We start from the raw sequence: 52,740 nt of genomic DNA on the forward strand, positions 1-52,740 counted from the left end.
GATCTCCATGGCGCCGTTGGAAATCGACAGCGCCCGGCGCAGGTTCTGCTCCATCAGGCCACCGAGGATGAAGCCCAGCAGCACTGGCGACAGCGGGAAGTCCAGCTTGCGCAGGATGTAGCCGAAGATGCCGATGCCCACCATCAGGAACAGGTCGAAGGTGGTGGCGTGTACCGCATAGACGCCGATCCCGGTAATGATGGCGATCACCGGCACCAGGGCCCAGTTCGGCACCGCAAGGATGCGGGTGAAGATACGGATCATCGGAATGTTGAGGATCACCAGCATGATGTTGGCGATGAACAGCGAGGCGATCAGGCCCCAGACGATATCCGGCTGTTGCTGGAACAGCAGCGGGCCGGGGGTGATGTTGTACAGCGACAGGGCGCCGATCATCACCGCGGTGGTGCCGGAACCGGGCACGCCGAGGGTCAGCATTGGTACCAGGGCGCCACAGGCCGAGGCGCCGATGGCGGTTTCCGGGGCTGCCAGGCCGCGCTTGTCGCCCTGGCCAAAGGTGCCGCTGGCACCGGCGATGCGTTTCTCGGTCATGTAGGCCACGGCGCTGGCCAGGGTCGCGCCGGCTCCGGGCAGCACGCCCATGATGAAGCCCAGCAGGCCGCAGCGGATGTTCACCACGAACACCGAGGCCGCTTCCTTGAAGTTGAACATCATGCGCCCGGTGGCCTTCACCGCTTCCTGGCCGCGATGGGTCTTTTCCAGCAGCAGGAGAATCTCGCTGATGGAGAACAGGCCCAGCACCAGCACCACGAACTGGATGCCGTCGGTGAGGTGGATGTTGTCCCCGGTGAAGCGGTACACGCCGCTGTTGGCGTCGATGCCCACGGCCGACAGGAACAGCCCGATCAGCGCGGCGATGAAGGTCTTCAACGGTCGGTCGCCGGCCATGCCGCCCAGGCAGACGATGGCGAACACCATCAATACGAAGTACTCCGCCGGGCCGAAGGCGATCGCCCACTTGGCCAGCAGCGGGGCGAACAGCACCATGCCGCAGGTGGCGATGAAGGCACCGATGAACGAGCTCCAGGCCGACAACGACAGGGCTACGCCCGCCAGGCCCTTGCGTGCCATGGGGTAACCGTCGAGGGTGGTCATCACGGTGGAGGCTTCGCCGGGAATGTTCAGCAGGATCGAGCTGATCCGGCCGCCGTATTCGCAGCCCAGGTACACCGCTGCCAAGAGGATCAGCGCCGATTCCGGCGGCAGGCCCAGGGCGAAGGCGATGGGGATCAGCAGCGCCACGCCGTTGATCGGGCCCAGGCCCGGCAGCAGCCCGACCACGGTGCCGATCAGGGTGCCGGACAAAGCGGTGACCAGGTTGTAGGGGGTCAGTGCAACGCCGAAGCCCTGGCCCAGATAGCTGAGGGTATCCATATCAATTCTCCAGAACGTCGAGCAGGCCGAGGGGCAGGGGGACGTCCATGACCCGGTCGAACAGCCAGTAGAGGCCGACACTGAGCAGGCAGATGATCACCAGGCTGGGCAGCCAGCGGCCGCCGTACAGGCGGGCCATGGGCACGCCGATGAGAATGCTGGCGACGATGAAGCCCAAGGGCTCGAAGGCCCCGGCGAAGACCAGCAGCAAGGCCACGCAGAGGGCGATCTTGGTCAGGGTCTGCCGGTCCAGGGGCGGTTCTTCTTCGCTGTGCTTGATCGGTGCCGGGCGAAACAGCATGTACAGCAGGGCCAGGCCCATCAGCCCGAGCATCAGCAGGGGGAAGGCCCGCGGGCCCACCGGTTCGTAGGAAAAGGCCGCCTGGTAGGGCCAGGCCATCAGTGCCAGGCCGGCACAGGCCAGCAGCAACACCGCGGCGAAGAGACGTTGAACGAGCATGGCTAACTCCCGGGCCCGGCCCCCGATGCGCGAGGGCCGGGCCGTCAGAAAGGGACGGTCACTGGATCAGGCCGAACTCTTTGGCCAGGGTCTTGTAGTCGGCTACCTGCTTCTTCACGTAGGTATCCAGTTCCGGGCCGGTCATGGCGAAGGGGAACAGCTCGCGCTGGTCGCGCAGCTTGGCGAACTCTTCGGAGGCCAGCAGCTTGTCGAAGGCCTCTTTCCACCAGGCGTACTCCGCATCGCTGACCTTAGGCCCGAGGTAGAAGCCGCGTACCACCGGCCAGACGATGTCGTAGCCCTGCTCCTTGGCGGTGGGGATGTCTTTCATTTCCGGCTCGTCCAGGCGCTGCTCGGAGAACACCGCCAGCAGGCGCATGTCGCCGGCCAGGATATGCGGCATGGAGTCGGAGATGTCGGTACTGCCAACCTGGATATGCCCGCCCAGCAGGGCAGTGGCGATCTCGCCGCCGCCTTCCAGGGCGACATAGCGCAGGTCCCGCGGGTTGATCCCGGCGGCCTTGGCGATCAGCGCGGTCTGCATCCAGTCCTGGCTGCCGACGGTGCCACCGGAGCCGATCACCACTTTGCTCGGGTCTTTCTTCAGGGCCTGGACCAGATCGTCGAGGTTCTTGTAGGGCGAATCGCTTTTCACCGCGATGGCGCCGTAGCTGGTGCCCACCGCCGCCAGCCAGCGCACCGCGCTTTCATCGAAGCGGCCGAACTTGCCTTGGGCCAGGTTCAGCAGCGAACCACTGGACCAGGCCACCAGGGTCCCGGCATCGGCCGGACGCTGGGCCACCACCGCGTTATAGGCCACGGCCCCGACACCGCCGGGCATGTAGGTCACGCGCATCGGCTTGGAGAGGAGTTTCTCGTTGACCAGGGCGCTTTGCGCCAGCTTGCAGGTCAGGTCGAAACCGCCGCCAGGGGAGGCCGGGGCGATGCATTCCGGGCGCTTGGGCTCGGCGGAGGCTGCCAGCAACTGGCCGGCGAACAACATGCAGCCGGCGGCGAGGGCGAGTTTGCGCAGTGAAAGGTCCATGAGCGTCTCCACAGGAGTTGTTGTAGGTATGTCCGGGTCATCCCCGACCCGTTTTTCGTAGGAGCGTGATAGGGGGGCTTACCACAGCGCTACGCTGTAGCTCACCAGCAGGCGCACTTCATCCGCATCGCGTGCCGAATAGTTGGAACGGTAGGTGGCGTTGCGCAGGCGCACGGCGACGTCCTTGAAGGTGCCGCTTTGCACTACGTATTTGACCTCGGTGTTACGTTCCCACTCTTTGCCGGTGTCGCCGTTCTTCAGGGCAATGTTGTCGCCGCTGAGGTAGCGGGTCATGAAGCTCAGGCCGGGCACTCCCAGCTTGGCGAAGTCGAAGTCGTAACGGGCTTGCCAGGAGCGCTCCTCGGCCCCGGCGAAGTCGTTGATCTGCACGAAGTTCACCAGGTATGGGTCGCTGCCATCGACGTAGGGGAAAGCGCTGTCGCCGGACATGTGCTGGTAGCCGGCGCTGAGTTTATGCCCGTTGAGGGCGTAGCTCACCAGGCCGTTGAGGGATTTGTTGTCGATCTTGCCGCCGCGGGCCTGGCCCTGGTCGTCGCTGATGGCCAGGCGCAGGTCGGTGCCGAAGGTGCCCGGGCCCATGGGCTGGGAGGCTACCAGGCCGAGAAAGTGCTGGTTGTAGACATCGTCCAGTTGGGCGAAGTGGTAGCTGCCGGTGATCTTGTCGGTGAACTTGTAGTCCAGGCCGCCGAAATTGAAGTGCTTGCCGGCCACGGTGCCGGCGAAGCGGCTGTTCTTGTTGTTGAGGCGGATATCCTCGTAGTTGCTGTCATCGCGGTCCTTGGCCTTGTCCAGGCGACCACCAGTGAAGGTCAGGTTCTTGATCTCCCTGGAGGTCAGCAAGCCGCCCTCGAAGGTCTGCGGCAGGATGCGCCCGTCGTTGGGCTTGAGGATCGGCAGTTCCGGAATCAGGCTGCCGATTTTCAGTTCGGTGGCGGAAATCTTCACCTTGCCGGTCAGGCCGAGCTTGGAGTACTCGTTGGCCGCGCGCCCGTCATCGTGGGTCGGCAGCAGGCCGGTACCGGTGCGGTCGGGGCTGGAGTCGAGCTTGACCCCGAGCATGCCCAGGGCGTCCAGGCCGAAGCCCACGGTACCTTCGGTGTAGCCCGACTGCAGGTTGAGCATGAACCCCTGGGCCCATTCGTCGCGCTTGGACTGCTGGGCGCTGGTGCCGTCGCGAAAGTCGCGGTTGAAGTACATGTTGCGGGTTTCGAAGGTGGCGCTGCTGTCTTCGATAAAGGCGGCCTGGCTCAAGGGCGCGAAACCGGCAAGGGTGGCGGCGCTGGCAAGAGCAGTCGGGGTCAGACGGGAAAAACGCGCGGGCTGGACAGCCTGAGGGTGCGTGGATGGCATCCTGGAGTACTCCGTTATTGTTCTTATTTTGACGAAAACGCTTCGAGGCGTTTTGCGGGTCAGCGGCCTTCACGGCCAGGGCAGTCGAGACTGTCCGTGGCGGGACTCTAAAGGGCCAACCTTTCGCTAACCTTTCAGTGCACTTTCGTGGCTTTCGGGCTTCACAGCGGCGGTTGCGGCGGTACACTCCGCGCCAAAGAGCGGCGTCGATCCCCCCTGAAACGAGGTAAACAGCCATGCGAGTCCTGCTCGTGGAAGACCACCTGCAACTGGCCGAAAGTATCGCCCAGGCGCTCAAGAGCACCGGCCTGACCGTGGATGTGCTGCACGATGGGGTGGCGGCCGACCTGGCCCTGGGCAGCGAGGAATACGCCGTGGCGATCCTTGATGTCGGCCTGCCGCGCATGGATGGTTTCGAAGTGCTGGCGCGCCTGCGGGCCCGCGGCAAGAACCTGCCGGTGCTGATGCTGACCGCCCGCAGTGACGTCAAGGACCGGGTCCACGGCCTGAACCTGGGGGCCGACGATTACCTGGCCAAGCCCTTCGAGCTGACCGAGCTGGAGGCCCGGGTCAAGGCCCTGTTGCGCCGCAGCGTGCTGGGGGGCGAGCGCCAGCAGCGTTGCGGAGTGCTGGCCTATGACCTGGACACCCGGCGTTTCACCCTGGGCGAGGAGTTGCTGACCCTGACTTCCCGCGAACAGGCGGTGCTCGAAGCCTTGATCGCCCGCCCCGGCCGGGTCATGAGCAAGGAGCAACTGGCCTCCCAGGTGTTCGGCCTGGACGAAGAGGCCAGCCCCGACGCCATCGAGATCTACGTGCACCGCCTGCGCAAGAAGCTCGACGGCCATGCGGTCGCCATCGTCACCTTCCGCGGCCTGGGCTACCTGCTGGAAAGCCGCGATGCATAAGCCCAGCAGCCTGCGCTGGCGCTTGCTGTGGAACCTCGCACTGCTGCTGGTGGTGCTGATGCTGGCCAGCGGCCTGAGCGCCTACTGGAACGGCCGTGAGGCCGCCGATACCGCCTATGACCGGACCTTGCTGGCTTCGGCGCGAACCATCGCCGCCGGCTTGTCCCAGCGCGATGGCAGCCTGAGTGCCAACGTGCCCTATGTGGCCCTGGACACCTTTGCCTACGACAGCGCCGGGCGCATCTACTACCAGGTCAACGACATCCATCAGACACTGATTTCCGGTTATGAGAACCTGCCCGGGCCGCCGCCCGGCACCCCGCGAACCGATGATTACCCGGCCCTGGCGCGCTTCTACGACGCCCGCTACCAGGGCCAGAACGTACGGGTGGTGAGCCTGCTCAAGGCGGTCAGCGAGCCGAACATGAACGGCATGGCGGAAATCCGCGTGGCGGAGACCGACGAGGCGCGGGTGGCCATGGCCCGCAGCCTGATGGCCGATACCCTGCTGCGCCTGGGCATGCTGGCCATCGGCGCCCTGGTGCTGGTGTGGTTTGCGGTGAGTGCGGCCTTGCGCCCCCTGGAACGCCTGCGCGGGGCGGTGGAAGAGCGCCAGCCGGACGACCTGCGGCCGCTGCCCCTGGTCTCGGTGCAGCGCGAACTGTGGCCGCTGGTACGCGCCTTGAACCATTTCACCGAGCGCCTGCGCGGGCAGTTCGAGCGCCAGGCGCAGTTCATCGCCGAGGCTGCCCATGAGTTGCGCACCCCGCTGGCTGCGCTCAAGGCCCGCCTGGAACTGGGCTTGCGCGCAAGTGAGCCGGATACCTGGCGCGCCACTCTGGAAAGTGCGGCCCAGGGCACCGACCGCCTGACCCACCTGGCCAATCAGTTGCTGTCCCTGGCCCGGGTGGAAAACGGCGCCCGGGCGATCGCCGAGGGCGGGGCGCAGTTGCTCGACCTCAGCCAGCTGGCCCGTGAACTGGGCATGGCCATGGCGCCTCTGGCCCATGCCCGGGGCGTGGCCCTGGCCCTGGAGGCCGACGAACCGGTGTGGCTCAGGGGCGAACCGACCCTGCTCAATGAACTGCTCAGCAACCTGGTGGACAACGCCCTGGCTCATACTCCGCCGGGTGGCAATGTGGTGCTGCGGGTGTCACCGCCCGGGGTGCTGGAGGTGGAGGACGATGGGCCGGGCATTCCCCTGGAAGACCGTGACCGGGTCTTCGAGCGCTTCTACCGGCGCAATCAGCAGGGTGCGGGTTCGGGCCTGGGGCTGGCGATCGTCGGTGAGATCTGTCGCGCGCACCTGGCACAGATCAGCCTGCACGATGGCGAGCCGTCGGGGTTGAAGGTGCGGGTGAGCTTTACAGCCGGCTAGGGGATGCTCAATAGAGCATGGAGCGGGATTCTTCCAGGTCCAGGCACATGGCCTTGTTGTCCGGGTCTATCCCCAGCTTCTTGAAGGCCGGCACGCTGAAGGCGTCGATCCGCGACAGCGGGTGCTCGGTGTCCTTGTGGCAGTACAGGGTCGCCACCTGGGCCAGGTCGACGTAGTCGATCCGGCTCGACTGGCGGCTGAAGTCCAGGTATTGCCCGGGGATCTCCACCAGTTGCTCGGGGAACTCCCAGACCCGCAGCAGCTTGTCTCCCAGCAACGGGTGGATGCGCTCGATCACGTGATTGAGGCTGACCGGGTCGGAGAGCAGTTCGTAGTGGTCTTCGGCGTAGGTAAGAATCGGCAGCACGCCAATCTGGTGCACCAGGCCGCCCAGGGCCGCCTGGTCCGGCTTGAGCTGGCTGTAGCTGCGGCACAGCGCATAACTGACCCCGGCCACCTCCAGGCTGCGGCGCCAGACATCGCGCATTTTCTGTTCCACCACTTCGGAGCGGGCGTTGAAGATCTGCTCCATCACCAGGCCGATGGCCAGGTTGCTGCTGTAGTTGACCCCCAGGCGGGTGATTGCCGTGTGCAGGTCGGTGACTTCCTGGGCCGCCCTTAGCAAGGGGCTGTTGACCACCTTGATCAGCCGCGCCGACAGCGCGGTATCGCGGCCTATCACCTTGCTCAGGGTACTGACGCTGATTTCCGGGTCTTCGGCGGCCTGGCGAATCTGCAGGGCCACCTCCGGCAGGGTTGGCAGAACCAGGTCATCGTTGCCGATGGCCTCCAGCAAATCCTGTTGGACCTTTTGCGCCAGCTCAGTCATGTAAGTTCTCTAGGGTGTTGCAAGAAAAGGCAGGCAATCAGCGCTGGATCTCGCGGTCGCGATCCAGCTGGTACGGCAGGTCCAGCAGTTGCAGGGTTGGCCCTTCGAGTGTTTCCAGGTGCAGTTCGCCCCCTTCCACCGCTTCGGCCTGCAACACGGCCAGCAGTTCCACGCCCTGCTGCGCCCGGGCGGCCAGGACCACTTCGCCAATGGCGCTGTTGTGGCTGGGAGCGAACAGCGCAGTGCCTGGAACGGGGAGGGCGTCGCCAGGCAGGGCCAGGCGGTACAGGCGACGCTTGAGCTTGCCCAGGTACTGCATGCGGGCGACGATTTCCTGGCCGGTGTAGCAGCCTTTCTTGAAGCTGACGCCGCCAACGGCCTGCAGGTTGAGCATCTGTGGAATGAACAGTTCACGGGTCTCTGGCATGACTTGGCCGAGGCCCGCGCGGACTTGCCCCAGCAGCCACTGGTTCAGCTCGCCCTCGGGCAGTTGCGCGGCCAGTTGCTGGCGCAGGCTGGCGGCGCGCTCGGCCGGCACCCAGAGTTCGGCGCGCTGGCTGGATACGCGCAAGGCGATCAGGCCATCGGCGCGGGCCACGGAGCCGTCTTCCTCGGGCAGCTCAAGGCCCAGACCGCTCAGGGCGACCTGGGCATCGGCCAGGCCGAAACGCGCCCAACTGGCGCTTTCGTCGGCAAGCTTGGCCTTGGAGAACACCGCGTACTTCTTAAGGTCCGCCAGTTGCGGCTCGATCAGCTCGCGGGCCATGGCCAGTAGGCAGCCGTCGCCTTCCAGAAGGATGCGGAAGCTCGATTGCATGCGGCCTTTCTGATTGCAGCGGGCGCCGAGGCTGGACTGGCTGTCACTGAGGTAATTGAGGTTGCAGGTCAACTGACCCTGAAGGAATTTGCTGGCGTCAGGCCCGCGGACAGCGAGCACGCCTTCGTGGGAGAGGGGGCAGAAAAAAGCGGAGTCAGCCATGGTTCATCGCAGGGTAAAAAGTCTGGAGCACATCATAAGGGGGCGCCCCTGAAATGGATAGTTCACAAAGGATGGGTGGCCACCGACCAAAGCCGACTGTTCTCGTCTCCCCCGGGCTGTATACTTGCGCTCTATTTGAGGAGCGCTCCATGGTTGAAGATGTTGAACTGAATCGCCTCTACTGGCACAGCCGCCGCGGCATGCTTGAGCTGGACGTATTGCTGGTGCCGTTCGTCAGGGAGGTGTACCCGCATCTCAATGAGACCGACCGCGAGTGCTATCGCAAGCTGTTGGAGTGCGAGGATCAGGACATGTTTGGCTGGTTCATGGAGCGCAGCGAGTCCGAGGACCCCGAGCTGCAGCGCATGGTCCGCATGATTCTGGACCGTGTCCAACCCAAGTAGGTTGTTCGAATGCCGCTGGCGTGCCTCACGGCAACTGCTGGCGGCCTACCTGCTGGCCCAGGCGTTCGCCCTGGGCGCGTTTTTCCTGCTGGATCTTCCGTCTGTCGCCAGGCTCGTGGGGCTAGGGTTGTGCCTGCTGCACGCCGGCTGGGTGTTGCCGCGGCAGATTCTCTTGAGCCATCCACGGGCCTTCACCGGGTTGCGCCATTCGCCCGACGGCTGGCAGCTGTGGAGTCGATCCGAGGGGTGGCAGGCCGTGCAGTTGCGCCCCGACAGCCTAGCGCTGCCATTGATCGTGGTGCTGCGTTTTCGGCTGCGGGGGGAGCGCTGGGTGCGCTCTGTCTGTGTGCCGCGGGACGCGCAGGCCGCCGACCAGCATCGGCGCCTGCGGCTGCGGCTCAAGTTCAGCCGGCGTAGGTGGGCGGCACCAGAATAGTGTCCCGGGCCTCGGGCAGCATCTGCGGGTAGTCCAGGGTGTAGTGCAGGCCGCGGCTCTCCTTGCGCTCCATGGCCGAGAGAATCATCAGCTCGGCCACCTGGGCCAGGTTGCGCAGCTCGATCAGGTCACGGCTGACCTTGTAGTTGCTGTAGAACTCGTCGATCTCGTCCAGCAGCAGGCGCACCCGGTGCTGGGCCCGCTGCAGGCGCTTGTTGGTACGCACTATGCCTACGTAGTCCCACATGAACCGCCGCAACTCGTCCCAGTTGTGCGCAATGATCACGTCTTCATCGGAATCGGTGACCTGGCTGGCATCCCAGGCGGGCAGGGCGATGGGGATCGACACCTGGGGCAGTTGCCGAAGGATGTCGGCCGCCGCCGAACGGGCGTAGACGAAGCACTCCAGCAACGAGTTGCTGGCCATCCGGTTGGCGCCGTGCAGGCCGGTGAAGCTGGTTTCGCCAATGGCGTACAGGCCCGGCACGTCGGTGCGGCCCTGTTGGTCCACCATCACCCCGCCGCAGGTGTAGTGCGCGGCCGGCACCACCGGGATCGGCTGCCGGGTGATATCGATGGAAAACTCCAGGCAACGCTCGTAAACGGTGGGGAAGTGGCTCTTGATGAAGGCTTCCGGCTTGTGGCTGATGTCCAGGTACACGCAGTCGATGCCCAGGCGCTTCATTTCATGGTCGATGGCCCGGGCCACGATGTCCCGTGGTGCCAGCTCGGCCCGAGGGTCGAAGCGCGGCATGAAGCGTTCGCCGTTGGGCAGCTTGAGGTGGGCGCCTTCGCCACGCAGGGCTTCGGTAATCAGGAAGCTCTTGGCCAATGGGTGATACAGGCAGGTGGGGTGGAACTGGTTGAATTCCAGGTTGGCCACCCGGCAGCCCGAGCGCCAGGCCATGGCGATACCGTCGCCGCAGGCACTGTCGGGGTTGCTGGTATAGAGGTAGACCTTGGCTGCGCCGCCGGAGGCGAGGATCACGAAGCGTGCGCCGAAGGTGTCGACCTGGCCGGTGCTGCGGTTGAGCACGTAGGCTCCCAGGCAGCGGTCGCCTTCCAGCCCCAGGCGTTTTTCGGTGATCAGGTCGACGGCGACCCGTTGTTCCAGCAATTCGATATTGGGGTGTTGCCGAGCCTGGGCCAGCAGGGTCTTGAAGATGGCCGCACCGGTGGCGTCTGCCGCGTGGATGATCCGCCGGTGGCTGTGGCCGCCCTCGCGGGTCAGGTGGAATTCGAAGCCGCTGTCGTCGCTGCTGGAGTCTTCGTCGCGGGTAAAGGGTACGCCCTGGTCGATCAGCCACTGGATGGCCTCGCGGCTGTGTTCCACGGTAAAGCGCACCGCATCCTCGTGGCACAGGCCGCCGCCGGCATTGAGGGTGTCATCGACGTGGGATTCTACGGTGTCGGTATCATCCAGCACGGCCGCGACGCCGCCCTGGGCCCTGAATGTCGAGCCGTTGGCGAGGTCGCCTTTGCTCAAGACGGCAATACGCAGGTGGCTGGGCAGGGTCAGGGCCAGGCTCAAGCCGGCGGCACCGCTGCCAATCACCAGAACATCGTGTTGAAACTGTTGGCTCATTTGAAGGATTCCGCTCAAAGCGACCCGGGAAGGGGTTGGCGCAAGACGCCTGAATCGGCAAGTCAAAGCAGCCACACAGCCCACTAGTATATAGAGAGGGGGATCGGCACAATAGTCGCGCCTTCATGGCATTGTGCGACTTCACCGAGCAAAAGCGTTGCTCTCGGCCAGTCCGATATTCGGAGCATTCCAGCCTCTGGAGCGGCTGATCGAAGACATAGGGCGGTTTTTCTTGCCACCGTTACACAATCTTCGTCTGGCGCAGCTATAAAGATTGGGAACTTTTGCCAAGGCCCCAAACTCAATAGAAGGTTGCCTGAAAGAAGGGACAGCGTCGGTTATATCCAAGGTTTACAGTGTGTCCCTTGTGACAGAATTCGACGACAGGATTATTCGCGCAGCCGGCCTCGCCCGTGCTGCGTTTTTCGTGCGTGCCGGATCAGAGCCCGCAGGAAACTTGCTTGGAGGGGGAGAACTTTTGCGAAAAGCCCGAGTCTATGTTTGCAAGCCTGATCGTTTAGTGATGCAAGCCTCCTCCGAGCTTATCGAGGAGTGTTCATGCTAACCCAGGAAGAGGATCAGCAGCTGGTCGAACGCGTTCAGCGTGGCGACAAGCGAGCGTTCGATCTGCTCGTGCTGAAGTACCAGCACAAAATTCTCGGGTTGATCGTGCGTTTCGTGCACGACACCCATGAAGCCCAGGATGTTGCACAAGAAGCTTTTATCAAGGCTTACCGTGCGCTAGGTAATTTTCGGGGTGACAGCGCGTTTTACACGTGGCTGTACCGTATCGCCATCAACACGGCGAAAAACTATCTGGTTTCACGCGGCCGCAGGCCGCCGGATAGCGATGTAAGTTCTGAGGATGCGGAGTTCTATGACGGCGATCATGGCCTGAAGGATCTCGAATCGCCGGAGCGTGCGTTGCTGCGGGATGAGATCGAGGGCACCGTCCATCGAACCATCCAGCAACTGCCTGAAGATTTGCGTACGGCCTTAACTTTACGTGAATTCGATGGTCTGAGTTACGAGGACATTGCCAGCGTCATGCAGTGTCCGGTGGGTACCGTGCGCTCCCGGATTTTCCGCGCTCGGGAAGCCATCGATAAAGCCCTGCAGCCGTTGTTGCAGGAAACCTGAGACAGCGGCGACAGCCAAGAGAGGAACCGCCATGAGTCGTGAAGCCCTGCAGGAATCGCTGTCCGCGGTGATGGATAACGAAGCGGACGAACTGGAATTGCGTCGGGTATTGAATGCCGTCGACGAAGTGGAAACCCGTGAGACCTGGGCCCGTTATCAAATCGCCCGGGCAGCCATGCACAAGGAGTTGCTGCTTCCGCGTCTGGACATCGCCGCTGCCGTTTCTGCAGCTCTGGCTGATGAGGCCGTGCCGGCCAAAGCCTCCCGCGGACCTTGGCGCAGCCTGGGCCGTCTGGCAGTAGCTGCCTCGGTGACTGTGGCCGTGCTGGCCGGTGTTCGCCTGTACAACCAGGACGAGATCGCAGGTGTCGAACTGGCACAGCAAACCGGCCAGCCCACCCTGGCGACTCCACAAGTCAAAGGGCCGGCAGTACTGGCCGGCTACAATGAAAGCTCGGAAGCTACTGGCCCCATGGCCAATGGCGTACTGCAAGGGCAGCCAGGCTGGCACGATCAGCGTCTGCCAAGCTACTTGCGCCAGCATGCCCAGCAAGCTGCACTCAAAGGCACTGAAAGCGCTCTGCCTTACGCACGTGCGGCAAGTCTGGAAAACCGCTAAGGAGGATCATGCGCGCCATACCTCTACTAACGCTTCTGCTCAGTGGCTGGTTTGTGGTTCCAGCCCATGCCGACGAAGCCCAGGACTGGTTGCAGCGTCTTGGGCAAGCGGAACAGCAGCAAAGCTTTCAGGGCACTTTCGTTTACGAGCGCAACGGTAGTTTTTCTACCCATAACATCTGGCATCGCGTCCAGGATGGAAAGGTCCGTGAGCGGTTGATCCAGCTCGATGGGTCCGCTCAAGAGGTGGTGCGTGTCGATGGTCGTACCCAGTGCGTCAGTGGCGAGTTGGTGGCAGGGCTCGGGGATTCCCCGGACGGTGCCGCCCGAGCCCTGGACCCGCAAAAACTCAAGAATTGGTACAACCTTGCTGTCATCGGCAAGTCGCGCGTGGCCGGTCGCCAGGCGGTGATCGTTTCGGTCACGCCCAAGGACCAGCATCGCTATGGTTTCGAGCTGCACCTGGATCGTGAGACCGGGCTGCCGCTCAAGTCCCTGTTGCTCAACGACAAGGGGCAGTTGCTGGAGCGCTTCCAGTTCACTCGCCTGGATACTGCGGATGTGCCTGACGACGTCGAGTTGCGTCCCAGCGCTAGCTGCAAGCCGGTGTCTCTGGACAGCGACAAGGCCTCGGCGGTCAAGACTGTGCAAACCTGGCATTCCGACTGGCTGCCTCCGGGCTTCGAATTGACCAGCAGCAGTGCCCGCAAGGATCCGGAAACCAAATCCATGGTCAACAGCCTGCTGTATGACGATGGTCTTGCGCGCTTTTCGGTGTTTCTCGAGCCGCTCAACGGCGCGACGGTCACCGATACCCGCACTCAGCTCGGACCTACGGTGGCTGTATCACGCCGCCTGACTACCCCCGATGGCGAGATGATGGTCACGGTGGTCGGGGAGATCCCCATTGGTACTGCTGAACGTATTGCGCTGTCGATGCGTTCCGATACCACTGCCAAGCAATGAGCCTTTGTTGGTTGTGTAAGAGGTCAGTGATGCCCGCTCCACAATTGAGAAGATGAAATGTTTGGTCAGCAATTTCATTTGCAAAATTCCCAGAGTTTTTCTATAGGTCAGAACCCCCTCGGTTCTGACCTTATTTGTCGTTCCTGGAACAAAGATGCCGCCCCTGCAGTTTCGGTATTTGCTGTTCCATATCGCTTAACCACGCTCGTCGTAACGGGAGCCGTATGTCGATACCACGCTTGAAGTCCTACTTCACCATTCTTGCCACCGTGCTGGTGCTTGGGCAGGCCGTTTCTGCCCAGGCGGCCGAGCTGCCTGATTTCACCCAACTGGTCGAGCAGGCCTCGCCTGCGGTGGTGAACATCAGTACCACGCAGAAACTGCCGGACCGCCGGGTTTCCAATTCGGCTCAGATGCCCGATCTCGAAGGCCTGCCGCCAATGCTGCGCGAGTTCTTCGAACGCGGCATGCCCCAGCCACGCTCTCCGCGCGGGGATCGTCAGCGCGAAGCGCAGTCGCTGGGTTCCGGGTTCATCATCTCCGCGGACGGTTACATCCTCACCAACAACCACGTGATCGCCGATGCGGACGAAATTCTTGTGCGTCTGGCCGATCGCAGTGAGCTGAAAGCCAAGCTGATCGGTACCGACCCACGCTCCGACGTAGCACTGCTGAAAATCGATGGCAAAGACCTGCCGGTGCTGAAACTGGGTAAATCCCAGGACCTCAAGGCAGGCCAGTGGGTGGTGGCCATCGGCTCGCCGTTCGGCTTCGACCATACCGTGACCCAGGGCATCGTCAGTGCCATCGGTCGCAGCCTGCCGAACGAAAACTACGTGCCGTTCATCCAGACCGACGTGCCGATCAACCCGGGCAACTCCGGTGGCCCGCTGTTCAACCTGGCCGGTGAAGTGGTGGGGATCAACTCGCAGATCTACACCCGCTCCGGTGGTTTCATGGGCGTGTCTTTCGCCATCCCGATCGATGTGGCGATGGACGTTTCCAACCAGCTGAAAACCGGTGGCAAAGTCAGCCGTGGCTGGCTTGGCGTGGTAATCCAGGAGGTCAATAAGGACCTGGCTGAATCCTTCGGCCTGGAGAAACCGGCCGGCGCGCTGGTTGCACAGATCCAGGATGATGGCCCGGCGGCCAAGGGCGGCCTGCAAGTGGGGGACGTGATCCTCAGCCTCAATGGCCAGCCCATCGTCATGTCAGCCGACCTGCCGCACCTGGTAGGCGCGCTGAAGGCCGGGGCCAAGGCCAACCTGGAAGTGATCCGCGACGGCAAGCGCAAGAATATCGAGCTGACCGTCGGCGCTATTCCTGAAGAAGACAAAGACCTGAGCATGCTGCCCAAGTCGGGTGTCGAGCGCAGCAGCAATCGTCTGGGTGTAGCGGTGGTCGAGCTCAACGATGAGCAGAAGAAAGCCTTCGACCTCAAGGGCGGGGTAGTCATCAAGGAAGTCCAGGACGGTCCTGCGGCGCTGATCGGCTTGCAGCCGGGCGACGTGATCACTCACCTGAACAATCAGGCGATCACTTCGGCGAAGGAGTTCACTGAAATCGCCAAGGCATTGCCGAAGAACCGCTCGGTGTCCATGCGGGTACTGCGTCAGGGGCGAGCCAGCTTCATCACCTTCAAGCTGGCCGAGTAATTCGCCAGCCCCTGAGGTTGCCCAATAAAAAGCCCGCCTCGTAAGAGGCGGGCTTTTTTGTGGCTTGCGTCAATGTCAGCGCATCATGTCCTTGACCATCTGTTCCTGGTCCATCATCTCGCGCTGGCGAGCGTCGATCCTCGACGACAGGGGGAAGTTGCTGCCGGCCCGGCGCTTGGCGAAGTCCAACTGCTGGATGGCCTGGCGATAGTCGCCCACCAGGGCGAAGTACTCGGCCCGGGCCTGGTGCAGGCCGATGATATTGCCCGACAGGCCGCGGGTTTCCGCCACCAGGTACCAGACATCCGGGTCGTCCGGGCGGCTTTTCAGCAGGCCTTCCAGGGCCTTTTCGGCATCGGCCGGGCGGTTCTGCTTGAGCAGCAGGTCCACGCGGATCTGGTTCAAGGGGTAATTGCCCGGGTACAGGTTGAGCATCCTTTCGACCCGAGTCTGCGCGTCCGGCAGGCGGCTGTTGGCCATGTCCAGTTCGATCTGAGCCAGGTTGTAGGTCACGTCGTTGGGCGACTTGGCCAGCAGCGGCTTGAGGTTTTCCCGTGCTTCGTTCCACTGGCTGCCCTTGATCTGGGCGATGGCCAGGCCGTAGCGAGCGATGTCGTTCTTCGGGTTCTCATCGAGCTGCGCGCGAAAGCGCTTGGCGGCCAGCCCTGGCGATTCCTCATAGGTCAGTTGCACCCGGGCGCGGATCAACTGGTAGCGCAGGCTGTCTTCGGTGCCGCCTTGCCGGGCCTGTTCCGCGCGGTTGCGGGTGTCGGCGATCCGCGATTCGGTCACCGGGTGAGTCAGGAGAAATTCCGGCGGCTTGGCATCGAAGCGGTACTGGCGCATCAGGCGTTCGAACATGGTGGGCATCGAGCGCGGGTCGTAGCCGGCCTTTTCCAGGTTGAGGATGCCGATGCGGTCGGCTTCCTGCTCGTTCTGCCGGGAGAAGCGCCGCTGTTCCTGGATGGCCGCGGCCTGGGTGCCGGCGATGGTGGCGATCCCCGCGTCCCCGGCGCCAGCGGCGGCAATCACGATCCCGGCCAGCAGGGCGGCCATCATCGGCACCTGCATGCGCTGCTGGGCTTCGACCCCTCGGGCGAAGTGGCGCTGGGAAAGGTGCGCCAGTTCGTGTGCCAGCACCGAGGCGTACTCGCCTTCGGTCTGGGCATTGAGGAACAGCCCGCCATTGACCCCGATGATTCCCCCGGGAGCGGCGAAGGCGTTGAGCTGCGGGCTGTTGATCAGGATGAACTCCAGGCGCCGGTCGTTGACCTGGCTGGTCTCCACCAGTTTGTAGACGCTGGTTTCGACATAGTCCTTGAGTTGCGGGTCGTTGAGCTGCGAAACCTGGCTGCGCAGCAACGCCAGCCAGGCACGGCCCAGTTGGTATTCCTGTTGCGGAGAGACAATGGCTGAACTGGCATCACCAAGTGACGGCAGGTCGTCGGCGAAGCCCGGTGAGGCGAGCAGGCAAGCGAGCGTCAGCAGGGTAGGGCGCAATACATTCATGCACAAAGCCTTAATCGACAAAGGCTCTACTGTAGCTGGACACCTGGCCGGGGACCAGACAAAGCCAGTGAAAACTCTGAGGATAAAAAGTGCTTTTGGGTAAATTCCGGCGTCTACCTGATCGTGGCTTCGGCAGCGCGCGGCAGTGCTCTGGTGTCGGGCTTCTTTATTGCCGGCGGGCCTGGCTTGCAGGGTATTCTAGACGCCTTGAATTGATGATCGGAGTAACCCAATGACCGATGTTGTCGCCCATGATGCCGAGCTGGACGCCAGCGGCCTGAACTGCCCGCTGCCGCTGCTCAAGGCCAAGATGGAACTCAATCGCCTGGCCAGTGGCGCGGTACTCAAGGTCATTGCCACCGATGCCGGCTCCCAGCGTGACTTCCGCACTTTCGCCCGTCTGGCCGGTCATACCCTGCTGCGTGAAGAGGATGAAGCCGGGGTGTATCGCTACTGGTTGAAAAAGGCCTGAGCGCAGTCTGCCCTTGAGGGCCTTCATCTAAGGAACATCGATGTTCAAAGTGCTACGTGACTGGATTCAGCGCTACTTCTCGGATGAAGAGGCGGTGGTGCTGGCCGTTCTGCTGTTTCTGGCCTTCACTGCCGTCCTGACCCTGGGCGGCATGCTCGCGCCGGTGCTGGCGGGGATGGTCCTGGCCTACCTGATGCAGGGGCTGGTGGTGAGCCTGGAGCGGCTGCGCCTGCCTGGCGGGGCGGCCGTGGGGCTGGTGTTCGCGCTGTTCATGGGGCTGCTGCTGGTGTTCATCCTGGTGGTGGTGCCGTTGCTCTGGCATCAGTTGATCACCCTGTTCAACGAGCTGCCGGGCATGCTCGCCAAGTGGCAGTCGCTGTTGCTGCTGTTGCCCGAGCGCTACCCGCATCTTGTGTCCGACGAGCAGGTGCTGCAGGCCATCGAGGTGGCCAGGGGCGAGATCGGCAAGTTCGGCCAGTGGGCGCTGACCTTCTCCCTGTCCAGCCTGCCCTTGCTGGTGAACATCATGATCTACCTGGTACTGGTGCCGATCCTTGTGTTCTTCTTCCTCAAGGATCGGGCGATGATCAGCCGCTGGGTGATCAGCTATCTGCCCCGCGAACGTACGCTGATTACTCGCGTGGCCCATGAAATGAACCGGCAGATCGCCAACTACATTCGCGGCAAGGTCATCGAGATCGTCATCTGTGGCGGGGTGACCTACATCGCCTTCGTCGCCCTGGGCCTGAACTATGCGGCCCTGTTGGCTCTGCTGGTGGGGGTCTCGGTGGTGGTGCCCTATGTCGGCGCCGTGGTGGTAACGGTACCGGTGGCGCTGATTGCGCTGTTCCAGTGGGGCTGGAGCGATCAGTTCATCTACCTGATGGCGGTCTACGGGATCATCCAGACCCTGGATGGCAACGTGCTGGTGCCACTGCTGTTCTCCGGCGCGGTGAACCTGCACCCGGTGGCGATCATCTGTGCGGTGCTGCTGTTTGGCGGGCTGTGGGGGTTCTGGGGGATATTCTTTGCGATTCCCCTCGCGACCCTGTTCAAGGCAGTGCTGGATGCCTGGCCCAGGAAGGACCCGGTGGTGGCACCTCTACTCTAGATAAACGGGGCGGCTGATACAGCCGCCCCGGTCATTTCAGGCCTTGTTCAGGGCCTGGGCCGCGGCCAGTACGGCGTCGACGTGCCCGGGTACCTTCACCCCGCGCCATTCCTGGCGCAACACACCGTCCTTGTCGATCAGGAAGGTGCTGCGGTCCACGCCCAGGTATTCCTTGCCGTAGAGCTTCTTCAGCTTGATCACGTCAAACAGCTGGCAGACGGCTTCGTCCTTGTCGCTGATCAGCTCGAAGGGGAATTCCTGCTTGCACTTGAAGTTCTCGTGGGACTTCAGGCTGTCGCGGGAAACGCCGAAGACTTCGGTGTTGGCAGCCTGAAAGGCGGCGTATTGATCGCGAAAGCCCTGGCCTTCGGTGGTGCAGCCCGGGGTGCTGTCCTTGGGATAGAAGTAGATCACCACTTGCTTGCCCTTGAGGTCGGACAGGCTGACGGTCTGCCCGCTGGTGGCGGGGGCCTGGAAATCGGCAATAGGTTGATCGATAGCAACGGCCATGGGGCTTCCTTACATAGGGTTCTGTGGGCGCCAGGGTTCGATCAGCGCGTCGAGGTTCATGGCATCGGCAAAGTCCAGGAACTGGTCGCGCAGCCAACTGATCTGGGTGCCGGCGGGCAGGGTCACGGTAAAGGTGGCATTGAGCATGGTGCCGCCGGTCTGTGGAGCCTGGTAGGTATCGCAGGTGAGGTTTTCCAGCTCGACCTGATGGTCGATGAAGAACTGGCACAGCTCATTGACGATGTCCGAGCGGTACGCGGCGCTGACGTAGGCCACATAAGGCAGGGCCTGGGGGCGGCTTTCCAGGGCGGCGCTGCGCACCACGTTGACCGTGAAGGCATGCTTCTTGGCCAGGAACGGCAGGCTGCTTTCCAGGCGCGCCAGGGCGTCCCAGCTGCCGGAAATCTCCAGAACCAGCGCGCTGCACTCGCCATGCCGGGTCAGGCGCGACGTCACCACGGCGCAGCGGTTTTCATGGCTGGCGCGGCACAGGACGTTGGTCAGCTCCATGGGGTTGGCGCCGAGGGCACTGATGACAAGGAATTGTTCGCGAACTGTGGGGGTGGACATGCAGCATTCCTAAAGCGATGAGCGGTCGGTACTTTTTGACAAGCCAGTACCCGGCAAGCGTCGCCGGCGGAACTTCAAGGCCTCGGACCACAAGCCGGCGACTGGCCCCGAAACGCTCGGAACACAGGCTGGCAACGCGGGAATGGGGCTTTGCAGATCCAACAGGCAGGCGATAACCCGGTCTACACGCTTATCAGTAGCGATCAAAGCCTGAAGGGTAGCGAAAACCATCGCTCAGGGGAATGCTCATGGCGCGGGACTTCGCTTGTGCAAGGAACTTGGCGCCAGTACCATTACCGCTCTCTTTTTCCGGCAGGAGCGGTTGCATGATTGCGGGCAGTATGGTGGCACTGGTCACACCCATGGATGCACAGGGAAATCTCGACTGGGACAGCCTGAGCAAACTGGTGGACTTCCACCTGCAAGAGGGCACCAACGCCATCGTGGCGGTCGGCACCACAGGTGAGTCGGCCACCCTGGATGTGAACGAGCACATCGAAGTGATTCGTCGGGTGGTCACCCAGGTTGCAGGGCGCATTCCGGTGATCGCCGGTACCGGCGCCAACTCGACGCGCGAAGCGATCGAGCTGACCACCAATGCGAAGATCGCCGGCGCCGATGCGTGCCTGCTGGTGACCCCGTACTACAACAAGCCGACCCAGGAAGGCCTGTACCAGCATTTCCGCGCCATTGCCGAGGCCGTGGACATCCCGCAGATCCTCTACAACGTTCCGGGCCGCACCGCATGCGACATGCAGGCCGAGACCGTGATCCGCCTGTCCAGCGTGAAGAACATCATCGGGATCAAGGAAGCCACCGGCGACCTGCAGCGCGCCAAGGCCATCCTGGCCGGCGTGCCCGGCGATTTCCTGGTGTACTCCGGCGATGACGCCACCGCAGTCGAGCTGATCCTGCTGGGCGGCAAGGGCAATATCTCGGTGACCGCCAACGTCGCGCCACGGGCCATGAGCCAGATGTGCGCCGCGGCCATGGCCGGCGATGCCGCCAAGGCCCGGGAGATCCACGAGACCCTGATGCCGCTGAACAAGACTCTGTTCATCGAATCCAACCCTATTCCCGTGAAATGGGCCCTGCACGAAATGGGCTTGATGCCGGACGGTATCCGTCTGCCGCTCACCTGGCTCAGTGCCGCCTGTCACGAACCGCTGCGGCAGGCCATGCGCCAGTCCGGCGTCTTGGTTTAATTGAGGAAGTACAACGCATGAAGCGAATGGCCGGACTTTCCGCACTTGCCTTGATTATCTCCAGCACCAGTGGCTGCGGTTGGATCTGGGGCCCGGAAGGCTACTTCCGTGACCGGGGTAGCGATTACCTGCAAGCGCAACAAACAGCACCGATGCAATTGCCGCCGGATGTACAGACCGCCAAGCGTCTGGACCCTCTGCTGCCGATTCCGCGCAACGTGGCCGACGACAACGTCAAGGGCGAGTACGAAGTGCCTCGTCCCCAGCCGCTGTCGGCCATTGCCGATGCCAGCGACTACACCCTGCAAAAGAGCGGCGATTCGCGTTGGGTCATGGCCCAGCATCCACCGGCCGAAGTCTGGCCAGTGGCGGTGCAGTTCTTCCAGGACAACGGTTTCCGCCTGGATCAGCAGCGCCCGCAAACCGGTGAGTTCACCACCGGCTGGCAGCGTTCCGACGAACTTTCCGCTGCCGTGGCCAAGCGCCTGAGCAGTGCCGGCGTCGCCGCCGACAGCGAAACCCGCGTACGGGTCCGTATCGAGCCGGGCGTGCAGCGCAACACCAGTGAAGTCTATGTGGTCAGTGCCGAGCGTCCCGCCGGCAGCACTGCCGACGTGGAATTCACCAACCGTTCGGTCAACACCGGCCTGGACGCAGCGCTGGTGGACGACATGCTGGCAAGCATGAGCCGCACCTCCGAGAAGGGCGGTTCGGTGTCTCTGCTGGCGGCCCGCGATTTCGATACCCCGAGCCGAGTCAGCCTCAGCGAGGATGGCAGCGGCAACCCGGTGCTGAACCTGGGCGCCGACCTCGATCGCGCCTGGTCCAGCGTTGGCCGTGCCCTGGAACAGGGCGAATGGCGGGTTGAGGACATCAACCGCAGCCTGGGCCTGTACTACATCAACCTGGCGGAAAAAGCCGAGAAGAAAGACGACGAGCCGGGCTTCTTCGGCAAGTTGTTCGGCAGCAAGCCGGCCAAGGAAGAGATCGAAGCCCGTGCCGAGCGCTATCAGGTTCGCCTGAGCAAGGTAGGCGAGAACGTCCAGGTCACCGTCGAGAAGAACATCAACACCGTGGCGCCGGCCGATGTGGCACGCAAAGTGTTGGGCGTGATTCAGGACAACCTGGGCTGATCCGATGCGTTTTGCCGTTCTCGGCAGTGGTAGCCAAGGGAATGGCACGCTGATCGTCAGTGCCGACACCTGCGTTCTGGTGGATTGTGGTTTCTCCCTGCGGGAAACCGAGCGGCGCCTGCTGCGTCTGGGAGTCGATCCCGCGCAGTTGAGCGCCATCCTGGTAACCCACGAACATGCCGACCACGTGCATGGCGTGGGTTTGCTGTCTCGGCGCTACAATCTACCGGTCTACCTCAGCCAGGGCACCTTGCGCGGGATGCGCAAACCGGTGGAGGTCGCGGGTTTTGTCCGCGGTGGCGAGTCGCTGCAGATCGGCGCCTTGCGCATCGACGTGATTGCCGTGGCCCACGACGCCCAGGAACCTACGCAATTTGTCTTCAGTGATGGCCAGCGGCGCTTCGGCCTGCTGACCGACCTCGGCTCCTACTGCGCCGGGGTGCTGGACGGCTACCGTGGCCTGGATGCCTTGATGATCGAGGCCAACCATTGCCGGGATCGGCTGGCACGGGGTTATTACCCGTACTTTCTCAAGCAGCGGGTTGGCGGCGACCTGGGACATTTGAACAACCATCAGGCCGCAAGCCTGGTGGCCGAATTGGGATGGCAGGACCTGCAGCACCTGGTCCTGGCTCATCTGAGCAGCAAGAACAACCTGCCGCAGCTGGCCCGGCAATGTTTTGTCGACACCCTCGGGTGCGACCCGGACTGGCTGCAACTGGCCGATCAAGATTCAGGGCTCGACTGGCGCCACATCGCCTAGCCCACCTACTTAGCAAGCGGAGCCCATCATGGAAAAACGTGAAGAACTCTACCGCGGCAAAGCCAAATCGGTTTACAAGACCGACGACGCCGACCGCTTGATCCTGCTGTTTCGCAACGACACCTCGGCGTTCGACGGCAAGCGCATCGAGCAGCTGGACCGCAAGGGGATGGTGAACAACAAGTTCAACGCCTTCATCATGCAGAAACTCGAAGCCGCCGGCGTGCCGACCCAGTTCGACAAGCTGCTGGGCGACAACGAATGCCTGGTGAAGAAGCTCGACATGATTCCGGTGGAGTGCGTGGTGCGCAACTACGCCGCCGGCAGCCTGGTCAAGCGCCTGGGCGTGGAAGAGGGCATGAAGCTCAACCCCTACACCTTCGAGCTGTTCCTCAAGGACGACGCCAAGGGCGACCCGTTCATCAACGAATCCCACGTGGTGGCATTCGGCTGGGGCACCGTCGAGCAACTGGCACGCATGAAAGAGCTGTCGCTCAAGGTCAACGAAGTCCTGAGCAAGCTGTTCGATGACGCTGGTCTGCTGCTGGTGGACTTCAAGCTGGAGTTCGGTGTGTTCAGCGACGGCTCCATCGTCCTGGGCGACGAGTTCAGCCCGGACGGTTGCCGTCTGTGGGACAAGGACACCAAGAAGAAGATGGACAAGGACCGCTTCCGCCAGGGCCTGGGCGATGTGATCGAAGCCTACGAAGAAGTGGCCCAGCGCCTCGGCGTACCGCTGTAATCGACGCAAGCATCTGATAGCACGGAAAAAATTTGCTCGGGGGGCTTCGCTTCGAGCAAAGGTGCTGTTATGATGCGCGCCGTTGGAGAGATGCCAGAGTGGCCGAATGGGACGGATTCGAAATCCGTTGTACCTTCACCGGTACCTAGGGTTCGAATCCCTATCTCTCCGCCATTATTGAACAAGACTAAGCCCCCGTAATCATTGAAGATTACGGGGGCTTTTTCGTTTCTATGGTATTTGTTAGGGCATTCTTAGGGCATCTAGCAGTCTCCGTAGGCCGCAGTGGGGCGCGCTAGGCCGGTAGGGGCGTCACCACAGCCTGTGGAGGAGATAGCGCCAGCGAGGGCGCAGCAGTGCCTTTGTAGTGTCTATGTGCCTTAGGGTTACGACGGTCTGGTAGGGCACCTATCGATTCCTCGTTTGGTTGCAAAAAATACTATGGCGGTGCGGCGTTGCTTCGGCTAGATTCTGTCTATCGAAATGTTCCACAGCGTGGAACGTATCGAAGGACATGGCGGTCGTACTTACGTTCGTCGCCTTTTTCGATGGATTTGATGGGTTAGCTTTCAACGCGGCTATCGTTTTGCTAGCATACGGACCCAATTTTTCGAGGTTTCCGTGGTGGGAGCTTCGCTGGAGCAGAGCATGCAGACCAATCGCACTGATTTCGAAGCCGGTTTCGCACTTTTGGGCGTGAATCCCCGTCCTGGGACTCAGTATCCTGGTGCAATGGCCTATGCTCGTCAGTTCAAAAAATGCTCGATTTTGACCGACGTAAATATTAGTTATTCCACTAATACCTCTGAGAATAACGTAATTAAGAAAGTCGACAACAAGTAAAGTTTTTGTTGTTTGGAAGCCCGGTTTTTCCGGGCTTTTTTATGGATGATGACATGCCTAATTGGACTCAAGTTTTAGAAGAAATCATCGGTGCCCAGCAAGGTGGTCACAGCGGTATAGATATTGTACGTAAAAAATATCTGGGCTTGCTGCAGCAAAAAACGCAGCGCAATGTCATCGCTTACTATTCAGGCTTTCTTCAAAAGCCAGGTTACGCTTTCGGTCATGTCAATGATGATGACAAGAACGGCTTGATGAATGCTGTCCATGGTCTTGACCGTAATCGTGGGTTGGACTTGATACTTCATACACCTGGTGGTGACTTATCGGCGGCTGAGTCGATAGTGCATTACCTACGCCAAATGTTCGGGACGAACATTCGGGCGATAATTCCTCAGATCTCAATGTCTGCGGGAACGATGATCGCTTGCGCCTGCTCGTCCATTGTGATGGGTAAACAATCGAACATAGGGCCTTTTGATCCTCAGTTCGGTGGTATCCCAGCCTACGGTGTTCTAGAAGAATTTGAGAAGGCGATTGAGGCCGTTAAGGCTGACCCTGCTACGACTCCGATTTGGCAAACGGTAGTTAGCAAATACCACCCATCATTTTTAGGCGAGTGCGAAAAGGCGATCGAGCTGGCGGGGGCTATCGTCAAAGGGTGGCTTGTTGCTGGTATGTTCAACAACGATCCACAGGCAGTGGACAAAGCTGATCGTATTGTTGCGGCTCTCAACGATCATGCTGGCACCAAGACTCACTCACGCCATTTTCACATCGAAGATGCAATAGGTTTTGGTCTGCAAGTCGAGAAGCTTGAGGATGACCAGGATCTGCAAGAGCTGGTACTGACTGTGCACCACGCCTATATGCACACGTTTGCCAACTCACATGCCGGTAAAATCATTGAAAACCATGAGGGTGCTTGCATAGCTCTTTTGGCTCAAGGTTCAGAGAATTAAGCTATTATCTCTGCACCATTCTTGAGTAAGACTAAGTCTCCTGTAATCGTTTAGGATTATGGGGGGCTTTTTTGTTTCTGTGCTATTTGCTAGAGCGTTCTCAGGGCAGAATCGATATCTCCAGAGCCGCTTCAGGTCATCACGGGCCACCATATATGTTGCCCATCCAGCACTCAGTTCTGTATTTTTCGATACATCTGCAAGGTAGGCGCGGGTCCTGCTTCGATTGACCTGCATTAAGTTTTGAGGATTTTTCAATGTGGGGATACATTGTCGCTGGCGTCGTAACGGGGCTGTTTATTGCGTTATTGATGCTGTTGTTTGTTTTTTCTTTTTCACCAACTATCGCTAGTTTAATTGATCCAGTCGTCGTGTCGTTTCTCAAAGATGTAGTTGGGCCTGTTTCTGCTGGCTTTGGTGGTGCTGTTGCTGGTGCCTATGCTGCTTTCTATTTTCAACAAAAATCACAGAAAGATAAAGAATTTCAGGACTCTGCCCGTACACTGAGTTTGGCAAAGCTACATTATGTACAAATGCTAAATGATCTTACTTCGATCAAGAAAACATCATTTCTTCCTTATAGTGCTCACGAAGCGCGCTTTACGATAATCACATATCTTCCAGATAGCCCCCTGACTGAGCAGCCGTTGGATATGAAGTTGATCGATATGCTTATGGCTCAGAAGGCGGGGGAGGCTATCAATAATGTTTTATTAGCAGCCAAAAAATACGAGGCGTGTTTTGATAATTTCAAGTCAAGAAATAGGGCTTATGATGATTACAGAGCGGTAGTTAATGCTGCACATACAGGGAAAGGCTTCAAGACTAGTCTCATTGAGCTGTGCAGAGTGGTTGAGCCTGGAAGAATGATGGCGCTATTTAATAATACTGAAGATCTAATCTCATATGTTGATGAGACTATTGTGTTTATTGCAAATACAATTGAGGAAGTAGGTGGTATCCTAGATCCTCAATTCAAAGAGAGAGGAGTTAGCATTATTAATATCGGCGCTCCTCCAGAAATTGAGATGGAACCTATAGCAAAGCCTTTCTTCACAGAAGAAACTTTGGAAGAGTTTCTTCGACAGGTAAGACCTGAACTGTAATTTCTTTAATTTATGCTGACTCTTATTATCTTTGAAATAATTTCAACTATGCTTTGGGTGTCTTTGGACACGCTTTCCAGTACTTACTCCACTCTAAATCCAAGCATTCTTGAAACGATGCCTGCCATGCTCTTGGTGTCCTTGGGTATCCAGCGGCCATAGTGCTTTCTCACCATGGTTGTGTCAGCGTGGCCCAGTTGGCGCGCCACCCACTCGACTGGAACGTAACTCGACAGCATCTGGCTCGCGAAGGTGTGGCGGCATTGGTTGGCGCCGCGATGCCGAACCCCGATCTTTCTCAAGTGGGCGGTAAACCATTTGCTAAGGGTCTTGCCGTTCCAAAGCACGGCGCTTCTTGAGTTGCGGAAAAGGAACCGGACCTTCTGCTTTTTCGCTGTGATGTTATCGCGCTGCATGACTTTGATTTCAACGGCTGGTGCTGTCTGCGCAGCAGCGACAATCTCGCGCATCAGGTCGAGGGCTGGATCTATCAGCTCCACGATCCGTATCCGTGATCGCTCCTTGGGTACTTTGAATTCCCCCACGACCAGAGCGCGGCGTACATGAACAGTGCCGGCGGCGAGGTCTACATCTTCCAGGGCCAGGGCGATGACTTCGGACATTGACAGGCCGGTCCAGCAGTTGAAAGCGAGCATGCGGGCATCCTCCAGGCGCTCTGGGTCGCCCGTTGCAATTAGCTCGATTTCCTCGCGACTGAAAGGGTCGGCGTGTTCCGAGTCTGAATCGGTACCGACATTGCTGATCCGCTCCAGCGGGTTTGATTTTAGTATTCCGTCGCCAAAGGCGTCGGCCCAGACCCCACGGACTACGGTGAAAATATCGTTTACGGTCTTCGGTGATAGGCCCTGCTTGAGCAGTTGCGCCTGGAACAGTTCGATATCGCTTTTGCTGATGTCGACAATGCGCCTTTTGCCGAATTTGACGCCGACGTGTTTCGATTTACTTGCGTAGTTCGCGACTGTGCTTGAGGCTCGAAGTGCGCGCTGTACCTCAAGCCACCTATCTATCCCTTCCTGCACTGTTCGTTTCGTCGAGTGGCCGCCGGTACCCGAGAACATGGCCGCCCTAGGTGAATCGGGGAAGTGGGCGGCGTAGTCAAAGCGCCCCTCTTTGATCTCTGTAAGGATCGTCCGGCGCTTGTTGTCGGCATAGGCAATCGAAGCTTTGTTGACGGCAACTATGCCGGGCAGCGGTTCGCGGCACCGCTGCCCGTGTAGCATGAACACAATGCGGAGTTGCTTGCCGTTCATCTCGACGCCTGTTGGCATTTTCTCCTTCATGGTTGGCCGGCCATCCACTTTTCAATGGCTTCCTTGTTGTAGACCAGCACGTTGGCCGGATCTGTACGGTAGTGCTTGCCCTCCAGCCAGATGCCACGAGTGCGGTACTTGCGGACCGCTTCGGTACTTAACCCAAACACCGGGTACAGCAGGTCTTGGCGGAACCAGGCGCCTGGCGTGATGTGAAGATCGATTTTCTCTGCGGCGCTCATGCTGCCTCCGTTGTGTTGTCGCTGACCTGCTGCGCGGATGAGGCGCAGACCTGTTGAGTGAATGTCTCGCCTTTCTTGCGGCTGACGGTGAGGTATCGGCGCTGGCCCTGGCGCATTTGCTGGATCTTCTCTGGATCAGCCCAGCCAACGAGTGGTGCGCTTGGGCGAGTAAGGTCCTGCCGGGTATGCAGCTTCTCCAGCTCTGCCAGTACGTCTTTGAGGTCGAGCGTCGAGACGGTCAGTGACTTGTCCCCTTGGTTTATCGCGCGGTGTAGGCTGGCTCGAAGGTAGTTGATTGCGTGGTTCATGGCTGCCCCTCGATGATCATGCCGTAGTGGAACCACCGACTTTTCTGTGTCTTGTGGTTAATCCCGCGCAGCTCCCCACGACGCGACCAATGGTTGCCGTGACCGGTCACCTCGATATCGCTTTTGCCGCGACCGACACTCACGCGCACGAGGCAACCTATCGGCCACGCTTTTTTCACGGCCGTTGCCAGTGCGAGATTCGCTTCCTCGACGGCGTTCTGGCATGCCAATACATCATCGCGCTTGCTCATGCGGCCTCCTTAAATTGCTCGGTTTGGCGCCAAGGGTCATTTGCGCGGGCGATGGCTGCCATCGGCGGTGGGCTGACGCTGTTGCCGCACATGTGAACTTGTTGGGTCTTGGTGAATGGCTTGCCGTCAGCGCCGTGGCTGATGATGTAGTCGTCGGGGAACCCCTGGGCCTTGTACAGCTCGGAGGGCTGCAGCATCCGCAGGCAGATATCGACGATCACATACGGTGTTCCCTTGATCGTGACGGTGACCAAGCCGAGGCGATCCTTGGTAGTTACCGTTGGGGCAGGCTCGTTGACAGCACTCACGTTCTCAGTGCCGTAGTAGCTGATCAGGAATGCCGCGACCCGCAAGGCTCCCTCTTCGTGTTCTGGCGATAGGGTGTACTCGACCACGCCGTGATGGGTGCCAGCTGCGCTGACGGTGTGCAGTGGTTCGGCACAGTCCTTCGCATCACAGTTGCCGCGCAAGTGCAGCAGGTTCGCCGTAACCAGCTGCTGCTGGCTGCCTGAGTTGGTCACCGTGGTCATTGGGGCCTCAATGCTCTTGGCGGCCGTGGTGTTGAAGCCGCCGTTCATCTGGGCCATGAGCGCAGTCACCACTGATCGGTGGTTCTGAGTCATCAAGGTGCCAGTAGGCTGGTCAATTGGCGCCGGCTTGCCGGAGTACTCAGGGCCGCCAGTACCCACCAGCACAGCGCCGGCTATGGCGTGCTTGACGCCGCCGGCAACAACTGTGCCCAGCGGCTGGTCGAGGCCAGGCACTCTGGGTTCCTGGCCGGTGCGCTCGCCGTATCCGGTTTGGATCAGGGTTGGGCTGATCAGCGTCAGCTCACCTCGATTCGCGCAGGTCACAGTCGGTAGCGGGGCGGACGGGTCGTTGATCCGGTCGCTGCCCTGGTGCGTTGCTGGCGCGATGATCGGGCTGGCCATGGCGAATGATCCGCCGCGGGGCCAGGACGTCACGGTCCGCAGCGGCTCATGGGCTGACTGCACGCTGTCGCCCGACCAGTTAGCAATTGGCACGATGAACGGGTCAGCAGCATCGAGGACGAATTTCTTCATGCCCTTTGCGATTCGCCGCAGGGTTGCAGGTGCCAGCGGCTTCGGCCGGTCGAAAATGCTTTTGCTCGGGATCGTCCAGTCAATGCACTCGGCGGCGGCGCGCCACTTCTTCTGGCCTTTGGCCGGATTCTTGGCATGGGTTGGCTCTGGCCACACGATGGGCTGGCCGTCGCAGCGGGCGATCATGAATAGGCGTTCTCGGCTGGTCGGCGCGCCGAAGTCGCACGCCTTGATCACGCGCCACTCGACGGCATATCCCAGGCGCTGCAGCTCGGCGACGAACACGGCCCAAGTCCGGCCGCGCCGGGCTGGGTCTGGTACCAGGAACTGCTGGTGAACCGGCACAACCTCACCAGGGGCAGCCACACTGCCACCGAGTTTCACTACCCGGCCTGTAGCCTTGTCGCGCTTTGCAACGAGGGGTCCCCACTGCAGAATCTGTTTCACGTTCTCCAGGCTGATAACGCGGGGTTTCTTCTTGCCTGCCCACTTGAGGCCGATCCACGACAGGTTGCGGATCTCGCGCTTGCGTGGCTGGCCGCCGGCAGCCTGGCTGTGGTGTGTACAGTCTGGCGACATGTGGAACCAACCAACGGCCTTGCCGCTACATTCGGTGTCCGGATCACCCTCAAACACGTCGGTGGTGTAGTGCTTTGCGCCTGGGTGGTTCACGGTGTGCATGCTGATCGCTGCAGGGCTGTGGTTTTTCGCGACGTTCACTGCGCGGCCCAGCCCTATCTCCAGGCCGGTTCCGGCACCGCCGCCCCCGCAGAAGAAGTCAACGACGATCTCATCGTCTTGAGCGTTCAACCCGAGGGAGTACTGGGTCTTGAAGCTGAAAGGAGGTGTTTTCAAGGATGTCATGCTGCTGCCTCCTGTTCAGTCGTCTCTGCTTGAGCAGTGGGCTGGAACAGCGGGTCGGCACCGATAAACACTTCATCGGGTACGTTCTCCCACTCGGCGCGAATGGCGTCGAATTCGCCATCGTTCCAGAGCTGCAGGAAGATCAGGCCGTCTTCGTCCTTGAGGGCGAATTCAATTGCTGCGACGGAGGCATACGGAGCGCTGGTCGCTGATGCCTGGTTGATCATGCTGCGTTCTCCTGGCCCAACTCGCGGGCTTCGCGTTGCTGGTGCAGCTCGTAGGCTTCCCGAAGTGCTTCGCGTACATGCGGATAGCCCTCTGTGTCTGCCTCATGCGGGAATGTGATGGTGCTGTTTTCGGGCCCGCCCCAGAGGTCGCCGTGGGTGTTGAGCCATTCAATGAGCTGGGTGTCCAGCGATTCCCCGTTATGCGCGGTAGCCGCGGTGACGGTGTGGAAGACCCGATAGGCCAGGGCGCGGGCTTGGGCGGCCAGGGCGTCTGCTTTCGCCTGGACGGGGGCAGTCCCTGGTATTGCCTTGTAGGTCGAAGCAGCAAGGCCCGGGGCCTGGGCGATGCTGATCAGGGTCTGGTGCTCTTCCAGGGTGAAGGGCTGCGCCTTGAGCTGGCGCTGGCGGGTGTTGTGGTCGGCGAGCTGCTTTTTCAGTTCCTCGCGGGCCTCGACAGCTCGGGCCAGATCGTTGTTCAGTGCATGGATCCGGTCGCGGTCGTCTGCTGTGGCGCGTGCCAAGGCGCGCAGGAACGCCCGGCGGATGAAGTAAGCCAGTAAGGCCAGCCCAACCAGCTGGCCAGCGGCGATGATGATCAGGTGTTGAGTTTGCATGTGCTGTGATCCTCGTTAGAGCCCGCCGCCGGACGGATAAGTGGTGAGAGGACGGCGGCGGGGTGTTGCAGGTGGTTACGCCAGCTTGAAGCTGCCGATGGTCAGCGTTGCGGCGCTGCCCACATCGGCCTGGACGACTTCCTTAAATTCCTGGGCCAGGTCTTCGCGCAGTTGTTCCTCGCCGATCCAGCGCAGCTTGAGCAGGGGCTTGTCGCCGCCGGTCAGTACCGCCACACGCAAGCGGATGGTTCTCGCCGTGAGCCCTTCGTAGGGCTCGACGGTGAAGCGGAATTCGGCTGGCAGCCCTTCGGACGACTTGGCCTCGATCTGGTCCATGGCGGAGCGCGATGCGCTCAGGTCGCCCACGACGTGCTCACTCTTGCGGGCCTGCTCGATGCTGATCGAGCGAATGGCGCTCGCTGCTTTGCGCAAGTCGATGGGGGAGTCGTCGGCGGCCAGGGAGGCCAGGTTAGGGGCCCAGTCTTCGATCCAGTCGCTCAGGTCTTTCTGCTGGAACGTCGTGCCGGCGGCGCGATCCAGGGCCTGAAACCCAGCGGTCTTGCGCAGGTTCAGCGTTGCGGTGAAGTCGCCGTGACCGGGGGCGGAGATGTCACCCAGGTTGAAGTACACGGTGCAGCGCATCTGTTCTGCGTCAACGAAGCCGGCGGCTGCAGCTTCGGTGCTGTGGTGTTGTACGTAGTTGCCGAAGTCGTGCAGCGAATGAGTGACCAGCTCGCCGCGAAAGCGGCTGCGCAGAGGCTGGAACTGTTCGATGCTGTGTATCTTCTGGTCGGACGGCAGCACCAGGGTTGGGGTGTGCGTGTCCAGACGCTTGGCGTGGGCCAGAATGGCGGTGTCCTGAATCAACTGAACTGCTTGGGCTTCCATGGATCGGTTCCTTCTGTGGTGAGAGGTATGAAGCTGGGGTTACGACTTGGCGTGAATTGGTGCGTCGTTCCGGTCGAACAATTGCCCAGGGCCTGGGGCCTCCGCGAACAGGGTCAGGCGCCCCCCTTCGTTGACATGCATCGGCGTGTCGAGGGTGGTGTCCTCGCTGCGGCTGCCGCGCTTGGTTGGCACCTTGTAGGCCAGCTTGTGATTGACGGTCACCTGATGGCTGGATGCGATCTGGCTCAAGGTGAAGGTGATGGTCACGGTGCCGACCTTGCTGTGGTCAACCACGCCTGCAGCGACTTCTGAAAGCGCGTGGCCGATCTGGCTGGCGAATACTCCGGCGTTGAGTTCGCCGATGAATTCGGCGGTGTCAGTTGGTTTCATGTGCTGTGTCTCACTGGATGTTCACCCCTGGACGGCAGGGGCCACCGTCGTCAGGCCGCCGCTTTCTCCGCTTGGGCGTCGAGGTAGGCGGCCAGGTTGTGCAGATAAACCACGGGTTTGGCGCGTGCAGACCCGTGAAGGCGCGTCACGATCAGCTTCACCCGGCCCTTTTTGATTTCGCTGAGCAGATGCCGGTCAGTGCGGATGTGCGCGAAATACTGCTCCCGCACCGCTGCGAGAGTGGGGCAGGGGGTGGCGAACTGGCGCCGCAGTTGGTCGAGGGTGTCGCTCATGTGCTTACCTCCCCGGCCCCCACGTCGGCGGGCTGCAGCTTGAGGCGGATCAGTTCCGCCAGCCCCTCTTTGCTGGCGCCTCGGGCGGCGGCGCAGATCAGGCCGCGCTCATCCGCCACGACAGCGCCGAAGGGTGTCTCGGGGACATTGGTCGGGGTGACGTAGGCAATCTGACCGGGTTGAATCACGCTGCTGACGCACCGATAAACCTCCGCCAGCTCGACCGCACAGGCGGGCATGCTCGCCAGAGCCAGCGTGGCCTCGTTGGCGGTGCCGATCAGGGTGGCTTTGCTCACGGTGCCGGGGCTGGTCAGGTAGATCGGGATCAGGGCCAGGGCGCCGAGTGCTTGGGTGTAGGCGTTGAAGTAGTTGGTCTTCATGCTGCGGCGTCCTTGTTCGTGATGGTGATGCACAGTTTCTTTGCCAGCCACGGCACACCTGCCTCGGTGACCATGACGACGGCGTAGTGCTTGTAGCGGCCGGTTTTGCCGATCTGCACGCTGCGCGGATCTGAAAACAGGTGGCCCTGGTCGCGGTGGTGGCTGGCCAGGTCGCCATCCTTGGAAAGAATGCGCAGCTCGCGGAGCTTTGCGCGGAATGTGCGGGGCTTAAGTCCGAGCACTGCTGCTGTTTCGTCCAGGGTGCGGTTCATGGCGTTGGCCTCAAGCTGCAGGGCGTTGGGCGCGGTGGTAGATGACCTCTATGCAACAGTCGATTTCCACCTTTAATGCGGACAGACAGGCTGTGTTGCGTGCGATCAGATCGTCCTGCTGTATCAGGATGCCGGCCTCGCTGGCGTGCGGATTCACTGCCTGAGCGTCAGGGCGGTGAATGTGGATGATGGTGCCCCCGCGCTGGCGGATGAACTCTGCTTCGTTCTCGAAGCGCACGTCGCTGACGACGAAACCAACAACGCTCGACAGCGAGTTTTGTAGGTAGTTGAGGTTCTGCTCTGCGATCCTCACCCACACGTCTGGGTGCACCATCTGGCGGGCCCACTCTGTGCCCATCGACTGCATCAGTTCACGCGGGGATCGGCCAAGCCAGGCCAGGGCCTGCTCTTTGCGCTCGCCTTCGAAGTCGTCCGGGTCGAGGTTGAAGATCTCCATGAGCCCGGAGCGCAGCGGATCGGCGAAGGCGTAGTGCTCCAGCAGGTGGTTGCGTACCAGGTGGTCAGCGGCGGTGGATTTTCCCGAGCGAGCCGGGCCGGCAAGGCCAATCAGCAATGGTTTCATGCTGCGTCACCCCCGAACGGGCCGAGGCCTACCGGTTTGGCGGCGGCGGTGCGGCGGGTGGTGGCTATCACAAGCAGGCCGGTCTGGCGCTGGATCTTGTCGATGGCTTCGGGGCTGGTGCAGGCTGCGGGGTGGAGGTACACCGGGCAGCGGGAGCGGGTAGGACTGTGCTGTGTAGTCGTTTGCATGATTCGTACTCGTGGTGAGAGGAGTACGAATGAGGTTATACATACGTTTTTGCGTTGTCTATACGTTATCGAATAAATTATGCGTTTCGAGCATTTCGTATAGGTGTGACGATAGGAGGTATGTCCTTCCGTCGGATTGTGCCTTACTCGGGGAGGGGGTGGGTCAACAGCAGCTTCAGCTCAGCAATTCGGTAGGTTTTCAGGGCCTCAATGAGCATAGGCTCTTCCTGATAGATCTCACTGATGTAGTCGTCTAGGAGTTCTTGAAGCGCGTTCCTGAGTAGTTTTTCGGGCTCAAGGGAAGTGAATGTGCTACTAGATTCAGAGTTCTTAACGACCTTGATTTCAAGCTTTGTCGTGTTAGCTCGTGCCCTGCGTCGTTTAGCGCTAGAGCCTGTTTTTGCGGGCTCTGAAGCGATAAGGAGCGGTTCTTCCATGGAGGAATTCTTCGGGAAAGGAAGGTCCTTTTTTCCTGTCCATAGCCAATTAGCACTCACTCCAAGTGCTTTGGCAATCTTTTCAATATTTAGCTGCCGTGGGCTTAAGGACTCCCCGGTGATGATCCTATGGACGGTCGGTTGTGGCACTCCAGCCCGGCGACCTAGTTCAGATTCAGAGAATCCTTGCTCGGCCATGCGTTCGGCTATTCGTTTACCAATCATTTTAGGACCCTGATGTTTAAATGCATTAGCGATTGTATTGCATGGGTCTATTCGTTTGCGTATGATTTGTTGCAGGCAAACGCATGGTGAACAACATGTCCATCCAAGAAATGCTGAAAGCGCTATTAGCCCTTGGTTTATCTCAACAGGCTATTGCTCTTGAGGTTGGAACGACGCAGCCCACTATTAGCAGGGCTATCAAGGGGGCGGATGTCAGGCACGAGCTTGGCAAGGCTATCGAACGGTTTTATGCCGAGCGAGCAATGCAACCTAGGAAAAGTGCCGCATAAACGTATAGGTCTGCACGGCGAGCAGTAAGGATGCTGGTCCGGGGCCTCTCACCACAAGATTTCCCCGGCCCAGCGGTGGCGGCACCAGCACATACATGCCGCCACTTGAAACACCGGCCAAAACAGGCCGGCTGCAGCGAGCTACACAGTTACATGCAATTCACTACAAGGCGCGTCGGTCCGGGGCCTCTCACCACAAGAACTCCCCGGATCGACTGGAACGATGAGCCGTGCTGCACAGCACGATTCGCACAGCACACCGGTCGTGGGTTGGATGATAGGGCGTGCCCTAACGTCTGGCTACACCGTAACAGGGGCATTTACGGTTATGAGTCGCACAGATCTGTTGCCGGACGCGGGTCCGGTTCTTTCTCTGCGCGAGGCACTTTATCGTGCCGGGCGCGACTATCACGGTGGAATCACCTCGCTGGCCCATGACATGGTCATGGAGTACGACGAGCTGCAGAAGAAGCTGAAATTCAATGAGGAACGCCGCTGGCTGACCCCTGATGATCTGGAAGAGGTCATTCGGTTAACTCAGTATCCGCCACTGCTCGATGCGCTGATGCGCCCGGCTGGGGTGGTTTGGTACAAGCCGATTCCGGTACCTGCTACAGGTGAAGCGCTTAAGGCCGTCGGAAGGTTGCTCGCGGAAACCGGTGAGTTCGTTTCGAGCATGCACGCCGGAGCAGCTGACAGCATCTGGGAGCAGCACGAAGTGGCGACCCTGGATAAGCATGGCGTCGATGTGATCCGAGCTGTACTCGGGATCATGGCAGGTGCCCGCGCAGCTATGGAAGGACACGACCATGGCTGATGACATCGACCGGGCAAATGATCAGGCACAGTATCTGTTGGACGTTGCCATCCACCGCAATCGAGTGTTTCCGTCGAACCGGGTCAGTGCCCAGTTCTGCGAGGACTGCGGCGAACCGATTCCGCTGCTCCGCCAGCAGGCGATTGAAGGGTGCGAAACCTGCATTCTTTGTCAGGGGTGGCGGGAGCGGAACGGATGATTGATCAGGCCAATGGAGCGCCCACTGCAGAGTGGGCGCGGAGGTACATTGAAGACTTCGGTCTGGCCCTGGTGCCAATCGAACCCGGCGAGAAAGGCCCCAAGGGCCTGGGGTGGAACAAACCCGGCGGCTACTTCGCAGAAGCCGCCAAAGCTGATGCGTTCTGGCAGAAGAGTCCTGCGCACAATCTCGGTGTAGTCCTGGGCCCGAGCCGGGCCTGCTCGCTCGATGTCGATGATGTGCAATGGACTCGCCACGTACTTTACGAGCTCTTGGGCATTGATCTGGATGCAATGGCGCTGGTGTTTCCGACTGTGGTCGGTAACCCGGCGCGCTTCCGGGTGATGTTCCAGGTGCCGGATGGTGTGGAACTGACCCGCCATTCACTGTCCTGGCCGAATGAGAATGACCCGGACGGGTCGATCTACAAGCGGTTGACGGCGCAGGCCAGGGCGGCCAAGTCAGCCGGAGATTTGGCCGGGGAGGCCGCCGCCAAGGCCGAGGCGCAACTGTATCAGCGCTTCACGGTGCTGGAGCTGCGCGCCGGCCTGGTGCAGGACCTGCTGCCGCCATCAATTCACCCGGGCACCGGTAAGCCCTATTTCTGGCGGACAGCGCCCAATGCAGCCGATGGCTTCCCCGTGCTGCCGTCAGAGTTGCTGACGATCTGGAACAACTGGGACATCTTCAAGCGTGACGCCGAGGCGGCTTGCCCCTGGGCGCCGAAGCCCAAGAAGGACCCAGGCAAGGCAATCAAGCGACCGGCCCCCAAGGGTGACCAGCCGTCGGTGATTGATGAGTTCAACCGATGTCACGATGTCGAGGAACTGCTACGCGCCCATGGCTACATCAAGCGGGGCAGTAAGTGGCTGTATGCGCAAAGCAGCACTGGCATGCCCGGTATCACGGTCAAGGAGCGAAAGGTTTACTCGCACCATGGCGCCGATCCGCTAGCTAACGGTCACCAGAATGATGCCTTTGAGGTGTATTGCCTGCTGGAACACAACGGCGATCAATCCCGGGCCGTGAAAGAGGCGGCGCGCATGCTCGGCATGCAGCATTCGTCTCGGCCAGATCATCGGGACCTTCCCCCGCCCCCTTCTGATGACCTGAGCGGGCCGAGCCTGGGCGGCGCCATCCAGGCCAGCGAGGCCGCTCCGGCTCCTATGGGGGGCGCGGGGGAGGCGTTGACGGTTGACCAAGTGCTGCGGCGATTTGCCCTGATCGAGGGCACCACGCATGTGTGGGACTGCGATCAAGCGCGGGCGATGAAGAAGTCGGCATTTGAAGCGCGGGTGAGCAAGCCCATTGCTAAGGAGTGGCTGGACAACACCGCCAAGAGGCTCATCTCCGCCGATCATGTCAGCGACATCGAGCAGGCGCGGCGCATGGCCGGTAAGAAGGGTGATGCCTTCGGCATGTCGCCGACTGACCGCTATGTGTATATCGACGGGACCAAGGACGTCTGGGACCGGGAGAAGAAACGGCGCATTGCCGAGGGCGCGGTAAAGATGGCCCTTGGCGATACCTATCCGCTGTGGCTGAACAGCAGTGAGCGGCGCACGGTGGACGTTGAGCACATCGTGTTCGACCCGACCATGACCAAAGACCCGGCGGTGTACATCAACACCTTCGATGGCTTGCCGCTGGAGCCCGTAAGGGACGATGCCGCCTGTGCCAACCTGCGGTGGCTGATCTCGTTTCTATGCAACCACGACGAAGCGGCGGCCCAATGGCTGACGCGCTGGTTGGCGTACCCGCTGCAGCACCTGGGTGCCAAGATGGACACCGCCGTGTTGATGCACTCGATCATGGAGGGCTCGGGCAAAAGTCTGCTGTTCGCCGATGCCCTGGGCATGCTCTACGGCCAGTACGCCGCGACCGTGGGCCAGACCCAGCTGGAAAGCAACTTCAACGCCTGGCAAAGCCGCAAGCTGTGGTCGGTGTTTGAAGAGGTGGTAAGCCGTGACCAGCGTTACAACCAGGTGGGCAAGATCAAGCACCTGATCACCGGCAAGACCGTACGGATGGAATCCAAGTTCATCAACGGCTGGGAAGAAGCCAACCACATGAACGCGGTGTTCCTGAGCAACGAGATCTTGCCCTGGCCGATCAGCGAGAGCGACCGCCGGATGCTGGTCATGTGGCCCATGGAAACCCTGCCGGTGGAGCGGCAGAAGGCAATCGGGCGCGAGCTTGAGCAGGGCGGCGTTGCCGCGCTGTATGGCTGGCTTCTGTCGATTGACTTGGGCGACTTCAACCAACGCACGCGACCACCGTCCACTGAGGCTCGGGAGCGCCTGGTGGCTTTGAGTCGTGCCGGCTGGCAAACCTTCCTGCACTTGTGGAAGTACAGCGAGCTGGGGCACGGCCTTTGGGGCCCTTGCCTGTCCACAGACCTCTATTCGCTGTTCCTTGAGTGGTGCCAGCGCAACAAGGAACACGTGATGAGCCAGACCAAGTTCTCGCTGTTCATCAGTTCCGAGGTGGACAAGACGCGGGCAATCCCCTGGACCGATGGCAACAACCGGCGGTTTGGTGCGTTCTTCTTTCCCGTCGATCCGGATGCTTCCCCACCCCCATCAATGAAAGCGGCCGAGCTGGGCAAGCAGGTGGAGAACTGGCGGGCCAAGGCGCGGTTGGCGGGCTGGAACGTGGACAACTGGGACCACACCAAGGGGCCTACCGCATGACTACGGCTGAATGTGTGTCGGGTGTGTTGGGTGTGTGTCGGGTCGATATTGCAAACCCAACACAGGTTTTGCCCTTCAATTTCGCGGGTTTGCGGGCTGTGTGTTGGGTGTGTTGGGTTTTGCTTCGCGTGCGCGCATGCGTGACGTTATTTGTTGGTGAAAGCAGCCCCGGAATTTCTTCTCACGCGAGGACCGATATACCCAACACACCCAGCACACCTAACTCAAAGTTGATAAAGGTATTGATTTTAAAGGGATTTATTTGTGTTGGGTTTGTGTTGGGTATGGCGTTTTTTGTGTCGGGTTCGATTTTCAGGGGGATGGCGCGATGATTGAGGAAATCGAAGAGCTGATGAAGCATTGGGGCCATCAGTGCTGCCGGGTTGGTGATGGTGGAGGGCTGGGCAGCCCAATGGCGACGATCATGGAGTGGGGTGGCAGTGCTCCCCGTGGCACGCCGGGGCCTCGCTTGCCTGGTGGCGGTGCTGGTATGGATCACATTGCCTGTGAAGTTGCAGCAGCGCTTGCACAACTTGAGCGCCAATCAGAGAAGGGCGCCCAGTTGGCAAAGCTGGCCTACAACCGGTACTTGCCGGAAAGGCCCCTGACTGTTCGCGCCCAGTTGGCGCTGCTGGGTCTGTCTGAGGATGCTGACCGGACTTACCGAAATTGGGTTCATCGGCTGCATCAGCAGGTGCAGCTCATTCTCACGGTGCGCAGCGCTACGACACGCGGTATCACTCGCCGCAGTGGGCATGCTGAAACGGATCTGACCCGGGTTTCGACGGTGAAACGCCGGCAAGCCTGCTGACCGTTCGTCGGGGTGGTTTACCTCAAAGGTGAGCCAAAGTCGCGTCAAAGTTGCGTGGAGTTGAACAACCGAAAATGACCCCTTTTCGGTTTTTCCGGAGAGGGGTAAAAAGTCCCCACGATATGCAATTTGCGCCTTGGCGCTGACCTCGCACGTGCTGTGCACGCTTCACCCGGGTACCCCAACCCGGTCACCTGACCCCGCTTCGGCGGGGTTTTTATTTTCGGCCCTTTGGGTATCTGCAATGGAGAAGTCAGCATGAGCGAGCCGGCAACTGTTGTCGTGGCCGGTGGCGTCGGATTGGCGGCGACCGGACTGGTAGCGGGTTTCGATGTGCTTGCCGTGATCGGCGCTCTGGCTGGTGCCCTGGTGTTCTTCACCACCACTGAAGAGCTGCCGGTGTGGAAGCGGGTTCTGTTCCTGATCGTGTCCTTTGTCATGGGCTATCTATTCGCACCTGCCATGGCTGATGTCGAGCTGTTCGGTGTGCGTCCGTTCAAGTACGCCGGGCCGGCTGCATTCGGGGCTTCGGTGGTTGTCGTTACCGTCGCGCTCGCCGTGATCAAGCGGCGGGGGGCCATTGCTGAGCCGCAAGGGAGGCAGGATGGATAGCAACCTGGTGCAGGAAGTTCTCACACAGGCCACGTTCTGGCTGTGCGTGACGTTGTTCGTCCGGCTGTTCACCTTTCGGCGCCGCGGTGCGCGGTACCGCCGTGACATGAGCTGCCTTGCCTGGTTGGTGATGGTGGCTGCTGGTGCGGTGATCGCTTACATACTGAAGGGGCAACTGATCATGCCTCGGCATTCTTGGCCGCTGGTGGTTCTACTGGCGGTGTTCGTCGGGGCCGTTTGCCAGAGCGCGGGCAATCTGGCGCGTGTATGGAAGATGGGCTGATGGCTGCGCCTGCGCCGCCACTGAAGGTCATGAGTCCCTACAACTACCGGTGGCAGCAAGCGCGTGAAGGTTTTCTGCGCAAGCACCCGCTGTGTCGCAACTGCGAGCGCCGCGGCATCGTCGAGGCGGCCGGTGTGGTTGACCACATCGTTCCTCACCGCGGTGACATGACCCTGTTCTGGGATCGCAACAACTGGCAGTCGCTCTGCCTCCCTTGCCACAACTCCTACAAGCAGCGGCTGGAGAAATCAGGGCGCGAGGTTGGCTGCGATCAGGGCGGAAAGCCCCTGGATCCGGGCCATCACTGGAATCGGTGAGCGCGCACCAAAACTGTGCAAAAAATGACCATTTTTCGGGGAGGGGGGGCAAAAAATCCTTTCCCGAAAACGTTCTAGACCGTTCGCCCCTCTCTCTGTGCAACGCCGGGAAAAATGGCAAGGGGGGGTATGAAGAGGTCCTGGGGTTAAGGTCCGATTTTCAAGGAGGTTCACATGGCTGGAAACGGCAATTCAGGTCGGACGCCCAAGCCGACAGTGCTGCATGTGTTGGACGGCAACAAGAGTAAGAAGAATTTCAGCGTCTTGATGGATGACCTGACATCCCCGGCGATTCCGGTTCAGGCCCCGCCGATGCCCGACTGCCTTTCCGATGGTGCGGTCGCCGAGTGGGAACGCCTGGTTCCAGACCTGCTGGTCCTGGGGCTGGTGACCAAGCTCGACATGATGGCGCTCGCCAGTTACTGCGAAGCCGTCGCCGATTGGCAGGGCTTCCGTCGCCGGATTGCAGAGGTCAATGCCCAGCACGCAGGCCTGGAACAAGGCGACATCCAAACGTTCGCCACTGGAGCCAAGCAGATATCCATCTGGCGCCAGTTGGCGAACGACGCCGAGAAACGTGCCAACGCCGCCGGGGCGCAATTCGGATTCTCGCCTATGGCGCGTCGCAATCTGAAAGTCACGGCGCCACAAGGTGAGCTGTTCCCTAATGAGCCAAAAGACGCCGCCAGCAAGTACTTCAGATAGTCAGGACCGCGTTTCCGAGTTCGCTCGAGCGGTCATTGCCAAGCAAATCGTTGCTGGCCCCGATGTTCGCAACGCCTGTCGCCGACACATGCGCGACCTACGTAGTGGGCACAAGCGTGGCCTGGTCTTCGACTTGGAGTCAGCCAATCGGGCCATCGGCTTTTTTGAGGATGTCCTCTGTCTCAACGGCGGCGAGTATGAAGGGCTTCCCTTCATCCTGGCCCCGTGGCAAGCCTTCATCGTTGGCAGCCTGTTTGGTTGGAAGACTGAGGACGGCTACCGGCGCTTTCGGATCGCCTACATCGAGACGGCCAAAGGCAGTGGCAAGTCGCCCCTGGCGGCGGGCATCGGCCTGTATGGGTTGGTTGCGGACGGCGAGGCCCGGGCTGAAATCTACGCTGCAGCCACGAAAAAGGATCAGGCCATGGTCCTGTTCCGTGATGCGGTGTCGATGGTCGACATGTCGCCGCACCTCAACGCTCGGCTGCATCGTTCGGGTACCGGGGACAAGGTCTGGAACCTGTACTACCCGAACGCGGGTTCGTTCTTCAAACCGATCAGTGCTGACGATGGCCAGTCCGGCCCGCGTCCGCACATCGGGTTGCTGGATGAGGTGCACGAGCACAAGACCGCGACGGTCATCAACATGCTGCGCGCTGGTACTAAGCACCGGAAGCAGGCGCTGATTGTGATGATCACCAACAGCGGCTCGGATAAGACCAGCGTTTGCTGGGAGCACCACGAACTGGGCTCGCGGATCTGTGCGGGCAAGGAAGACAACGACAGTGTCTTCGCCTTCATCTGCAGCCTGGACAAGGGCGACGATCCGTTCAAGGACGAAAGCTGTTGGCCCAAGGTGAACCCAAGCCTGGAGTTTGCCCTAGACGGTCAGGTCGATGGCATCCCGGGTCGCAAGTACTTGCGTGAACAGGTCGCCGAAGCCCGCGGTATGCCGTCGAAAGAGGCGGTGGTCCGGCGGCTCAATTTCTGCGAGTGGACCCAAGCCTCTGCACCGTGGATTTCATGGGACGTCTGGAGTCAGGCCGCGCAACGGGTGCGGATGTCGGTGTTGCGTAACCGCCCTTGTGTGGGCGGACTTGACCTGTCCAGTACCACGGACCTGACGGCTTTTGTGCTGCTGTTCTTCCCCACATACGAGGATCCGCACTGGCGGTTGCTGCCGTATTTCTGGATCCCGGATTTCAAGCTGGCTGATCGCGAGAAACGCGACAAGGTGCCGTACCTGGCCTGGATCAAGGCCAAGGAGCTGGAAACCACGCCGGGCAAGGCCATCAGCAAGCTGTTTGTGCTGCGGCGGTTGCAGACCATCTGCGGCTACTTCGACGTGCGCAAGATCGCCTATGACCGCTGGCGTATCGAGGATCTCCAGCAACTGATGGATGAACACGACATTTGCTTGCCGGAGATCGCGCCCTTTGGTCAGGGCTACAAGGATATGGGCCCCGCGGTGGACGAGTTCGAGCGGCGTCTGCTGGGCAACATCGAGCGTGCGCCACCTGTGCTTGATCCGGACGCCGAAGACGCCGAGTTGATCAGCGATGCCACGGTGGCCGATCTGGTTGAGCCACTCCGACACGACGACAACCCGGTCATGACCTGGTGCGCGAGCAACGCGGTCATCACCGCCGACCCGGCCAACAACCGCAAGGCGGACAAGTCCAAGGCCATCGGGCGTATTGACGGCATTGTCGCCAGCATCATGGCGACGGGCATCAGTGGGTCGGTCCCAGTGGCTTCCTCGGGTAAATCCATCTACGACGAAGGAGTAAGCATTTGACTCTTATCGCATGGGCCGCTTGGCTCGCTGGCGCGTTGGGCTTCGGCCTGTTCATTGCCGGTATCGCGTTGATCCACATTCCGGCGGCGCTCATCGCGGCCGGGCTCTGCCTGCTGGTCTGGGCCTACATTGCTGATAAGGCCGCTGCGGCCTTGCACAACAAACAATCTCCCGGAGGTGGCTGATCATGTTCTTCAGCAATCTACTGGGCCCCCGTGACGGGCTTACTGTCAATGACGGTGCCGGATTGTGGAGCAGCCTCATTGGTTCTGTCCGGTCTGCGGCGGGGGTGAAGGTCACTGCGGAGAGCGCGCTGGCGATTACCGTCCTGCAGAACTGCGTCACGCTGTTGGCCGAGAGTGTGGCGCAGCTGCCGCTGGAGATGTACCGGCGCATGGGGGAGGGCAAGCGCGAAACGGCCGTGAATCATCCGCTGTATGACGTGCTGCGCTACCAGCCCAACCCCTGGCAAACGCCTTATGAATACCGGGAGTGCAGCCAGCTTGCGGTGGGTTTGCGGGGCAATGCCTATAGCTTCATTGACCGGCACGACGACGGATCGGTGAAGGGGCTCTACCCCCTGCACAACGATAAAGTCAGCGTGCTGAAAGGGGCTGACCTGATGCCGTATTACCGGATCGGAGCGCAAGACCCGTTGCCCATGCGACTGATTCACCATGTTCGCTGGCACACCAAGAATCACTACACGGGCATGTCGCCGATTGAGCTGCATGCCGATGCTGTGGGGCTGGCCCAGGCAGTGCGGCAGTACGCCGGCAAATCCTTCCAGAACGGCACGGCTGTCAGCGGCGTGATCGAGCGGCCAAAGGAGGCCGTAGCGATCAAGAGTCAGGCTGCGATTGATCACATTCTTGACCAATGGGGGAGCAAGTTCTCAGGCATCGACAACGCCAAGAAGGTCGCGATGCTTCAGGAGGGGATGACCTTCAAACCGGTGTCCATGAACAACGTTGATGCCGAGTTGCTGGGCATTCTCAAGGTGACGGGCACCGACTTGGCGCGGATCTACAAGATCCCCCCGCACATGATCAACGACCTGGAGAAGGCCAGCTACAACAGCTTGGAGCAGTTGCTGATCCAGTATGTGATCTTCGCCTTACTGCCCTGGGTCAAGCGGCATGAGGAAGCAATGATGCGCGACTTCCTGCTGCCGGCCGAGCGCCGTGAATACTTCATTGAACACAACCTGTCCGGCCTGCTGCGCGGCGACCAGAAGAGTCGCTACGACTCCTACGCCGTGGGGCGCCAGTGGGGCTGGCTGTCGATCAACGACATCCGCCGCCTGGAAAACATGCCGCCAGTGGCCAACGGTGACTGCTACCTGCAACCGCTCAACATGACCGACGTGGCCCACGGGCTGCCGAATCTGCACAACCCCGACGTCCGTGCCCAGCTTGAACAGCAGCGCGACGACATAGTGAGGATGCTTGCCGCATGAAACAACATCTGCGCGCCGCCAGTCTGCTGTTCAATCAGCCGCTGTTGATTACCCCGGACATGCTCGATCTGGCTGTCCGCTGGGCCAACCAGGCCATGAGCCTGAATATCGTCAACCTCAACCTGTCCGGTGCTGGAGCAGATCCGGGCACGAAGCTGGGTTTCTACGACGATGACGACGGGCCGAGTCCTGCCGAGCGGCTTGAAGAACAGCGGCGTTCAGCCGTTGCTCAGACTGGCGTTGAGGTGATTCCGGTTCACGGCTTTCTGGTCAGTCGCGCCAATCACCTGAACGTGTGCGAAACCATGACCAGCTATGAGGGGCTGCGCGCCTCGCTCAAGCAGGCAGTTGCCGACCCTATGGTCGAGCGCATCGTGCTGGACATCGACAGCCCTGGCGGCAGTGCGGTGGGCTGTTTCGAGTTGGCCGCTGATATCCGCGCCGCCAGTTTGATCAAACCCATCACGGGCCTGGTCAACTTCTCGGCTTACTCCGCTGCCTATTTCATCGCGGCGGCTTGCACCGAGGTGGTGGTGAGCCAGACCTCGGGGGTGGGTTCGATTGGCGTAATCGCCAGCCACATGGACCGCTCGCGAATGCTTGAGGGGGCCGGGGTGAAAGTCACCACGGTGTATGCCGGTGCCCACAAGAACGACCTGAACCCCAACGAGCCGCTGAGCGAGCAGTCGCTGGCGTTTCTCAATGCCGTCGTGCAGGAAAACTATCAATTATTCACGGGTGCGGTTGCCCAGTACCGCAACCTCGACGTGGCCCAAGTCATTGCCACAGAGGCCGCTTGTTACTGGGGGCAGGCTGCTGTCGAGATCGGGCTTGCGGACCGGTTGGAGTCGCCGCAGATGGCGGTGGATGGCATCGCCCGTGCGGTTGCGCTCAGCCGTGCCCAGCGCTCGCCCGTCACCCAGGCGCGGCAACGCATCGCCGTACAGGCCGCGGCCTTTGCAATCCAAGCCCAGGCTTGAGTCTCACTCACTCTGACCGCGTTCGCGGCAGTGATACCCAACCGCCAATCGGCGGTTTTTTATTGCCCAGGAGGCAACAGCATGTCTTTAGTCACACAACTGCGTAGCGAACGCGCCCGGCTCAACGGCGAGATCCAGGCGCTGGCCAAGATCGAAGCCGACGGTGGTTCGCTGTCTGTCGAGCAACTCGCTCAGTTCACTCAGCTCGGGGCCGAGTTCAATGCCCTGGGCGACAAGATCGCTCGCGCCGAGTCGGCCGAACGTGCCGCCGCGGCCAGTGCGACACCGGTCGAGGAGGGCGCTCAAGGCATCAACGGCCCGCCCCGTGTCGCTGGCCCCTATGCAGCCAAGCCTGTCCCTGGGGCCAACATGGCGCAAATGGTGCGGGTACTGGCCGCCACTCGGGGCGATCAGCACGCCGCGGCCAAGATGGCTCACGACTCCGGAATGAACCCCGAAATTGCTATGGCCCTCAGCACTGTGACTCCGGGGGCTGGCGGTGTACTGGTGCCGCAGGGTTTCTCCAGTGAGGTGATCGAACTGCTGCGACCGAAGTCGGTGGTGCGCAGCATGGGTGCGGTTTCGCTACCGCTGCAGAACGGCAGCCTGACTATTCCGCGCATCAAGGGCGGCGCAATCGTCGGTTACATCGGCAGTGAAGAGGACATGCCCGCCACCGGCATGCAGTTCGATGACCTCAAGCTGTCTGCGAAAAAGCTGGCCGCGTTGGTACCCATCAGCAACGACCTGTTGAGCTACTCGGGTGTAAACCCGAATGTGGATCGCCTGGTGGTGAACGACCTGACCAGCGCCGTGGGCCTGGCGGAGGACCTCTCTTTCCTGCGAGGTGCCGGCACCGGCAACCTGCCCAAAGGGCTGCGGTTCTGGGCGCCTGCTTTCAACGTGTTTGATGCACCCACTGATCAGACCCTCGCTGCGGTCGAGCTGGCGCTTTCTGCCCTGATCCTGCGTCTGGAAAACGCCAACTCCAACATGCTGGCGCCGGGGTTTGTGATGGCGCCGCGTACCAAGCGCTGGCTGTCGGCGCTGCGTGTAGGTGACGACGGCAAGGGCGCCAAAGCCTATCCGGAGCTGGAAGAAGGCAAGCTCAAGGGTTTCCCGGTGGCGACTACCACTCAAGTGCCGATCAACCTGGGGGCTGGTGGTGACGAGTCGGAAATCCATTTTGCTGATTTCGCCGACTGCTTCATTGGTGAGGATGACGCGATGGTCATCGACTTCAGCAAGGAGGCTACCTACAAGGATGCCGGCGGCAACTTGGTGAGCGCCTTCCAGCGGGATCAGACCCTGGTGCGTGTGATTGCCAAGCACGACTTCGGGCCGCGCCATGTCGAGTCGGTGGCGGTCATGACCAAGGTCAAATGGGGCAGCACCCTTTAACCCTCTCGGCCCGGTTTGCCGGGCCAACCCTATTCCCGATTCGAGGTTCAGCTCATGTCCGTTGCAGCATTAATCATCGTGTTGTTCATCAAGGCTTGGCGCGGCTACGCCCCAGGCGAAATTGCCGGTTTCAATGAAGAGACTGCCGAGGGGCTGATTCAGGGCGGTTTTGCAGAGGAATATGCCGGCGCGGAGGGTCGGTCGCCCGCCGCCAGTGGCAAGTCTTCTACTCGGGCCAAAGCCCCGGCGAAGTCCAAGCCTCAGACCAAGGACAAGCTTGAAGGCGCTCCCGACTCACCCGCCACCGGTGCAGAGTCTGGTACTGAGGGGGCAGGCGGGGCTGACAACGCTGGCGATGCTGATCCTGAGAAGGATGAGTCTGCCGACGATGAGAAGCCCTAGTCATGGCCCTGCTGATCAGCTACACCGGGCCGGAGCCGCTGACGTATGACGATGTGGTCGCTCAGTGCCGGCTGGATCCCGACGACGATGACACCGCCGAGCGTGATCTGATCGAACGGATTGTTATCCCTGCGGCCCGTGGACTGGCAGAGGAGGCAACCGGTGCAGCGATCCGCAAGGGGCAGTATCGTGAACATCTGCCGAAAGTCCCCGCAGGCAGTGCTTTTGCTGCCACCAAGGGCCAGGCTTTCGAGTTGCAGAGCATTGCCCTTGGTGCCACGGCGGGGGCGGCGTTGCTTGATCCTGCTGCGGCATACCTGGTCAACGGTGGTAAGGAGTCGTTTGTTTACACCCAGCAGGGCGTGCCGTGGCGGGATGTGGTGGGTAGCTGCCCTCAGGGATTGATGGTCACCTATCAGGCGGGCATCGAGATCGAGGACCACCCCTCTGTTCGGCACTATCTGCTCCTGGCTGCCGCCTGGGCTTACCGGCATCGCGAGTTGCTGGTACTTGGGCAAACCCTCAACGAGTTGCCAGACCGTTACCTGTTGACCTTGTTGGCGGGTATCACCGTTCCGCCGAGGATCTGATATGGCCTTACGCGAACCCGGGGCGGGCGAGCTGAATCGGCGGGTGCGTGTCCGTCGCCGGTCGGATTTGCCCGCCGAAAATATTGGACTCGACTCTGTTTTCTCTGAAAGCAAATGGCGCTGGGCGATGATCGTTCCGGCGGGAACGGGTGTGTATGTCGATGGCATCCAGACCGACAATAAATTCACCCACTGGATAACCCTGCGGTTCCTGAAGGGGGTCACCAGTGACCACGAGGTGGTGCACGGCAGCACTCTCTACCGGGTCAAGCGCAGTGCCGATATGAATGGCAGCCATCGCTTTACGCTGTTGCAGGTAGAGGAACTGGGCGAGGCTCAGGCAGGAGGCAACATCTATGTCTAACTCGGCTTCAGTTGATGGCTACTTGCACTTCGAGGGCTTCGACGAATTCCAGCGCGATGCCTTCGATAAGAAGGCGATCCGCGCCGGAATGCGCAAGGTTGGCCGGTTGGTCACCCAGCGGGCGCAGATGAACCTCGCCCTAGGAAAGGGCCAGGAAGGCTACCCGGTCAATCGTACTGGGGCGACATTGGAGTCGATTTCTTTCAAGGTGTCCCGCTCGGGTTTTCTGGTGAAGATCGCCCCCAGGAAAACTGCGGCCATGGCTGAGTTTTATCCGGCTTACCTGCATTACGGGGTGAAGCGCGGTAGGCGCCTCGGCAAGCTGGCACCAGGAAAGGGCAAGGGCAAGTCCAACCGGCGAGCTGCTGGCGCTCGTGCGGCGGTCCTAGCAGAGCGTGCGGCGGGTGAGTGGCGTATCAAGCCTCGTGACAACTACATGGCTGATGCGCTGCAGGACTCGAGTTCTGATGTGAAAGGGATCCTCTCGGCAGCTTTCGCGGATGCTCTGCGGTAGTCGGGCTGCAAGCTACAGATCATTTGCGTTAGGATCCCGCCTTTAACATGGAGTGTGAGTTATGAGTGGTCTGCCGTTTACTGCAAAGGGATCAACAGGGGAAATTACGTTCACTGGTTCGGAGGTTTTAATCCGTCGAACTGGTGTGCTGGGGGCGCTCAGTCAGTTTTCTGGGCGGGGGCGAGGAAATAAGGACATCCCTCTTTCAGCGGTTACAGGTATTCGCTTAGAGCCTGGTTCGCTGATGAATAAGCCTTTCATCCAGATTATCCACTCGGGAAGTTTGGAGACACAGGGAGGTGCTAGCGCTGCAGCACAAGATGACAATAGTGTCTTTTTCTCCAAAGGTGTGACCGGGGACTTTGAACGTCTGAAGAGCCTAATTCTTGAGGCGATCAGGGCGGCAAAAGTTCAGCCCCAAGCCAGTCAGCCGGCTGCGCCTGCTGCTGAGGACTTGACTGAAACACTCAAGAAACTTTCAGGTTTGAAAGATGCGGGTGTTATCAGTGAAGAAGAGTTCGCAGCAAAGAAAGCCGAAATCTTGGCTCGGCTTTAACTACTACAAAGTAAACCACTATAAGCCTCGCGGTAGCGAGGTTTATATGCTCCATGGTTTTAGCGAATGTGGAGTAGATAAAGTCTTTTTATGCGAGTAATGATAGAGCAAAGCCTGAGGCTGGCTCTTTGATTACAGGGGAGTCATAAGTGTTACAGCTATTGTGGGTCTTGTGTCATTGGGACGATTGGGAGACCTTAATAATACTTGCCGTCCCGTTCCAGCTTTACGCTTTGTGTTTCATGTCGATCTCAATGTTGATCTTTCGTTTTCGTGGTCGTATTCCTTATTTGATAACTTGCGTCTTGGCGTTTGTGATTGCGGGGTGGCCTGCTGCGAATGTCTTATGGGCGACTTTGCCTTACTCGCTCGACTATAAGGACTACCGGGAGAATCTTCGGCAGGTGAGAGAGCAAGAGCGCTTGCAGCAAAAACTTGCGGCAACAGATGTTGATAAGCAACCCGTCCAGTTGGCGGGCGGGATGGCAGGACTGGAGTCAATGAAGATTTTTATGGCACTGGTTTCATACTGGGCAGATTCCAAACAGCCCCAGGAGAGTGACCAGCAACCGGAAGAAAAGGAACTCTTACAGCCGCAAAAAACATCGCAGACTGTTGACGTCCAGTCTGTAAGCAATCCTGAGAAAGCTCTAGGAGAGGTTTCAGATTCTTCAGGACGGCGATAACAGTTTTTTAAAAGAGCCTCGCACACGCGGGGCTTTTTTCTGCCCGGAGTTTCTCCCTAATGAAATTAAACCCTGTTGTTGCTCAGTTGCGGGCGACCTGTCCAACCTTTGCCCATCGGGTTACGGGCGGCATTGATTGGGATGCTGTGGCGGACAGCGCCAAGTTGGATTTGCCAGCCGCCTATGTGATCGCTTCAGCCGATGCAGCAGACGATAACGTGGCTCAAAACACCGTGGTTCAGCGAATCACGGACCAGTTCGCCGTTGTCGTCGTTCTTGAGGCCACGGACGAACGAGGGCAGGAAGCCAACGACCTGTTGCACGACATCAGGGCCGAGTTGTGGCGTTCGTTGATTGGCTGGAAGCCGGCACCCGAGTACACGCCCCTTGAGTATGGCAAGGGCGCCTTGCTCCACATCAGCCGCGCTCGGGTCGTGTATCAGATGACCTTTGTCGCGGCCTTCCAGCTTGGCCGCAACCTACCCCATGAGCCTGGCGAAACCTGGGCCGAACTGGCGGCAGATGGCCTGGTGCCGTTTGAGGGGGCGACTTTCAACATGGATTGCATCGATCCGGCGGATCCCAACCTGCGGCAGCCCGGCCCGGATGGGCGTATTGAAGTCAAATTTTCAGGAGACGCAACACCATGACCCAGCGCATCACAGTGGTACCGGCCCCGGGCCGTGCAGTGCCTGACCCAGAAGCCGGCGATCTGTTGCCGGCTGAGGGGCGGGAAGTTCCGGATAACGCCTGGTGGCGCCGTCGTTTGTTGGATGACGACGTGACGCTCAAGCCAACCAAACCCGCCAAGGCCGTCGCCGCGGCGACTCAAGAGGGGCCGAAGTAATGGCTATCGGATTCAGCAACATCCCCGCGGATATCCGCGTTCCGCTGTTCTATGCGGAAATGGACAACTCTGCGGCAAACACCGCCGCCTCGGCCATGCGCCGCTTGATCGTCGCCCAGGTGAACGACAACGCACCCAGCGAAGGGGTCGGCAAGTTGGTGCTGGTATCCAGCGTGGCATTGGCGAAAAGCATCGGCGGCCAAGGTTCGATGCTCGCCGCGATGTACGACACCTGGCGCAAGGCAGATCCCATTGGCGAGATCTGGTGTCTGCCGCTGCTGAGCACCGAGGGGGTCAAGGCGGCGGCCAAGGTCACTCTGTCCGGTACTGCCACCGAGGCCTGTCTGTTGAGCCTGTATATAGGCGGTGTTCGTGTTCAGGCCACCGTCACAGCGGCAGCAACCGCCGCGGTGGCCGCCTCGGCACTCGCGGTAAAAATCAATGCCGCCGCCGATCTGCCAGTGACTGCCAGCGCTGCTGTCGGCGTCGTGACGCTGACCTGTAAATGGTCGGGCGAGAGCGGCAACGATATCGGCATCGTCCTGAACCGCCTGGGCAAGACCAATGGCGAATTTACCCCGGCGGGGTTGACCGTTGAGCTGACCCAGATGCTGGGCGGCGCGGGCGTTCCGGATCAGGTAGACGCCATTGCCGCGTTGGGTGATGAGCCCTTCGAATTCATCTGTGTGCCCTGGTCCGATACCACCACGCTGAACCAGTGGCAGGCGGTCATGGATGACAACGTGGGGCGCTGGAGCTGGGCCAAGCAGTTGTTCGGTCATGTGTACAGCGCGAAGCGGGGCACCGTCGGTACCCTGGTGGCCGCCGGTCAGGCGCGCAACGATCAGCACATCACCATCCAGGCCCTGGAAAACGGTGTGCCGCAGCCGGTGTGGGTCCAGGCCGCGGCCCTGGCTGCACGGACGTCAGTCTTCATTTCCGCCGATGCCAGTCGCCCCACGCAAAGCGGTTCGCTGCCGGGCCTGGATCCGGCTCCGGCCAGTGAGCGTTTCACCCTCACTGAGCGTCAGTCGCTGCTGAGCTACGGGATCGCTACGGCGTACTACGAGGGGGGCTATGTGCGAATTCAGCGCTCGATCACCACCTACCAGAAGAACGCCTACGGCCAGGCGGACAACTCCTACCTGGACAGCGAAACCATGCATCAGTCGGCGTTCATCATCCGCCGGATGCAAAGTGTGATCACCAGTAAATATGGGCGCCACAAGCTGGCGAACGACGGTACCCGGTTCGGCGCCGGCCAGCCGATTGTCACGCCGAGCACTATCCGCGGTGAGCTGATTGCCCAGTACGCCAAGCTGGAGCTGGAAGGGCACGTGGAGAACGCCGAGCTGTTTGCCGAGCACCTGGTCGTCGAGCGTGATTCGCGTGACCCGAGCCGCGTAAACGTCCTATTCCCGCCGGACTACATCAACGGCCTGCGCATCTTCGCGCTGCTCAATCAGTTCCGCCTGCAGTACGACGCGGCGGCGTAACGCAGCCATTGCACCTACAGCCCGCCATGCGCGGGCTTTTTCATTCGGGAGAAGACCATGGGTCAATTAGTGGCGGGTACCGCCTACGTCAAAGTCGACGGTGCGCAGCTCACCATCACTGGCGGGGCAGAGGCTCCGTTGATGACGGTGAAGCGAGAGACGGTCGCGACGGGTTTCTACAAGGAAGAAGACCTGCCGCCTTACCTGAAGATGACAGCCATCCTGTCCCCGGATCTGGACTTCAAGAAGATCGTCAACGGGCGTGACATGACGGTCACCTGCGAGTTCAAGAACGGCAAGGTGTTCGTGCTGGCAGGGGCCTATCTGG

The 52,740-nt window shown here is 60.6% G+C and carries 66 protein-coding genes and 1 tRNA gene (2 of these 67 only partly in view); 42 read left to right on the plus strand and 25 right to left on the minus strand.

The features are described from left to right. From AC07R1_RS16270 to AC07R1_RS16285, 4 genes are all read right to left on the minus strand, one after another. Positions 1-1,395, minus strand: the 5' portion of a protein-coding gene (locus tag AC07R1_RS16270) for a tripartite tricarboxylate transporter permease (RefSeq protein ID WP_011059777.1). The gene continues 120 nt to the left of window position 1, outside the view; 1,395 of the gene's 1,515 nt are visible here — the first part of the coding sequence; it begins with the start codon at positions 1,393-1,395; its stop codon lies off the left edge, out of view. A 1-nt stretch (position 1,396) separates the two neighbouring features. Then, positions 1,397-1,855, minus strand: coding sequence for a tripartite tricarboxylate transporter TctB family protein (locus AC07R1_RS16275; RefSeq protein WP_011059778.1), 459 nt, complete (start codon positions 1,853-1,855; stop codon positions 1,397-1,399). Positions 1,856-1,913: 58 nt separating this feature from the next. Continuing rightward, the gene (locus tag AC07R1_RS16280) at positions 1,914-2,900 is read right to left on the minus strand and encodes a Bug family tripartite tricarboxylate transporter substrate binding protein (RefSeq protein ID WP_011059779.1); all 987 of its coding nucleotides are present in this window, start codon (positions 2,898-2,900) and stop codon (positions 1,914-1,916) included. 78 nt (positions 2,901-2,978) lie between these two features. Continuing rightward, the gene (locus AC07R1_RS16285; protein ID WP_015634513.1) at positions 2,979-4,271 is read right to left on the minus strand and encodes an OprD family porin; all 1,293 of its coding nucleotides are present in this window, start codon (positions 4,269-4,271) and stop codon (positions 2,979-2,981) included. A 236-nt stretch (positions 4,272-4,507) separates the two neighbouring features. On the opposite strand from AC07R1_RS16285, the gene AC07R1_RS16290 reads away from it, so the two are divergent. After that, positions 4,508-5,179, plus strand: a complete 672-nt coding sequence (locus tag AC07R1_RS16290; RefSeq protein WP_011059781.1) for a response regulator — start codon at positions 4,508-4,510, stop codon at positions 5,177-5,179. Beyond that, a complete protein-coding gene (locus tag AC07R1_RS16295) occupies positions 5,172-6,557 on the plus strand; it encodes a sensor histidine kinase (protein WP_011059782.1) in 1,386 nt (461 codons plus the stop codon). The genes AC07R1_RS16290 and AC07R1_RS16295 overlap by 8 nt, the downstream gene beginning before the upstream one ends. A gap of 7 nt (positions 6,558-6,564) precedes the next feature. Here the strand turns inward: AC07R1_RS16295 and AC07R1_RS16300 are convergent, their stop codons facing one another. Further along, positions 6,565-7,386 (minus strand): HDOD domain-containing protein, encoded by an 822-nt coding sequence (locus tag AC07R1_RS16300; protein ID WP_495110706.1) that lies wholly within the window; start codon positions 7,384-7,386, stop codon positions 6,565-6,567. 37 nt (positions 7,387-7,423) lie between these two features. Continuing rightward, entirely contained in the window at positions 7,424-8,365 is a 942-nt protein-coding gene (gene ygfZ, locus AC07R1_RS16305; protein ID WP_011059784.1) for a CAF17-like 4Fe-4S cluster assembly/insertion protein YgfZ, read from the minus strand. Between the two features lie 149 nt (positions 8,366-8,514). On the opposite strand from ygfZ, the gene AC07R1_RS16310 reads away from it, so the two are divergent. Both AC07R1_RS16310 and AC07R1_RS16315 read left to right on the plus strand, forming a co-directional pair. Further along, positions 8,515-8,769 carry an FAD assembly factor SdhE gene (locus AC07R1_RS16310; RefSeq protein ID WP_011059785.1) on the plus strand — a complete coding sequence of 85 codons (255 nt, stop codon included), beginning with the start codon at positions 8,515-8,517 and terminating at the stop codon, positions 8,767-8,769. Next, positions 8,753-9,205 (plus strand): protein YgfX, encoded by a 453-nt coding sequence (locus AC07R1_RS16315; protein ID WP_011059786.1) that lies wholly within the window; start codon positions 8,753-8,755, stop codon positions 9,203-9,205. The genes AC07R1_RS16310 and AC07R1_RS16315 overlap by 17 nt, the downstream gene beginning before the upstream one ends. Here the strand turns inward: AC07R1_RS16315 and nadB are convergent. Next, the gene (gene nadB / locus AC07R1_RS16320; RefSeq protein WP_011059787.1) at positions 9,174-10,790 is read right to left on the minus strand and encodes an L-aspartate oxidase; all 1,617 of its coding nucleotides are present in this window, start codon (positions 10,788-10,790) and stop codon (positions 9,174-9,176) included. The genes AC07R1_RS16315 and nadB overlap by 32 nt on opposite strands. 558 nt (positions 10,791-11,348) lie before the next feature. Here nadB and rpoE point away from each other — a divergent pair. The 4 genes from rpoE to AC07R1_RS16340 all read left to right on the plus strand — a co-directional run bounded on the left by rpoE (position 11,349) and on the right by AC07R1_RS16340 (position 15,169). Beyond that, positions 11,349-11,930, plus strand: coding sequence for an RNA polymerase sigma factor RpoE/AlgU (gene rpoE, locus AC07R1_RS16325; RefSeq protein ID WP_007930230.1), 582 nt, complete (start codon positions 11,349-11,351; stop codon positions 11,928-11,930). 31 nt (positions 11,931-11,961) lie between these two features. Next, on the plus strand, positions 11,962-12,549 hold the full coding sequence (locus tag AC07R1_RS16330) for a sigma-E factor negative regulatory protein (RefSeq protein WP_011059788.1): 588 nt from the start codon (positions 11,962-11,964) through the stop codon (positions 12,547-12,549). Between the two features lie 8 nt (positions 12,550-12,557). Next, positions 12,558-13,514 carry a MucB/RseB C-terminal domain-containing protein gene (locus AC07R1_RS16335; protein WP_495110707.1) on the plus strand — a complete coding sequence of 319 codons (957 nt, stop codon included), beginning with the start codon at positions 12,558-12,560 and terminating at the stop codon, positions 13,512-13,514. Positions 13,515-13,738: 224 nt separating this feature from the next. Then, a complete protein-coding gene (locus AC07R1_RS16340) occupies positions 13,739-15,169 on the plus strand; it encodes a DegQ family serine endoprotease (RefSeq protein ID WP_495110708.1) in 1,431 nt (476 codons plus the stop codon). Positions 15,170-15,244: 75 nt separating this feature from the next. On the opposite strand, the gene AC07R1_RS16345 is transcribed toward AC07R1_RS16340, so the two are convergent. Then, complete coding sequence (locus AC07R1_RS16345; protein ID WP_011059791.1) at positions 15,245-16,678, minus strand: M48 family metalloprotease; 1,434 nt, start codon at positions 16,676-16,678, stop codon at positions 15,245-15,247. Between the two features lie 232 nt (positions 16,679-16,910). Here AC07R1_RS16345 and AC07R1_RS16350 point away from each other — a divergent pair, with 232 nt between their 5' ends. Together AC07R1_RS16350 and AC07R1_RS16355 are read left to right on the plus strand one after the other, a co-directional pair. After that, positions 16,911-17,150, plus strand: coding sequence for a sulfurtransferase TusA family protein (locus AC07R1_RS16350; protein WP_011059792.1), 240 nt, complete (start codon positions 16,911-16,913; stop codon positions 17,148-17,150). 40 nt (positions 17,151-17,190) lie between these two features. After that, a complete protein-coding gene (locus AC07R1_RS16355) occupies positions 17,191-18,261 on the plus strand; it encodes an AI-2E family transporter (protein ID WP_011059793.1) in 1,071 nt (356 codons plus the stop codon). Positions 18,262-18,297: 36 nt separating this feature from the next. On the opposite strand, the gene AC07R1_RS16360 is transcribed toward AC07R1_RS16355, so the two are convergent. Both AC07R1_RS16360 and AC07R1_RS16365 read right to left on the minus strand, forming a co-directional pair. After that, entirely contained in the window at positions 18,298-18,771 is a 474-nt protein-coding gene (locus AC07R1_RS16360; RefSeq protein WP_011059794.1) for a peroxiredoxin, read from the minus strand. A gap of 9 nt (positions 18,772-18,780) precedes the next feature. Then, the gene (locus AC07R1_RS16365; RefSeq protein ID WP_011059795.1) at positions 18,781-19,341 is read right to left on the minus strand and encodes a glycine cleavage system transcriptional repressor; all 561 of its coding nucleotides are present in this window, start codon (positions 19,339-19,341) and stop codon (positions 18,781-18,783) included. A gap of 326 nt (positions 19,342-19,667) precedes the next feature. Between AC07R1_RS16365 and dapA the strand changes: the two genes are divergently transcribed. The 8 genes from dapA to AC07R1_RS16405 all read left to right on the plus strand — a co-directional run bounded on the left by dapA (position 19,668) and on the right by AC07R1_RS16405 (position 26,095). After that, on the plus strand, positions 19,668-20,546 hold the full coding sequence (dapA, locus tag AC07R1_RS16370) for a 4-hydroxy-tetrahydrodipicolinate synthase (RefSeq protein WP_011059796.1): 879 nt from the start codon (positions 19,668-19,670) through the stop codon (positions 20,544-20,546). 17 nt (positions 20,547-20,563) lie between these two features. Further along, the gene (gene bamC, locus AC07R1_RS16375) at positions 20,564-21,679 is read left to right on the plus strand and encodes an NlpB/DapX family lipoprotein (RefSeq protein WP_011059797.1); all 1,116 of its coding nucleotides are present in this window, start codon (positions 20,564-20,566) and stop codon (positions 21,677-21,679) included. A gap of 4 nt (positions 21,680-21,683) precedes the next feature. Further along, on the plus strand, positions 21,684-22,442 hold the full coding sequence (locus AC07R1_RS16380; RefSeq protein WP_011059798.1) for an MBL fold metallo-hydrolase: 759 nt from the start codon (positions 21,684-21,686) through the stop codon (positions 22,440-22,442). A gap of 28 nt (positions 22,443-22,470) precedes the next feature. After that, a complete protein-coding gene (gene purC, locus AC07R1_RS16385) occupies positions 22,471-23,184 on the plus strand; it encodes a phosphoribosylaminoimidazolesuccinocarboxamide synthase (RefSeq protein ID WP_058433542.1) in 714 nt (237 codons plus the stop codon). Between the two features lie 84 nt (positions 23,185-23,268). Next, positions 23,269-23,358 (plus strand) — tRNA-Ser (locus tag AC07R1_RS16390). Positions 23,359-23,832: 474 nt separating this feature from the next. Further along, complete coding sequence (locus AC07R1_RS16395) at positions 23,833-24,027, plus strand: hypothetical protein (protein WP_265534205.1); 195 nt, start codon at positions 23,833-23,835, stop codon at positions 24,025-24,027. A gap of 53 nt (positions 24,028-24,080) precedes the next feature. Beyond that, on the plus strand, positions 24,081-24,989 hold the full coding sequence (locus AC07R1_RS16400) for an SDH family Clp fold serine proteinase (RefSeq protein WP_495110709.1): 909 nt from the start codon (positions 24,081-24,083) through the stop codon (positions 24,987-24,989). 257 nt (positions 24,990-25,246) lie between these two features. Further along, a complete protein-coding gene (locus tag AC07R1_RS16405) occupies positions 25,247-26,095 on the plus strand; it encodes a hypothetical protein (protein WP_495110710.1) in 849 nt (282 codons plus the stop codon). Between the two features lie 83 nt (positions 26,096-26,178). Here AC07R1_RS16405 and AC07R1_RS16410 read toward each other — a convergent pair whose 3' ends face one another. From AC07R1_RS16410 to AC07R1_RS16480, 15 genes are all read right to left on the minus strand, one after another. Further along, entirely contained in the window at positions 26,179-27,396 is a 1,218-nt protein-coding gene (locus tag AC07R1_RS16410; protein ID WP_495110711.1) for an Arm DNA-binding domain-containing protein, read from the minus strand. Continuing rightward, positions 27,393-27,608, minus strand: a complete 216-nt coding sequence (xisR, locus tag AC07R1_RS16415) for an excisionase family protein (protein ID WP_092320351.1) — start codon at positions 27,606-27,608, stop codon at positions 27,393-27,395. Before xisR ends, AC07R1_RS16410 begins: the two co-directional genes overlap by 4 nt. After that, positions 27,605-27,916, minus strand: a complete 312-nt coding sequence (locus tag AC07R1_RS16420) for a hypothetical protein (protein ID WP_495110712.1) — start codon at positions 27,914-27,916, stop codon at positions 27,605-27,607. Before AC07R1_RS16420 ends, xisR begins: the two co-directional genes overlap by 4 nt. After that, positions 27,913-28,167, minus strand: a complete 255-nt coding sequence (locus AC07R1_RS16425; protein WP_495110713.1) for a hypothetical protein — start codon at positions 28,165-28,167, stop codon at positions 27,913-27,915. The genes AC07R1_RS16420 and AC07R1_RS16425 overlap by 4 nt, the downstream gene beginning before the upstream one ends. Next, positions 28,164-30,095: a DNA cytosine methyltransferase gene (locus AC07R1_RS16430; protein ID WP_495110714.1), complete on the minus strand. Its 1,932-nt coding sequence runs from the start codon at positions 30,093-30,095 to the stop codon at positions 28,164-28,166. Before AC07R1_RS16430 ends, AC07R1_RS16425 begins: the two co-directional genes overlap by 4 nt. Continuing rightward, a complete protein-coding gene (locus AC07R1_RS16435; protein ID WP_495110715.1) occupies positions 30,092-30,322 on the minus strand; it encodes a hypothetical protein in 231 nt (76 codons plus the stop codon). The genes AC07R1_RS16430 and AC07R1_RS16435 overlap by 4 nt, the downstream gene beginning before the upstream one ends. Beyond that, positions 30,319-30,936 (minus strand): hypothetical protein, encoded by a 618-nt coding sequence (locus tag AC07R1_RS16440; protein WP_495110716.1) that lies wholly within the window; start codon positions 30,934-30,936, stop codon positions 30,319-30,321. The genes AC07R1_RS16435 and AC07R1_RS16440 overlap by 4 nt, the downstream gene beginning before the upstream one ends. Positions 30,937-31,011: 75 nt before the next feature. Further along, positions 31,012-31,824: a DUF2303 family protein gene (locus AC07R1_RS16445; protein ID WP_495110717.1), complete on the minus strand. Its 813-nt coding sequence runs from the start codon at positions 31,822-31,824 to the stop codon at positions 31,012-31,014. 39 nt (positions 31,825-31,863) lie between these two features. Continuing rightward, positions 31,864-32,214 carry a YfdP family phage-associated protein gene (locus tag AC07R1_RS16450; RefSeq protein ID WP_102879044.1) on the minus strand — a complete coding sequence of 117 codons (351 nt, stop codon included), beginning with the start codon at positions 32,212-32,214 and terminating at the stop codon, positions 31,864-31,866. 50 nt (positions 32,215-32,264) lie between these two features. Next, a complete protein-coding gene (locus AC07R1_RS16455; RefSeq protein ID WP_058434352.1) occupies positions 32,265-32,507 on the minus strand; it encodes a pyocin activator PrtN family protein in 243 nt (80 codons plus the stop codon). Then, the gene (locus AC07R1_RS16460; protein WP_102879045.1) at positions 32,504-32,887 is read right to left on the minus strand and encodes a hypothetical protein; all 384 of its coding nucleotides are present in this window, start codon (positions 32,885-32,887) and stop codon (positions 32,504-32,506) included. Before AC07R1_RS16460 ends, AC07R1_RS16455 begins: the two co-directional genes overlap by 4 nt. After that, entirely contained in the window at positions 32,884-33,159 is a 276-nt protein-coding gene (locus AC07R1_RS16465; protein WP_495110718.1) for a phage antirepressor KilAC domain-containing protein, read from the minus strand. The genes AC07R1_RS16460 and AC07R1_RS16465 overlap by 4 nt, the downstream gene beginning before the upstream one ends. Before the next feature lie 10 nt (positions 33,160-33,169). Continuing rightward, positions 33,170-33,742, minus strand: a complete 573-nt coding sequence (locus tag AC07R1_RS16470) for a deoxynucleotide monophosphate kinase family protein (RefSeq protein WP_495110719.1) — start codon at positions 33,740-33,742, stop codon at positions 33,170-33,172. Further along, entirely contained in the window at positions 33,739-33,930 is a 192-nt protein-coding gene (locus AC07R1_RS16475) for a hypothetical protein (RefSeq protein ID WP_495110720.1), read from the minus strand. Before AC07R1_RS16475 ends, AC07R1_RS16470 begins: the two co-directional genes overlap by 4 nt. 143 nt (positions 33,931-34,073) lie before the next feature. Next, positions 34,074-34,592 carry a helix-turn-helix domain-containing protein gene (locus AC07R1_RS16480; protein WP_495110721.1) on the minus strand — a complete coding sequence of 173 codons (519 nt, stop codon included), beginning with the start codon at positions 34,590-34,592 and terminating at the stop codon, positions 34,074-34,076. Between the two features lie 95 nt (positions 34,593-34,687). Between AC07R1_RS16480 and AC07R1_RS16485 the strand changes: the two genes are divergently transcribed. The 24 genes from AC07R1_RS16485 to AC07R1_RS16600 all read left to right on the plus strand — a co-directional run. Beyond that, entirely contained in the window at positions 34,688-34,882 is a 195-nt protein-coding gene (locus AC07R1_RS16485; RefSeq protein ID WP_265532294.1) for a helix-turn-helix domain-containing protein, read from the plus strand. A gap of 328 nt (positions 34,883-35,210) precedes the next feature. Then, positions 35,211-35,699 carry a phage regulatory CII family protein gene (locus AC07R1_RS16490; RefSeq protein ID WP_495110722.1) on the plus strand — a complete coding sequence of 163 codons (489 nt, stop codon included), beginning with the start codon at positions 35,211-35,213 and terminating at the stop codon, positions 35,697-35,699. Beyond that, positions 35,692-35,898, plus strand: coding sequence for a TraR/DksA C4-type zinc finger protein (locus AC07R1_RS16495; protein ID WP_123430139.1), 207 nt, complete (start codon positions 35,692-35,694; stop codon positions 35,896-35,898). The genes AC07R1_RS16490 and AC07R1_RS16495 overlap by 8 nt, the downstream gene beginning before the upstream one ends. Further along, a complete protein-coding gene (locus AC07R1_RS16500; protein ID WP_495110723.1) occupies positions 35,895-38,591 on the plus strand; it encodes a DUF5906 domain-containing protein in 2,697 nt (898 codons plus the stop codon). The genes AC07R1_RS16495 and AC07R1_RS16500 overlap by 4 nt, the downstream gene beginning before the upstream one ends. Positions 38,592-38,919: 328 nt before the next feature. Next, positions 38,920-39,402: a hypothetical protein gene (locus AC07R1_RS16505; protein ID WP_065364521.1), complete on the plus strand. Its 483-nt coding sequence runs from the start codon at positions 38,920-38,922 to the stop codon at positions 39,400-39,402. Positions 39,403-39,660: 258 nt separating this feature from the next. Further along, positions 39,661-40,014: a putative holin gene (locus AC07R1_RS16510; protein ID WP_495110724.1), complete on the plus strand. Its 354-nt coding sequence runs from the start codon at positions 39,661-39,663 to the stop codon at positions 40,012-40,014. Then, entirely contained in the window at positions 40,007-40,297 is a 291-nt protein-coding gene (locus AC07R1_RS16515; protein ID WP_495110725.1) for a phage holin family protein, read from the plus strand. The genes AC07R1_RS16510 and AC07R1_RS16515 overlap by 8 nt, the downstream gene beginning before the upstream one ends. Continuing rightward, entirely contained in the window at positions 40,282-40,614 is a 333-nt protein-coding gene (locus AC07R1_RS16520) for an HNH endonuclease (protein ID WP_495110726.1), read from the plus strand. Before AC07R1_RS16515 ends, AC07R1_RS16520 begins: the two co-directional genes overlap by 16 nt. Before the next feature lie 174 nt (positions 40,615-40,788). Beyond that, positions 40,789-41,319: a P27 family phage terminase small subunit gene (locus AC07R1_RS16525; RefSeq protein WP_495110727.1), complete on the plus strand. Its 531-nt coding sequence runs from the start codon at positions 40,789-40,791 to the stop codon at positions 41,317-41,319. Continuing rightward, the gene (locus AC07R1_RS16530; RefSeq protein WP_495110728.1) at positions 41,282-43,117 is read left to right on the plus strand and encodes a terminase large subunit; all 1,836 of its coding nucleotides are present in this window, start codon (positions 41,282-41,284) and stop codon (positions 43,115-43,117) included. Before AC07R1_RS16525 ends, AC07R1_RS16530 begins: the two co-directional genes overlap by 38 nt. Then, complete coding sequence (locus AC07R1_RS16535) at positions 43,114-43,302, plus strand: hypothetical protein (protein ID WP_495110729.1); 189 nt, start codon at positions 43,114-43,116, stop codon at positions 43,300-43,302. The genes AC07R1_RS16530 and AC07R1_RS16535 overlap by 4 nt, the downstream gene beginning before the upstream one ends. Before the next feature lie 2 nt (positions 43,303-43,304). Beyond that, on the plus strand, positions 43,305-44,576 hold the full coding sequence (locus tag AC07R1_RS16540) for a phage portal protein (RefSeq protein WP_495110730.1): 1,272 nt from the start codon (positions 43,305-43,307) through the stop codon (positions 44,574-44,576). After that, complete coding sequence (locus AC07R1_RS16545) at positions 44,573-45,556, plus strand: S49 family peptidase (RefSeq protein WP_495110731.1); 984 nt, start codon at positions 44,573-44,575, stop codon at positions 45,554-45,556. The genes AC07R1_RS16540 and AC07R1_RS16545 overlap by 4 nt, the downstream gene beginning before the upstream one ends. 81 nt (positions 45,557-45,637) lie before the next feature. Next, positions 45,638-46,957 carry a phage major capsid protein gene (locus tag AC07R1_RS16550; protein ID WP_077934312.1) on the plus strand — a complete coding sequence of 440 codons (1,320 nt, stop codon included), beginning with the start codon at positions 45,638-45,640 and terminating at the stop codon, positions 46,955-46,957. A 54-nt stretch (positions 46,958-47,011) separates the two neighbouring features. Then, the gene (locus AC07R1_RS16555) at positions 47,012-47,359 is read left to right on the plus strand and encodes a hypothetical protein (RefSeq protein WP_174394883.1); all 348 of its coding nucleotides are present in this window, start codon (positions 47,012-47,014) and stop codon (positions 47,357-47,359) included. Positions 47,360-47,361: 2 nt separating this feature from the next. Further along, a complete protein-coding gene (locus AC07R1_RS16560) occupies positions 47,362-47,949 on the plus strand; it encodes a hypothetical protein (protein WP_495110732.1) in 588 nt (195 codons plus the stop codon). Position 47,950: 1 nt separating this feature from the next. Beyond that, entirely contained in the window at positions 47,951-48,313 is a 363-nt protein-coding gene (locus AC07R1_RS16565; RefSeq protein WP_210693380.1) for a phage head completion protein, read from the plus strand. Then, positions 48,306-48,827, plus strand: a complete 522-nt coding sequence (locus AC07R1_RS16570; RefSeq protein ID WP_495110733.1) for a hypothetical protein — start codon at positions 48,306-48,308, stop codon at positions 48,825-48,827. Before AC07R1_RS16565 ends, AC07R1_RS16570 begins: the two co-directional genes overlap by 8 nt. 61 nt (positions 48,828-48,888) lie before the next feature. After that, positions 48,889-49,383, plus strand: coding sequence for an SHOCT domain-containing protein (locus tag AC07R1_RS16575; protein WP_102881005.1), 495 nt, complete (start codon positions 48,889-48,891; stop codon positions 49,381-49,383). Positions 49,384-49,637: 254 nt separating this feature from the next. Beyond that, entirely contained in the window at positions 49,638-50,069 is a 432-nt protein-coding gene (locus AC07R1_RS16580; protein ID WP_495110734.1) for a hypothetical protein, read from the plus strand. A 59-nt stretch (positions 50,070-50,128) separates the two neighbouring features. Then, positions 50,129-50,719, plus strand: a complete 591-nt coding sequence (locus AC07R1_RS16585) for a phage tail terminator protein (RefSeq protein WP_495110735.1) — start codon at positions 50,129-50,131, stop codon at positions 50,717-50,719. Then, entirely contained in the window at positions 50,716-50,916 is a 201-nt protein-coding gene (locus AC07R1_RS16590) for a DUF2635 domain-containing protein (RefSeq protein WP_123430628.1), read from the plus strand. Before AC07R1_RS16585 ends, AC07R1_RS16590 begins: the two co-directional genes overlap by 4 nt. After that, on the plus strand, positions 50,916-52,412 hold the full coding sequence (locus AC07R1_RS16595; RefSeq protein WP_495110736.1) for a phage tail sheath subtilisin-like domain-containing protein: 1,497 nt from the start codon (positions 50,916-50,918) through the stop codon (positions 52,410-52,412). The genes AC07R1_RS16590 and AC07R1_RS16595 overlap by 1 nt, the downstream gene beginning before the upstream one ends. 57 nt (positions 52,413-52,469) lie before the next feature. Beyond that, on the plus strand, positions 52,470-52,740 hold the 5' portion of the coding sequence (locus AC07R1_RS16600) for a phage tail tube protein (RefSeq protein ID WP_077934303.1). Its footprint extends 77 nt past the window's final position; only the first 271 of its 348 coding nucleotides appear in the window; the start codon lies at positions 52,470-52,472; its stop codon lies beyond the right edge, outside the window.

This window comes from Pseudomonas sp. GW821-FHT07F01, assembly GCF_059418825.1.

Coding starts and splice junctions, on each gene's coding strand:
- AC07R1_RS16275 (WP_011059778.1), bottom strand. CDS start 1,855: ATGCTCGTTCAACGTCTCTTCGCCGCGGTGTTGCTGCTGGCCTGTGCC.
- AC07R1_RS16280 (WP_011059779.1), bottom strand. CDS start 2,900: ATGGACCTTTCACTGCGCAAACTCGCCCTCGCCGCCGGCTGCATGTTG.
- AC07R1_RS16285 (WP_015634513.1), bottom strand. CDS start 4,271: ATGCCATCCACGCACCCTCAGGCTGTCCAGCCCGCGCGTTTTTCCCGT.
- AC07R1_RS16290 (WP_011059781.1), top strand. CDS start 4,508: ATGCGAGTCCTGCTCGTGGAAGACCACCTGCAACTGGCCGAAAGTATC.
- AC07R1_RS16295 (WP_011059782.1), top strand. CDS start 5,172: ATGCATAAGCCCAGCAGCCTGCGCTGGCGCTTGCTGTGGAACCTCGCA.
- AC07R1_RS16300 (WP_495110706.1), bottom strand. CDS start 7,386: ATGACTGAGCTGGCGCAAAAGGTCCAACAGGATTTGCTGGAGGCCATC.
- ygfZ (WP_011059784.1), bottom strand. CDS start 8,365: ATGGCTGACTCCGCTTTTTTCTGCCCCCTCTCCCACGAAGGCGTGCTC.
- AC07R1_RS16310 (WP_011059785.1), top strand. CDS start 8,515: ATGGTTGAAGATGTTGAACTGAATCGCCTCTACTGGCACAGCCGCCGC.
- nadB (WP_011059787.1), bottom strand. CDS start 10,790: ATGAGCCAACAGTTTCAACACGATGTTCTGGTGATTGGCAGCGGTGCC.
- rpoE (WP_007930230.1), top strand. CDS start 11,349: ATGCTAACCCAGGAAGAGGATCAGCAGCTGGTCGAACGCGTTCAGCGT.
- AC07R1_RS16330 (WP_011059788.1), top strand. CDS start 11,962: ATGAGTCGTGAAGCCCTGCAGGAATCGCTGTCCGCGGTGATGGATAAC.
- AC07R1_RS16335 (WP_495110707.1), top strand. CDS start 12,558: ATGCGCGCCATACCTCTACTAACGCTTCTGCTCAGTGGCTGGTTTGTG.
- AC07R1_RS16340 (WP_495110708.1), top strand. CDS start 13,739: ATGTCGATACCACGCTTGAAGTCCTACTTCACCATTCTTGCCACCGTG.
- AC07R1_RS16345 (WP_011059791.1), bottom strand. CDS start 16,678: ATGAATGTATTGCGCCCTACCCTGCTGACGCTCGCTTGCCTGCTCGCC.
- AC07R1_RS16350 (WP_011059792.1), top strand. CDS start 16,911: ATGACCGATGTTGTCGCCCATGATGCCGAGCTGGACGCCAGCGGCCTG.
- AC07R1_RS16355 (WP_011059793.1), top strand. CDS start 17,191: ATGTTCAAAGTGCTACGTGACTGGATTCAGCGCTACTTCTCGGATGAA.
- AC07R1_RS16360 (WP_011059794.1), bottom strand. CDS start 18,771: ATGGCCGTTGCTATCGATCAACCTATTGCCGATTTCCAGGCCCCCGCC.
- AC07R1_RS16365 (WP_011059795.1), bottom strand. CDS start 19,341: ATGTCCACCCCCACAGTTCGCGAACAATTCCTTGTCATCAGTGCCCTC.
- dapA (WP_011059796.1), top strand. CDS start 19,668: ATGATTGCGGGCAGTATGGTGGCACTGGTCACACCCATGGATGCACAG.
- bamC (WP_011059797.1), top strand. CDS start 20,564: ATGAAGCGAATGGCCGGACTTTCCGCACTTGCCTTGATTATCTCCAGC.
- AC07R1_RS16380 (WP_011059798.1), top strand. CDS start 21,684: ATGCGTTTTGCCGTTCTCGGCAGTGGTAGCCAAGGGAATGGCACGCTG.
- purC (WP_058433542.1), top strand. CDS start 22,471: ATGGAAAAACGTGAAGAACTCTACCGCGGCAAAGCCAAATCGGTTTAC.
- AC07R1_RS16395 (WP_265534205.1), top strand. CDS start 23,833: ATGCAGACCAATCGCACTGATTTCGAAGCCGGTTTCGCACTTTTGGGC.
- AC07R1_RS16400 (WP_495110709.1), top strand. CDS start 24,081: ATGCCTAATTGGACTCAAGTTTTAGAAGAAATCATCGGTGCCCAGCAA.
- AC07R1_RS16405 (WP_495110710.1), top strand. CDS start 25,247: ATGTGGGGATACATTGTCGCTGGCGTCGTAACGGGGCTGTTTATTGCG.
- AC07R1_RS16410 (WP_495110711.1), bottom strand. CDS start 27,396: ATGAAGGAGAAAATGCCAACAGGCGTCGAGATGAACGGCAAGCAACTC.
- xisR (WP_092320351.1), bottom strand. CDS start 27,608: ATGAGCGCCGCAGAGAAAATCGATCTTCACATCACGCCAGGCGCCTGG.
- AC07R1_RS16420 (WP_495110712.1), bottom strand. CDS start 27,916: ATGAACCACGCAATCAACTACCTTCGAGCCAGCCTACACCGCGCGATA.
- AC07R1_RS16425 (WP_495110713.1), bottom strand. CDS start 28,167: ATGAGCAAGCGCGATGATGTATTGGCATGCCAGAACGCCGTCGAGGAA.
- AC07R1_RS16430 (WP_495110714.1), bottom strand. CDS start 30,095: ATGACATCCTTGAAAACACCTCCTTTCAGCTTCAAGACCCAGTACTCC.
- AC07R1_RS16435 (WP_495110715.1), bottom strand. CDS start 30,322: ATGATCAACCAGGCATCAGCGACCAGCGCTCCGTATGCCTCCGTCGCA.
- AC07R1_RS16440 (WP_495110716.1), bottom strand. CDS start 30,936: ATGCAAACTCAACACCTGATCATCATCGCCGCTGGCCAGCTGGTTGGG.
- AC07R1_RS16445 (WP_495110717.1), bottom strand. CDS start 31,824: ATGGAAGCCCAAGCAGTTCAGTTGATTCAGGACACCGCCATTCTGGCC.
- AC07R1_RS16450 (WP_102879044.1), bottom strand. CDS start 32,214: ATGAAACCAACTGACACCGCCGAATTCATCGGCGAACTCAACGCCGGA.
- AC07R1_RS16455 (WP_058434352.1), bottom strand. CDS start 32,507: ATGAGCGACACCCTCGACCAACTGCGGCGCCAGTTCGCCACCCCCTGC.
- AC07R1_RS16460 (WP_102879045.1), bottom strand. CDS start 32,887: ATGAAGACCAACTACTTCAACGCCTACACCCAAGCACTCGGCGCCCTG.
- AC07R1_RS16465 (WP_495110718.1), bottom strand. CDS start 33,159: ATGAACCGCACCCTGGACGAAACAGCAGCAGTGCTCGGACTTAAGCCC.
- AC07R1_RS16470 (WP_495110719.1), bottom strand. CDS start 33,742: ATGAAACCATTGCTGATTGGCCTTGCCGGCCCGGCTCGCTCGGGAAAA.
- AC07R1_RS16475 (WP_495110720.1), bottom strand. CDS start 33,930: ATGCAAACGACTACACAGCACAGTCCTACCCGCTCCCGCTGCCCGGTG.
- AC07R1_RS16480 (WP_495110721.1), bottom strand. CDS start 34,592: ATGATTGGTAAACGAATAGCCGAACGCATGGCCGAGCAAGGATTCTCT.
- AC07R1_RS16485 (WP_265532294.1), top strand. CDS start 34,688: ATGTCCATCCAAGAAATGCTGAAAGCGCTATTAGCCCTTGGTTTATCT.
- AC07R1_RS16490 (WP_495110722.1), top strand. CDS start 35,211: ATGAGTCGCACAGATCTGTTGCCGGACGCGGGTCCGGTTCTTTCTCTG.
- AC07R1_RS16495 (WP_123430139.1), top strand. CDS start 35,692: ATGGCTGATGACATCGACCGGGCAAATGATCAGGCACAGTATCTGTTG.
- AC07R1_RS16500 (WP_495110723.1), top strand. CDS start 35,895: ATGATTGATCAGGCCAATGGAGCGCCCACTGCAGAGTGGGCGCGGAGG.
- AC07R1_RS16505 (WP_065364521.1), top strand. CDS start 38,920: ATGATTGAGGAAATCGAAGAGCTGATGAAGCATTGGGGCCATCAGTGC.
- AC07R1_RS16510 (WP_495110724.1), top strand. CDS start 39,661: ATGAGCGAGCCGGCAACTGTTGTCGTGGCCGGTGGCGTCGGATTGGCG.
- AC07R1_RS16515 (WP_495110725.1), top strand. CDS start 40,007: ATGGATAGCAACCTGGTGCAGGAAGTTCTCACACAGGCCACGTTCTGG.
- AC07R1_RS16520 (WP_495110726.1), top strand. CDS start 40,282: ATGGAAGATGGGCTGATGGCTGCGCCTGCGCCGCCACTGAAGGTCATG.
- AC07R1_RS16525 (WP_495110727.1), top strand. CDS start 40,789: ATGGCTGGAAACGGCAATTCAGGTCGGACGCCCAAGCCGACAGTGCTG.
- AC07R1_RS16530 (WP_495110728.1), top strand. CDS start 41,282: ATGAGCCAAAAGACGCCGCCAGCAAGTACTTCAGATAGTCAGGACCGC.
- AC07R1_RS16540 (WP_495110730.1), top strand. CDS start 43,305: ATGTTCTTCAGCAATCTACTGGGCCCCCGTGACGGGCTTACTGTCAAT.
- AC07R1_RS16545 (WP_495110731.1), top strand. CDS start 44,573: ATGAAACAACATCTGCGCGCCGCCAGTCTGCTGTTCAATCAGCCGCTG.
- AC07R1_RS16550 (WP_077934312.1), top strand. CDS start 45,638: ATGTCTTTAGTCACACAACTGCGTAGCGAACGCGCCCGGCTCAACGGC.
- AC07R1_RS16555 (WP_174394883.1), top strand. CDS start 47,012: ATGTCCGTTGCAGCATTAATCATCGTGTTGTTCATCAAGGCTTGGCGC.
- AC07R1_RS16560 (WP_495110732.1), top strand. CDS start 47,362: ATGGCCCTGCTGATCAGCTACACCGGGCCGGAGCCGCTGACGTATGAC.
- AC07R1_RS16565 (WP_210693380.1), top strand. CDS start 47,951: ATGGCCTTACGCGAACCCGGGGCGGGCGAGCTGAATCGGCGGGTGCGT.
- AC07R1_RS16570 (WP_495110733.1), top strand. CDS start 48,306: ATGTCTAACTCGGCTTCAGTTGATGGCTACTTGCACTTCGAGGGCTTC.
- AC07R1_RS16575 (WP_102881005.1), top strand. CDS start 48,889: ATGAGTGGTCTGCCGTTTACTGCAAAGGGATCAACAGGGGAAATTACG.
- AC07R1_RS16580 (WP_495110734.1), top strand. CDS start 49,638: ATGTTGATCTTTCGTTTTCGTGGTCGTATTCCTTATTTGATAACTTGC.
- AC07R1_RS16585 (WP_495110735.1), top strand. CDS start 50,129: ATGAAATTAAACCCTGTTGTTGCTCAGTTGCGGGCGACCTGTCCAACC.
- AC07R1_RS16590 (WP_123430628.1), top strand. CDS start 50,716: ATGACCCAGCGCATCACAGTGGTACCGGCCCCGGGCCGTGCAGTGCCT.
- AC07R1_RS16595 (WP_495110736.1), top strand. CDS start 50,916: ATGGCTATCGGATTCAGCAACATCCCCGCGGATATCCGCGTTCCGCTG.